The sequence below is a fragment of the Clostridium sp. genome (genome assembly GCF_050717545.1).
Taxonomy (GTDB): Bacteria; Bacillota; Clostridia; order Clostridiales; family Clostridiaceae; genus Clostridium_AD.
The window spans coordinates 57,672-99,389 of the sequence record NZ_JBOITN010000038.1 but is presented as its reverse complement, the minus strand read 5'-3'; the positions used below and the strand labels follow the sequence as shown (position 1 = coordinate 99,389).

Genomic DNA, 41,718 nt, shown 5'->3' with positions numbered 1-41,718 from the left:
TGTTGTTAATGGTAAATCCTATTTGTTAAGAGATTTTAGTTCACCTAATTCTTTTGTTTTTAAACCTTCTGGTGCTAAAAACTATAAAGTTGTTGCTTATGCTAAAAATCTTACTACTGGTTCAATTATATCAAAGGAACTCTCCCTTGTAGTATCTGTACCACCATTTAATATTACCGGTGTGACAACTAATAAATCTTCACCTATTTCTCTAGGTAATAGTGTTAAGTACACTACTTCAGTTACTGGGTCTACTAATACACAGTATAAATTTGTTGCTGTTGTTAATGGTGTACCCTACTTGTTAAGAGATTTTAGTTCACCTAATTATTTTGTTTTTAAACCTAGTAAAGCAATAAACTATACAGTTATTGCTTACGCTAAAAATCTTACTACTGGCTCAATTACTTCAAAAGAACTTTCCATTACAGTAAAATAGAGATAACTAAATCTCTACTTTACAAAATACTATTTAGGTAAAACATCTATAGATAAGATACAGAGCTCGCCATTGTAATAGCAGATTTTATTTTCATCTGTTGTTTCAAGGGGGAGTTTATTTGTATCTAGAAGCACAAAAGTATAAATTAACAGATTGATTTTCCAACCCATCGTCTTTTTCCATCTTTAGTTAATACTAAATATTTTTTGTCATTGCTCACTTCAATATCCGCTTGTGTATTTACAACCCACCATATATAGGAACTATTTTTAGCATTAATTTCATCCTGTATAATAATACGTCCATTATCCTTATACATTTTTATTCCTCGTTTAACTGAGGCTGCGTCATTTTTGAATTTTCTTCTAGATTTTGATCAGGGTCAGAGTCAGGATTAATTAATATGGTGCTGTGACCCTCCGTCCTTTTCCTATAATATTTTCATATTTTACCATTTTACCCACTTTCAAAATATCCTTGCAGATTGTAATCATCACATCCTAGATCATTTAACCATCTTACACCTAATGTTTCATACGCAAATGACCGAATAAAAAGATATTTTATATATTACATTTTTACATTTCTCATAATTTTTCTTTAGTGTGAAAATGTACACCAGGTACATACACCCACTAAATACTTACTCCTCTATTTTTTTACATTTAATTAAATGGAAATTAGCCTATTCCTTCTCTTACAAAATAACTTCACTGTCTCTTGTGAAAAGTAATCAAAATAAAACTCTCAGAGCTAAGTCGCTAAGAGTTTCATTATATACAGCTTATATTTATAACTTGTATTCTTATAATAATATTCATCAAATGTTTATTTTTTAAGTTTATAATCTCTATACACATATTAATTAACACAACCTGAATGTAATTTGCATGTATAAACCTTGTTCTTTCCGTCACTTAGTAAATTTTCTTTACAACAACCTGTTGATTCTTTTTTTCACAGTTGTTAGCGCTCTCTTACTAAACATGATTTTCCTTTTAATCCATGATGGCGGGCTCATGTATTTTTTAATCACATAATTAAAATCCCTACGATTTACATCTTCAAAAAAACTTTCTCGTAAATCTGGCTCTTTCACAGATTTTATTATACATGGATTGCCCTTTATAGCATGGTCTAAATCACACTTCTGAATAAAAATATTGCTTTTACATTCTTTAAGCATTGTTTTACCTTTATCGGTATTAACTAAAAGCAAGGAAGTTCCTTTATCATCATCAAGTTCTGGGTATTTACTAGCTATACCCCAATAGTCTCCTAGCGTTATGTCACTTACACGAGAAATATTCGAATATGAACATTTGTAGCAGGATGGTCTTAGATAGTAATTTTTTAAAAAACCCTGCATATATATATCATTTGCTGCCAGTTTACTGTACAATGCATCATTCTCAAATTGTATCAATACAGAATATTTTTTCCATCCATATTTCTTATTCCTAAAAGTTATTCTCTTAATACTTGAATTATACTCTTTTTTAAGATTTTGCTTATATTTTTGAAACACCATAGGTGATGGTACGCCATGGCAAACTATGTCACAAGTGTATAATTTATCATATTCTTTCTGGAGAAAACTATATAAGCCTGCTATTTGACATGAAGTACCTGTAAATAACACTTTATTATCCTTTTCTAGATATTGTTTCGCTTTGCTAAATGTATCATTAATATCACTTTGAACGTATTTTGAACCACGTAATTCCTTTAATTCTCCTATTGTATGTGCCTCTTTATGAATTATATTAAAATCTTGATTATATCCTGCACCAAAAACTACTCCACCATCTAATAGTATCCACTCGGCTAAGCTCGTAAATACTCCTCCAGATGAACTGTCTTCACGTATACTTTTATTGTTATTCCACGCTGCATAACAGTTGGGCTTATCGTATGCTCTCCCATTAAAGTAAATATTAATTTCAGGACATACTTTCTCACATAATCCACACTCAATACATTTATTTTCGTTAACCTTTGGATACCAAAAACCCTCTTCATCAACAAGCATTTCAATACATTTTTGAGGACAAATATTATAGCAACCTTTACACCCTGAGCAATTTTTTTTATTTATAATACTAATCATACGCCTTACCTTCTCCTTTTAATTTTTTTAAATATGGAATAAAATACACTCTTTTCATATTGATTGAAACCCAAATACCACATCATTCCAGAGAAGGTACATATGTATGCAATCATCTTTATAAACAATATCATAATGCTTGTCGTAACTATATAGTAATTTACGGCTAAACCGACACACACAACTATTACTATTGGCAAAGACATTGATAAAATTTCTTTTGCAAAACCTATTATATCAATTCCTATTACCTTATGGTAATAGATATTTATAACAAACCACTGACCAATGATAAGTGCTATCGAAGTCCCTATAGCACAACCAAATCCTCCATACATTTTTGCAAGTGGTATTGATATTGCAACATTTAATATTGCAATAAATATATATATTTTAGAACGAAAGGCATGCTTATTTTTTGCTTGCAAAATTACTATTCCCATATTTTCAATTAATGGTATTAACAGAGGAACCATAACTATTAGCGACATATAATAAGCAGTTTCAAAATCCTTTCCTGCCCAAAATCCTATGAAACTTTTACCATATAATACAAATCCGGTAAGTATCATGGACATAATCGCATATTGGATGCGACCTACTTTCTTAAACATACCATTTATTTCAGTCATATCATCTGTTTTAGCTACTATAGCTGAGATTTGGGGTAAAAAAACGCTGTTGACACTAGATGAAAAATTTATATAATATGTATCTAATTGAGACGCTATTGAATACACTGCTACAGCTGAAGTTCCTGATATTATACCCAAAATCAATTGGTCTGTTTTCCAATAGATTTGATCAATTACTACATTTAAAAATATATAAAATGAAAATATTGTCATCTCCTTAACAATAACTTTATTAAAACTATACAGTTTTACTTTTATCTTTATCTTGTTAATAGAGTAATACGCCTTTATACTTATTGTAACAACATTAAATACTGTTTGTACTATAACTAACCCTATTACATCTGCTTTGTAATACATAACAGCAATTACAACAAACGGTTGAAGCATGGTTTGAATAATTGACAATACTCTTACAAAAATGAATTTTTCATGTGAATTTATTACAGCAGTATATATATTTGAAGGTATTGTTATTGCTATATTTATCATCATTATAATATATATTTCTTTAGCTTTGCCTAGCTCGTTTAGTGTTAATGATTTTGAAAATATATTGTCCAATTTAAAATATATAATAGCACCAGCTATTATAACAATCACTGTAATAGCTCCATATATGATAGCTGATATCGCTAAAATGTTAGATTGATTTTCTTCATCTTTTAAAGCTAAATACCTTGAATAATATCTTGTTATTGTGTTTGCTAATCCAAAATCCATAACTGCTATATATGCTATTAGTGAGCCCATCAATTGGTAAAGGCCATACTGTTCTTTCCCCAAAAAATGTAGTAATATAGGGACATATATAATCCCTATGATAATACTAAAAAACATTGATATATAAGATAAAATAATTCCCGCTTTTCTTTGATTAATCTCCAAATTTATCTACCTCTATTTTCTTATTAATTTTAATGCAATTATACTGTTTAATATTATATTGTTGATTGCTATTTAAATTTCTTTATAAACTTCTCCAATCTTATTATATAAAACATTAAATAAGGATTTGTTCTTAATAAATTAATTTTGTAATATCTTTTTATACTATATTGTTTTGAATAATTGCCTAGCATATTAAATAAATATTTATCAGTGTTTAAAACATTAATAAACTGTTTAATTGAATAGTTTAATCCAATTAAGTCATAACACGCGTTTAATATACTTACTGGAATTTTATAATTATAGATAAGTTTTGTTATAGTATCATTTATTTCAGAAAATTTATCATTTCCCAAATATTTAATAAAATCTAAAAATATATTTATATTAGAATATCTTTCATCAACCGCCTTCATTGTTGCTGAATCTTTTCCTCTAAAGTAAATAAAGTAGATTCCATTATCTTGTACAATGTTTCTGCAACTTATGATATATTTGTATGCAAATATCTGATCCTCATTATATTTATATTTATTATCAAATTCTATATTATTATCTATTATTATTTTTCTTTTATATAAGGCATTTCCCATATATATGTAGGTTTTACCCATAATAAACATTTTCAAATAATCTTTCATATCATGTATGCAAATTCCTTTTGTATATAATTGATTAACAACCTTGTTATTTTCCATAACTTTAAAACCACAAACAGACATATCACTTTTATTATGTATCATATTATTAACCAAAGTTTCTAAGCATTCAGGTTTTATAATGTCATCTCCATCTATAAAAAATATATATTCTCCACTTGAATTTTCAATTCCTTTATTTCTTGCTATACTGACTCCTGAATTTTTCTGAATAATAATTTTATACTTAATTGAGTTATTTAAACTAAGAAGCTCCCTAATGATTTCAATTCCTCGATCTTTTGATCCATCATCTATTATAACTATTTCATAATTTTTATAAGTCTGATTAACAATAGACTGAAATGTTTCTCTAATTTTATTTTCTTTATTATACACTGGAATAACAACGCTAACCAAATATCCCATTATATCCCCCCTTTTTATATTACAGTTATAACTTCATTACATTTTCGAAGCAATTCTTCCATTGAGCTTTTACATTTTCCCCATAAAAATACTTAACTCTTTTTATTCTATTTATTGTGTACTCTAATCTCTTATTATAACTATCAACTAGAATTACCCGTGCGTCTGCAAATGCCTCAATATTATTATTCTGTACAATAATTCCGCATCTGCCATTCTCAATGATTTCACTTGGACCAGTTGTTTCAAAAGTTACAACTGGAACACCTAATTCTAATGCCTCCGTTACCACTAATCCAAAACCTTCCAATCTCGATGACATCGCATAAATTGAAGCCACTCTAATCAACCTCAACTTTATTAGTAAACTTATGTATTTTAACTTTTTAATTTAAGTCTAACTTATAAATTAATTTTTCCAGTAATTTTTCATTTTCTCCTTCACCTACAATATCAAGCGTCCATTCATTATTATGTAAATTAACTATTTTGAATGCTTTTAGTAAATTATCAAACCCCTTTATCTGCATTCAATTTATTATATACAACTTATACCTCTCCTTTGTCGCTACCCAGCTAACAATTATCCTCGATTCTAATACCTTTTCTACCCCTATATTATGCTAATATTTTCTTGTAACTGTATTAAATAGTACAATTTTCTACAATTATTATAACACAAATAATTGGATAGCCACTAAAGAATAATATATTTTTAACGATAAAGTAATATGTATTATTGGTCAATTTTTCCTAAAATAGAAAACCCAAAAGGAGTAAATAAAAATGTTAAAAAACAATATCAAAAAAGGTATTACCGCAGACATACTACTAATTTCTTTATCAAATGTTAGTCCCTTCTGGAAAAGGTACAACAAGTTCTGTAGCAAGTAATAATCAATGCGTAGGAAATGGTCAGGAAGGTATCACAGTTTATGGTGGAAGCACAAAAGTTAGTAATGGAAATAGAGTTATAGGCAATACATCTATAAATAACAGATTTAATCAAATAGAAATATGGCAATCAAATAACAATACTGTTAGCGGGAATACAGTGGAAGAATCAATATTTGGTCGTAGAAGTTTAGGCGCAATATGTCTGTTTGCTACAACTGGGACCACTGTTACAGGAAACAACGTATTATCAGCGCAAAGTAATGGTATTGCCATAGTTGCCGGAACAACAAACACCATTGTATCAAATAATTTTATAGCTGATACAAATAGGAGCGGAGATACTAATAAACCTGAGAAAGGTAATGGAATATTACTTGACTGGAATGGAGTAGCTGATCCTGCCTACATAACTATAGAAAATAATAAAATCAGCTCAAGCAATGGTATTATAGCTAAAGGTGGTGTCTATTCAACTTCTAACACCAATCACCATAACACAATAGGTGGCAACACAGTAACAGGCTATAAATATGGAGTTCACTGGTATGCTCTTGATACCTGTGGAGAATAGACCACTTATCCTACCTGACTTGCAACCGAGCTCGAAACGTGAAATCGCATTAAGAACTTCAATGTTTTTTCGCCTCTTATTGCAATTCACTTCGGAGAAGTTCATACTCATCAATCAGCACAAGCAACCAATAAACGAATTTGATCGGCGACAGCCGTAGTGTGGAACTACCGAAACATATATAAATAAAAACACTCAAGATTGCCTTGCCCCCGAATTAAAAGGAGTGAATTACTATTTTAAAAAACAACATTAAAAAAGGAATAACAACGCTAGTTATATTAATTTCTTTATCCAGTGTTAGTCCCTTTGTAACATCTACAAAGGCTATTGATTTATCATCATCTAAAAATTCTACAGCATCTACTAATAGTACTATTACATTAGATGCTGTAAAATATGACTTGGATCAAACAGGTGTAACAGATTCTTCAGTCCAATTTCAAGAAATGATAGACGCGCAACCAAAAGGCACAAAAATATTACTACCAAAAGGTACATATAAATTTGATAACGCAATTGAGCTAAAAGACGGTATAAAATTAATCGGTGCAAACAATAATGTAAAAATTAAAGGCACAGGTAATAACACATTATTTTGGACTGGTAATGATAACTCCTTTGAAGGTATAGAGTTTCAGTACTGCGGCGCTGCAATAAGTGTATTATATAAAAAAGGACTTAACGTAATAAATTGTGGATTCACAAGTAACATTAGTTATGCTGCAGTTAATCTTTATGGAGCAAGTAACTCCACCGTTAAAAATTCATATTTTTACGATGTGCACAAATTTGGAGTTTTAATCGATAAAGATAGTTCTAATATTAAAATAGATAATAACAATTTTAATAATGCTAAAGCTTTTGACGGCTATGCAAAAGAACAAATAGCTGGTCATGTTTACTGCATGAATGGAACTAAAGTTTCTGTAACAAACAATATTATAAAAAACAGTGGTGGCCAAGGTATAATCTTCGGTTACAATTCAGCAACTGGAAAAGGTACAACAAATTCTGTAGCAAGCAATAATTTGTCCCAGGGTAATGGGCAAGAGGGTATCACAATTTATGGTGGCAGCAAAAAGGTCAGCAGTGGAAATTCTCTTATAGGTAATACTTCTAAAAACAACAGATTTAATCAAATAGAAGTATGGCAATCTGATAACAACACTGTTAAAAACAATACCGTAGAAGAATCTTTAGCTGGCACTGGTAATCTGGGAGCAATAACTCTGTTTACTACAACAGGAACCACAGCTAGTGAAAACAAAGTATTATCTGCAAGAAATAGTGGTATTTCCATAACATCCGGAAGTTCAAATTGTTTTATAACAAATAATTATATAGCAAATACAAACGGTAAAAATGATATTAAATCTGCGGAAAAAGGTAATGCAATATTACTTGATTCATGCGGAATATCTCAGCCTCAATACATAACAATAAGATCGAATAAAATCACCTCAAGCAGTGGAATTATAGCTAAGAGTGGTATCTATTCAACTAGTAATGAAAATCGGCATAACAAAATAGATAATAACTCAACATGGGGTTACAAATATGGACTTCACGAATATGCTGCTATGACATGTGGAGAGTAGGCCATTTCTCCTGCCTTTTTGTTATGATATTTAAAAGTGGTGAACTAAATGGAAGAAATAAAAAAGGAAATAAAACAACCCACAGAGTAGTATATTAGTTGATATACTACTCTGTGGGTTTTCTAATTAATATGATTGCGTATATATAAATTTTAAATTACTCTATTTTTATAAATTCATTGCATTTGCTTTCTAGTAGCCTGTAATCTAAAGCAGTAGTTATATAATTAGCAGTAGTGTCATTAGTTACCTTTTGCTTGTACATTAATTCTGCATTGCTTTCTATCTTAATTTTGTTCTTACGAATAAAAACAATTTCCTTTTGGACTAAATCTTTATATGATAAATCAGTTTCATTGTCTAAATCATATAAACCCAACTCACTACTTGGCACTGGAATCATATGACTTATTCTTAAGGTACCTTTCAACTCTAATTCGCCATTAGGTTCTTTCAGGACTATTCTCATTATAGGAACGATACTTCGTCTTATAACTTTCTGATTTTTAATAATCTTATAATCTGAGTTTTTTGCAGAAGATAATGGAATGTAATAATTGTACCCATTAATAAAATAAACCACACCTACATACTTTCTTGTATGTGAGCGTAGACCTTCTTTATTTGAGTACACACCAGACGCATATTTACTTAAAAAAGATATATATCTATCAGATACACTGTATATTTTCAAATCATACATAGCTAGTCCATCCTTTGTATTAAAAAAAGAGTGATAAAATTCTCACTCTTTTTGAGTTTAAAGTTTCCCACTATCTGGCAGGGACTCTCCTGAGTTTAAGGTTTCCCACTGTATGGCAGGGACTCTCCCGAGTTTAAAAATTTGAACTCGAACTTTTATTAGTCGCATATCGAGTAGCGACAAATATTTGATAGTTAACTATCTAATAACTAAATTGTACAGTATCTTATACAAAAAGTCAATGTTCACGAATCATTTTTTGTACTTTGAATAACTTTAACAATTCAGTTACACTATTATTATATGCTAAAATACGCAAAAAGATACTTTAAAATAAATTCAAAAAATTTTTTAGCAATAACGTTTGTTTATTAGCTTAAGTCTTCTGTATAAATATCTTTTTTCCCTACAACAATAATTAAGATTTTCTTTAACCCTTCTTTTCCCAGTTCTTCTTGAACCATCTTACTTTCCCCATACATTTGAAGCTGTTTTAGCCCTTGCTCTTTTACTTTCTCCAAAGTATTCCTGTCACTTTCTTTTATATATTTTAATTCTATAATCCATTGGAATTTAGTTATATCTTTTAGTTGAATCTTTCTTCTAAGCATTAAATCTACATATCCATTGTTGTTTTCATCTTCACTTTTTATAAAATAAGTGCTATCTACACCTAATAAGGTGAGAAACATCATCTTTACATTTTTCTCATCCATTTGCATAAGATCCCTATTTGATAGATCAATCATTATACATTTTACAATTTCAATTAACGGTTCAATATTGCCCTGCATTCTCATTTGAGTTACTGTATCTCTAACATCTTTGATTTGTATATTATAGTCTTGATTTATCTTTTGAAAATATTGTTCCCAATAAATTGTTTTGATAACATAGTTAGGTATTTTAAGAACTGTACCATTAGGTCCTGCTTCTTTTATAGTAAGCATTCCAAGATAAAATAGCAGTGATTTAAAATTTTCTTTTTCACTGTACATAGTATGAATATTAAATCTATCCACAAGAATTGTAGATGTTACGCCTATGGACATTATTTCCTTTAATGCTTCTGAATCATTGAAATTATAGGCTAACTGATTAACTTTGCCATAACCAGTTTTAACATTATTATCTATCATTTGTTCTGGATATTCATTATATAATAAATATTGGTCTAAGAAATACATTGTCATATCAGGATTAAATACGGACTTACATTTTTCGTTAAATCTATATCCGTTATAATACTCAGTCATGTCTTTGCAGATTTTTTTTCTAAGTTCCTCATCATTAATCCCAACCGTACCCATAAGAGAAGAAAGTTCTTCTCTCGTAAACCCAAGCATAGCATTCAAATTTCTATCTAAAGTGTAGTTCCTAGTTATATTAAATCCACTAGTTAAATCGTCTAACATTATCGGGCTTACTCCAGTCATAAAAATCCTTCCAAAATTATCTGCAGTTGCATCCTTTAAAGCCTTATAAAAAACTTTAACAAAACCCTCCCCGTGAAGTATCCCTTTGTATGTATTTTGTTTTCCTCCAGTAATTAATTCATTGGCAAAGTTATCATATTCATCTATAAGAACAAATACCTGTTTTTTATTCATTTTGCAAAGTGTATTTATATGTTCCACTACCATTTCTGAACTTAATTCTTCAGGTGGTAAATTAGTTTCCCCTAATAAATTTTGATATCTAAATAGAAATTCTTTAGCTGAGGATCTAACCTTAAAATTAAAACTTTTTCTTAACTCTTCTTCGCCGTGTCCTGCATCCACTCCAGCAAAACTGATTTTCCAAACAAGAAATTTGTTTCTCTCCTCAGTTGGATTTCTGCCTATATATAAATCTCCAAATAACTTCCCAAATTTATCTTCTTTATTTATATCATAATAATTTTCAAGCATTGATATAAATAAGCTCTTACCAAACCTTCTAGGTCTTATGAAAAAATGATAAGGAGCATATCTATCCAATAATTCTATATAATTAGTTTTATCTACATAAAGGTAATTTTTTTCTCTTAAAATTTCAAAATTAGAAATGCCATAAGGTATTCTCTTCATATAAGCTCACTCCTCGTATTCATTCTATATTCAATTTTACCATTTCCATGTTAAGTAATATACCCATTAAAAAAAGTTTGATTCTACAAGTCATAATATTAGCTGTTTCGTAATTGTATAATGAAAGTTGATATTTTTTTCTTATAGGATGCTAACAAAAGTATATATTACGTAATATGCGTTTGAGCAAGCCTTAGTAATTCTTAATTTATTTTATTTACAGATGCGTTAAGAAGACCACATGTCTGAGCGATAGCGAGTTTGTGCTCTTTAGCAACTGGAAATACAATAAATTCTAGAATTACTTGGCGAAGCGAACGCATCTGTAGTAATATATACTTTTAGTTATAGCATCCTATAAGGAAAATTGATACCTTGGACTTTCAGCCTTGAATCAGCCTTGAACCCTTGGGTATACTATAGTATAATGTAACTTATATCAAATTTAATAATACGAATATAAAGGGTGAATATATGGGTTTTTTAAAAAATAAAATAACTATTATTACAATAATATTACTGGTAACTATAATATCAATTTTCACTGTTATAACTATTAACAAACAAAAAGATTCAGACTTTCAAAACGTAAATAGAAGTGATATAAAAAAATATTCATTAGACATAACTGGAGATACAGACACTTCAGCAGGTTTTCAAAAAATGGTAGACTCCTATCCCAGCGGAAGTACAATAGAATTACCAGAGGGAGAATACCTTCTTAATGCTACTATCAATTTAAAAGACGGTATAAGCTTAACTAGTGATGCCGACGTCATAATCCGCGGTACCGGCAAAAACACATTGTTCTCAGCTGGTAATGATAATACTTTCCACGGTTTAGAGTTTCAAAATTGCGGTACTGCAATAAATGTTACTGCGAAAAAGGGACTCAAGGTATCAGATTGCAGATTTACAAATAAAATCGACTTTGCAGCTATTAATTTTTCCGGCTCAAGTGACAGCTCAATTACAAACTCATTTTTCTACGATATACTCAAATATGGGGTACTAATAGATAATGATAGTTCTAACATAACAATTGATAAAAATAAGTTTGATAATGCTAAAGTTTTTGGTGGATACGCAAAAGAACAAATAAGTGGCCATGTTTACTCTCTAAATGGAAGCAATATTAAAGTAACAAACAACATATTAAACAATAGTGGTGGGCAAGGTGTAATATTCGCTTATAATTCAACAACTGGAAAAGGCACAACAAACTCCGTCGCAAGTAATAATCATGCCGAAGGTAATGGTCAAGAAGGTGCAACTATCTACGGAGGTGACAAGAAAGCTTCCAGTGGAAATTCTCTTATAGGCAACACCTGTAAAAACAACAGATTTAATCAAATAGAAGTATGGCAAACTGACAATAACATTGTTAAGAATAACACCGTAGAAGAATCACTGCCTGGCATTGGTAATCTAGGAGCAATATGTCTCTATGATACAACTGGAACTACAGTTTCCGGAAACAAAGTGTTGTCTGCGCAAACTAATGGCATTGACATAACATCCGGAAGCTATAAATGCACTATAATAAATAACGATATACGAAACACAAACGGTAAAAATGATACTAATAAATCAGAAGTGGGTAATGGGATACTACTTGACTCAAACGGAAAATCTCAACCTCAATATATAACAATTAAAAACAATAAGATTAGCTCGAGTAATGGAGTTATAGCTAAGAGTGGTATCTATTCCACTGCTAATACCAATCAACACAACGAAATAAATAACAACACAATATCCGGTTATGAGACTAGTCTTCACGAATATGCTAAAATGACAATTGGAAAATAAAAAAATGAAAGACACATCTGAGCTAAGATGGTCTTTCATTTTTATTTTGCTTTTTTAATATCCTTAGATATTTCTATAATTCTGCTATCGTTATATGATACTTTCATAGTTATTGAGTTTACGTCTATTTGAAGTCTATCAATTTTATCATCAATAATTGCAATATGTTCAGCATTATCTTTATATCCATCCAATAGGCCCTCAGTGGTTGGAATAAGTTTCCCATCTATTTTTGCACTTATTTTCTTAATATCATTTTCAATAATATCAAGCCTTTGAGTGTTTTCCTTAAACTCAGCTTTTATACCTTTAAAACCCTCTTGCATTTCTGAATACATTTTGGTCATAAATTCAAATATTTTATTATCATCCATAATTATCACCTCTACTCATTATATCATTATAAAGTATAATAAAGTATCTTTATATTACTCAATCTCCTCAGGTCTCCACGCGCTTAGAATCATTCCATAGATAATCCAATTTATTGGATTAGTAAAATACCCTCCATAAATCTGATATAAAAAGCTGAACAAAAAAAGATTTGCCAGTAACATATTCCTTTTGAAAAGTACATTGATTGTTAAAAATACAATTAACAAAACCAAATATAAGATTCCAAATACTCCGCCTTCTGCAATGAAATATGGAAATGAGGCTGCAACTACTGCTGTCATTCCAGTTGCCTTAAAAATTTTCCTTGTGTTATCGGTGTTTAGATTACCAAGCCCTACTCCAACACCACTCGTCTTAGTTACGGCAGTGCTAGTAAATTCTTGAGTAACATTTACTCTATAACTATTAGAAGAATCTTTTCCATTTAACGTATCAATTGTTCTCATATACATAGATGATTTAGTAACAATAAAAAATACTATAGTTAAAGTAAAAATTATTGTTAACCCATATCCCACTAAAATGTTTTTAAAATTAATCTTTGAGACAATTGTTATAAATGATACGATGGCTATAGTTCCAAGCAGCATTACAGTAGACCCGTAAGCTCCAGATAATATTAGTAAAGCTATGTTATCTATCATGTATATTATATACTTAACTCTTTCTTTACGGACTTTTTCCTTAATAATTAAATACATTAATATAATAATTATAAAAGATAAGTGAAAGCCTAGTTCGCTAGGTTCTACATAAAATAAATTTAGTCTTACAAGATTATATTTATTTATAGTATCATGTAGCCTCCATAAATATTCATTTGACTTAAATATAAAAGCTATTGGTGTAAGAATTAAATATATTCTACAAACATAATTAATAAATTTCTTAATTTTAAAATCATGTATTCGCGCACTTATAAGTATCATTAAAGAAATGCATAGAGTGATCTTAGAAATATTAACAAAAAGCTTTTGCATATCCAGATTTTCTATAATCAGTCCTTGAAGGATACCGTAAATTACTATAGGCAGTGATGCTATTATTAAAAGTGAAATATCTCTTTTTCTTTTAAATATAACAAAAGTGATACCAAATGCGGCCAAAGCATAAAACAGGTCTAAATTGCCACTTAAAGTTTTACTGACAAAAGGAAGACCTGCAAACATCTGGTGAAAGCTATATAGTAATGCCATTAATATTTCCATTAAATCATCTCCTTCGGAGCTGCAACGTTAATCACCTCCTGTACAATAACTTTACGTCTTTAGTGTGTTTTCCCATTGTATATATATTTAGTAACTCATTTATATTTCGATTAATATAGGACAACTTTTTTCTATTTTTTATTATAGTTTGTAACTTGCCATATAATTCATCCTCGTCTGCTTTGATTACGATTCCTGTAACTTCAGGAATTATCATATCTTTAAACCCTACAAGATCTGTTATAATTACTGGAACGCCATAAGAAAATGCCTCTAGGGCTATATATCCAAATGTCTCATACCAAATACTCGGTACCACCAATATATCTGTTTTCTTGAATATATTCTCTAATTCGTTGTAATCATAAGTACCATTTAACTTTACTTTCCCATTAAATTCATCTGTATCTATATTTACGTTTTTCCCATAGACGTTTAATTTCCATCCATTAATCTTATTTTTAAGTAACTTCTCAAGCACATCAAGTAGAAAATACAAACCTTTATATTTTTCAATGGATCCGATATATGTTATTTTTAAAGGTTGATCACTATTACTACTTTTAAGTATTCTATTATCCTCTATATTTGAATGAGTAATATTAAGAACCCTGCTATTTTCATTGTCTATATACTTCTCATATGTATCTTTTGCAACACTGCTATTGTAATGAATAAAATCTATATTATTCAAGATATCTACAGCATATTTTCTTAAGTTTACATACCCAGCCGCTAAAGCATCATTGTTATTATTACCTTTACTACTTTTATTACTTTTTTCTTTTACTTGTTGAGGTTTTGCTTTATTTTCAGGTTTAGTTTCATTATCAATGTTAGCTGCATTTTTATTTTTCTTTATAATTAAACTCTGCTTATACGCTCTCAGCTTTTTTATAATAGGACTGGATTTAAAATTTCTATAAATCTTTGACTGCATTAATGTAACTAAAGATTTACTGTAGCCATTTGCGTTACATTCTATACAATTCTTCCCGTTATCATAGCCCGTGCATATATCCCCTTGTAAATCAATAAGATTAACCTTAGGGCATATTCCAAAATAATCATGAGATGTAAATATGGTTTTTATATTTAACTTCTTTGCAGCTGATATCAGCTCTTTATTTAGGCCCATCAATGTATGGATATGTATAACTTGCACCCCTAGACGTTTTAGAAAATCAATGTAAATATCCTCATCTACATCTTTCAAATAGTCTAGTGGACTTGGCACTCCACTTAATAATGGAATAAACATAGGATTTACTATTTCAAAAACCCCAGCTCCTCTAAAAAACTTTTCTTGATTAATCCGTAGTTCTTTATTAAGCGAGTAATGTCCAGGATATAATAGGGAAACTTCATCACCATTTGCAACTTGGCTAGACATAAGGTCTACAGAATATTTAGTTAATCCCCCAGTCCTAAAGGGAGGGAGTCCAAGAGAATAATGTAATATTTTAATAACCAATCGCCTCCTTCATGTCCTCATACTCGCAGAAAAGCTCTTCATAATCGTGGACAATTTTGCCCCATGAATAATAGTCTATAATAATATTTGTAGCTTTTTTAGCTAATATTTTAATTTCATTTTCTTTTAATTTTTCAGTTTTATTTATCAATGATTCTAAATTACCTTCATCTTTATTAAAATATAAAGCACCGTCAGCCCCAACTTCCGTATTAAAATTAACGTCTAAAAGCAAATTAATATCAGTACTTGAAAGTGCTTCCAGCAGTGAAGGATTTGTTCCTCCTACTTCATGTCCATGGACATATGCAAAGGCTTCTTCTCTTATTTTCTTTAGAAGTTCATTGTCATATACAGTTCCTACAAACTTTATTCGCATGTCGGATGTAAAGTTGGTGGCCTTTAGTAAATGTTCATAAAATTTGTTTTGCTCCACATTTGTAATTATAACTAGGTCTTTAGAAGTCTTTGACTTCATAAATTCTCTTATCATGGTTTCATAGTTATTCTCTGGTACAAACCTTCCAACTATTAGATAATATTTTTTTCTTTTTACAGAAAACTCATTTAAGAAACTAGTTATTTCCTCGTCATTTCTATGGAGCTTAGATCTATCAATTTCAGCCCCATAAGATATATAAAGAGTCTTTGGATTATAAGCTTCATACTCCTGCTGTATATATTCCTGCATACCTAGGGAATCACATACTTGCATATCTGAATGTTTAACCATTAATTTCTCAGAAAGTTTCCAATAAGCCCTTATGGGAGCACTCCACTTACTTCTTTTCCATTCATGTCCATCTGGATTTATATAAAGTTTTACTCCTAAATCTTTTAACTTCTTGTTGAAAAACGGTAAAAATGGTCCAATACGACAAGCAAGAATAAGAATAACGCAGTCAGTTAACTGGTGCTCCTCAATATACTTTATAGACTTACTTAAAGCTTGTATATCATACAGAATCGCTTTAGCACTGCCTATATTTTTAACTTTAACATTAAAACATCTAGCCTTGTTATAATAAAACTCTTCTACATTCCCATGAAGGTTAAGGCAGGCTACATGATACATGATCTCTTTACTTTGTTTATAAAAAGTTAGTTTATCTACGAAGGTTTCAAACCCTCCATAGTTTGAAGGTATTCCTTTTGATCCTATAATAAATACATCTTTCATCTCTGCACCTCATCTTTGTTTTATTTTATTTTATTTAAAAACACGCCCAAAATATTGGCATTTGCTTTTATTAGAATCTCTTTAGCTTTTGTTGCTGTTTTTCTTTCTGTTTTACCGCTTTTTACTACAAGCACACAGCCGTCAGCTTGCCCAGATAATTCTCGTGCATCTACGCCGCCTGTAAGTGGCGAGGAATCTATAATAATATAATCAAATTCTTTTTTTAAAGCTACAAGCATGCCACTAAACTTTGCTGAAACAAGAAGCTCCGCATAATTTAGAACCTTTGATCCAGAAGTTACTACAGATAAATTCTTTTGGCGAGCATCTTGGATTGCCTCTTCAAACTTAATATCTCCAGCAAGAAAATTCACAAGTCCACTATCATTTGATAAACCAAACATATTATGTAAGCTAGGATCTCTTAAATCGCAATCAATAAGTATTGTCTTTTTCTCGCTACTTGCAAGTGCTATTGAAAGGTATGTTGCAGTAGTTGATCTACCTTCGCCTTTCTCTGCACTAGCTATCATAATAACTTTCCCCGCGTCCACTGGACATAGAAACTGAATATTTGCTTTTAATTCGTTAAACACTCCGGAATTAATTTTGTCTAATTTAATATCTTTATGTTTTGTTTTCTTCATTAAATATCTCTCCTTTTCCGTCTAGGTAACTTTCCAATAACCTCAAGTTCTAAGTATTTTTCTACATCGGCCTTAGTCCTAATTTTCTCATCGAAAAATCCTATAAAGGTTACAATAAATACTGAAAGGAAAAGTCCAAGTAAAAATGCCAATATAACATTAATAATTTTAAATGTACTATTTTGGATACCGCTTTGGACTGTATCCTCCATTATTTTTATTGACTCTGTTGGATATATTCTCACAACTTCTTTTGCAAATGAGCTACTAACTGCTTTAGCTATATCATTAGCCTCTTTTTGTGATTCTCCATTAGCTGTAATTGTAAGTATTGGAGCATCAGCTGATACAGTAATTTCATACATGCTCTCAACGTCCTTAGCAGTTATAGCTCCCTTAAGGGCTGTACTAACCTTCTTTGGAATTGTGCTGGAGCTTGCGATGTCCTCATAGGTAGTATTTGTATCCGCTGATTTAGCTATGTCTTCTTTTTTACCTAATATAACACTTGTTTTTGTCTCATAACTTACTTTTGAACTTTTCATTGAATAATAGCTAAATGAAATAGCTGCTAGTGTTAGTAGCATTGTTATCAGCAGTATCGCCACTTTACCTCTTTTTATAACATTTATAAATTCTTTATAGTCTACAGTAGTATCACTGGTCATATTCATACCTCCATGGTTTATACTTTTCTATGATCTTGTATATTATTATGTATTAACTTAAGTCTTATAAAAAATAATATTAATACAATATTTTTCGTTTTCATTAATTTGATAATCAGTTTATTGAATTTGCCATTTACATTAGAAACTTTTAAGTTTATTTGAACCTCTTTCGAACTTATTAATTCCGATACTTTTATATATTTATTTTTAAAACTCAAATTACTTTTAGTGGAAGCTACTACTCCATAAAAATATTCAATTATACGATAAATGAAATGTGTTGCCTGGTACTCTTTGGCATCTTTATTATATTTACCCCACTCTTTTAGCTTACTTATAATCGCGTCGTTTTCCATGGAAACAATATTTAAGTAGTTTTCGTTGTACTTCATCCATACGGGGTTTGAATTCTCAATTCGATAGCTATAAAAAGCTTTGCCTATTACAGTGCATTTATCTATATTCTGATAATAGTTAACATTAAATAATGTATCCTCTCCACGTTTATAATTCTCAAATTTTAAATCATATTTTTTAATGATCTCTGATTTGTAAATTTTATTCCATAGAGTATCTCCAATTTCTTCTTTTCTCAGGAGAATGTAATTATCCAAAATTTCATTTTTAGTATTAAAATGATGTTCTGCGTTCAATACTTTTACTCTTTTTAGAGTTTCTCCGCTTTCATCTACAGTTACATTTGTTTGCCCTGATATAACTAAATCAACGTCCTTACCTTTAATAGTTTCATACATTTCTTTTAGCAAGTCATCTTCATACCAATCATCGCAATCAAAAAATATTATGTATTTACCTATAGATTCATCTATCCCTCTATTCCTTGCTGCCCAGGTTCCCTGATTTTTTTTACTAATAACCTTTATTCTAGTATCTTTTCGGGCATATTCATTACACATATCAGCGCTTTTATCAGTAGATCCATCATCTATTATTATCAATTCAAAATCTTTGAATGTTTGATTTATTATCATCTCTATACACTTATTAATATATTTTTCACCATTATAAACCGGAACTATAATACTTATCTCAGGCATAAAATCACTCCTTTCTGAACTTGCACGCTAGGGTAAACATCATGCCATAAGTTCTTGTTTTAATAAGTAAAGCATTCATTTTTTCTTTGAGAGTTAACTTATTATTGCCTATTATTTCAAAAATTTTTAAAGCCTTTACCTCATGGTCAACTATTTTTTTAAAGTCATAGTAATTACTTTTATCTCCCGTTTCACAACGCCATACCCAATATTTATTATGTATTACCCACAGTGTTTTCATCATATATAGTCTATAAGAATGAATTAATTTCTCATAAAGCTTTGGATCCTTTTCTATATAATCCCTCATGATATAACAACCACAAAGCATATCCTCCATTGATTTTATGGAAAATGTTTTTGTAAGTGAAGCTTCTCTTTGCCTGTAATAGTAGAGCGGCTCACTTGTTGAAAAAATCTTCTGGGAATTTGCTAATAATAAAAAACCTGCTGGGGTATCTTCACATACTTTAAAATTAGGAAACAGAATCTGATTTTCAGTGAAAAGTTCCCTTTTGTGAAGTTTATTCCAAACATAAGCTTTCATATCATTTGATAAAAACATCTTAAGAGCATCAGTTTTATCTATATGACCGTCTCTTGCCATACCTTCTATTTCATATTTATTAGTTTTATGTTCGCCTTCGCCCTCTTTGTTTACTATACGTTTATCTGCATTTTGATTATCATTTTTGTCCTTATACAATATATAATCACATACAACTACATCTGCACTTTCTCTTTTAGCTGCTTTGTACATTTTCTCAAACATATTTGTTTCAACAAAGTCATCCGAATCAACAAATGCGATGTATTCTCCCTTAGCTGCTTTTACCCCACTATTTCGAGTTTCACTAATACCTCTATTTTCCTGATTTATAATAATAAGCTCAGGGTATTTTTCCTTATATTCTTTTAGTATCTTTCCACAATTATCTGTAGAGCCATCATTTACTATAATAATCTCTTTGCTTTTGATAGTTTGAGAAGTAACACTATCTAGGCAAGTAGCTAAGTATTCTTGCACATTATAAACAGGGATTATAATACTGACACTTACATGGTCACCGACGTGGTCGCCTACTGTGTTCACCTAAAGATCACCTTCTTCAACTTATGCACCGTAATATCCTTTAATAAAACTCTTAAATATTTTGAATACATATAACTTTTAGCAATTAAATAAATTCTGTAAACTTCATTTCTTTTCTTGTATAGTTTTGATTTATCAAGCCCTTCTAAAGCTAAACTATATTTTTTCTCTTCTTCATTATCTATTGTAATATTCTGTAACTGTTCTACTGATTGATTTTCAAACCCATGTTTCACTCTGTCTTTGTACATCTTAACAACGTGTTTAGAGTATAGAAGCTGTTGTAATGAATTGCTTTGAGAAATGCCACCGCTTCTAACTCTATACCTAACTAAAAATTCATTTATATTTGCAAGCTTAAACCCATTAGTTATAAGTCTTAATAAAAAGTCGTAATCTTCTGCGCAGGTTATTTCTCGGTAACCTTTGTTTATATCCGAACATTTTTTCCTAAAAAGCCATGTTGGATGACTAGAAAAATCCACGTTTAATAAGCAGCTCTTAATAAGTCTCATATCCTCTGGTATCCATTCATCCCAATATAACTCAACTTCGTTCTCATCCATATTAATGCACCGAGCACCTACAAAATCTACATCTGGATGTTTATTTAAATAATCCATTTCTTTTTGGATCCTATCAACCATTGATATATCGTCTGCATCCATTCTTGCTATAAAATCACCATGCGCATAACTTAATGCTTTATTTAAGCTTTTAACTAAGCCCATGTTTTCCTCATTTTTAAAATATCGTACTCTAACATCTTTTTTATTATAAAATTTAATTATGTCTTCCAATTTCTTATTATCAGGATTATCCAAGATAATAATAAATTCTAGACTTTTATAACTTTGATTAACGATTGATTCTATTGCCTGCATTAACCATTTTTCTTTCTCGTTATATACACTCATAATTACAGACACTAACTGCCCTTTATCATCACTCATGAAAATCACCTCTCACTTTTTCAATTGCTGCCATAAATATATTTTTCTCATAATTATTAAATCCCATTATCCAAAATACAATGAAATATATTATTGTAAATAGCAAGCCAAAAATCAATATTGAAATATATGTTGTAGGACTTAGAATTTTTATAACGATGAATCCTAGACCAAATGTAATTAAACTTGGTATTACTAGTTTTAATATTTGAAGCCAAAAGTACTTTATATCTAGTTTTATATAATATTTGTAATATAAATTGTTAGAAACAGCATTTATAACCATGCCGATTGCTGTAGCAATTGCGCAGCCCATTGCTTGATATTTCTGCACTAGTAGGATTGATAAGAACACATTAATAACTGCAATAGACAAGTATATGTAAGCCTTAATCCTATGTTTGTTCATCGCTTCTAGCATTGTAGCAAAAAGTGATTGAATGATTGAAAAGATTTGAGGGAACATTAGTACAATGGCAATTGCATAACAATAGGAATATGAATCTCCAACCCACCGAATAATGAACTGCTTACCTACTAAAACAAACCCTACAAAAATATAACTACATATGTAATATTGAATCCGTCCTACCTTGGTTAGTAATTTCATAAGTTCCATTTTGTTTTCTTCTACCGTAACTATTTTCGTTAGTTTCGGCAAAAACATACTTGATAACACGTTAGATAAAGATATAAAGTATGTATTAAATTGCGTTGAAACTGCGTATACAGCTATAGGCGCAGAACCTACGAAAATTGCAAGGATTAGTTGATCTGTATTCCAATATATTTGATATGCTATTGCACTTAAAAATACGAAAAATGAATACTTGAATATTTCTTGAAACAGCTTTTTATCAAATGCACCAAATTTTATTTTAAGGTTTAATAACTTAAAGCAATATATAACATTAACTAACCCAAGCATAAGGTTAAAAACTGTTGACCCAATAACCATTCCAAATGCTCTAGACCCAAATAACAATATAGTTATCATTATTGCAGGGTTTAAAACTGTTCGTATTAGATTAATTAGTTTTATATACACAAACTTTTCATGTGCTGTTATTATTGAATTAAATATACTCAGTGGAAACGATAGTGCAATATTCGCAATAGCTACCATAAACATTTGTTTTGTTTTGATTATTTCTACTGCACTTAGACTGTTACCCATGATTTTATCCAAATTAAAATAAATTATTGTTCCTATGAAGAGGGATATAAGCCCTAAAATCACATATAAAGTTAAAAACATTCCATTTATTTTTTGCCTGCCGTCTTCATTTTCTTCTACCATATATTTAGAGTTATATCTAATTACTGCATTCCCAAACCCCATATCTAGCAAGTAGATATAAGCTACTATAGAATTTACTAAAGAAAATAATCCATATTCCGCTTTGCCAAGTTTAGATAACATAAACGGTGTATACATAAGTGAAATTACGTTCCCAGCTATAATAGTAATATATGTTATAACTACTGCTTTTCTCATACCATTCTTCAAATCTTTCTCACCTCTATTACATGCTTTTGCTTTTACTGCCTCATTATTTTTTTACTTTGTAAAAGCTTCTAATATTTTCTCATAATTTTTTATAGCAAATGCATTGTCATATACTTTGATTTCAACATTTTTAAGTTCTTCTATTAATTTAGGAATTTCATCTAGGTCCTTTACAAATTTAATGTAATTTAGATCCTTTAACCAATCATATGTATCTTTAACTTTATGATTGTAATTTGCTATAACTATGCATGGCGTAGATGTAATTGCGCAAAATACCATTCCGTGTAACCTATCCGTAATAACTACTTGGACCTTTTTGAATTGATCCCATTTCTTGTTTAATTCTTTTCCTCTTTGATTAACATTAATCATATATTCCAAAACTTCATTTTCGCTGCCCTTGCATTCTGCTAGTGTATCCGTGATAATTATATTATCAAAAATATTTTTCGCCATATCATTAATTTTATCTTTTTGACCCTGTGATAAAACACCTTCTCTATCTTTTCTAAGGCTTAATAGCGCACCGTCCCTTTGATATCTGGGGAAAGTTTTATTTAAATACATAACAATGTCTGGAGTAAAAATCACATTATTGCTTGAAAAAGCCTTTTGCATTATATTGAAAGATGTAAGTTCTCTTGCAACCATAGTCAAATTTTTATGACCATTATAAATTATTTTAGTTTTTTCAAATTCTATTTTGCCATTCTCGGTGTCTTTAAAATAAATTGATTGAGGAAATACAATAATCTTGTTATCCTTGAACTCAGATATAATTTTTCTTCGTCCCTCTTCTTCCCAGTAGTATTCATCTCCTAAGTTTCCACCACCATGTAGTGCAAACACATCATCTGTTTTAACATTCACTCGCAAACTTTTTAAATGATCATTTAAATCAGTTGTAGTTATTTCTATAATTGTATGATCCTTAAAATGATCCTCTAAGAACTTATTCTCCGCATAAACAATAGCCTGATCTCCCAAGTTACCATGGTTTGGTGTTCCTATAAGAAAAATGTGGTTTTTATCCTTATTTGTTTTATATAAATGGTTTGTTTCTTGATATCCTTTTTCTAATATCTTAATATATTTTATTTTGTTTCTAACTCTTCCCGGAATAACCGGTTTTAATATATTGTTTATTTTTGTCTTGTTCACCTTATGTTTAGGGTAAAAAGACATATAAAAATTAGGGTGATTACATATAAACGTTAATGATGCTTTTTGTTTTAATCCCATTTCCTTATTATCTTTTAAAGTTATAGAGTTTTCTTTTAGCTTATTTAAAATTTCTTTAATCTCTTTTGTAAATTCATTTTTCTTGTAATCAAGTACCAATATGTCATTCAAACAAAAATGTAATCTATTAAACATTTGTCTGTCACATATACCTGCAAGTGATGGTTCTATTTTTTTTATATATTCAAGGCATTCCATATTAGCCTGATAGTAATCATATCTTTTGCCAGGAGTGTTGCTGCCACAAATACTGTCCTCGCGCATAAGATAATAATATTTAGGACTTTTTATCTCCACGATTTTACTGGATAATGAAAACAATTTGTATGTAGTAAATATATCCTCAAAGCACCTGCCCTCTGGATATCTAATAGTCTCAAACAATTCTTTTTTATAAAGTTTGTCCCAGGCAAAGTTCTTCATGCCGCTGTACTCATCAAGCACAAGCTCAGATAAGGCTTCGCATCTTGAGAATTCCTCAGAGACTTCAGCATCTGAAATTGTTGTTATTCTACCGCCGCTTACTATATACCTACCACAAACTGAAATATCAGCATTATGCTCTGAAAGAGTTTTATAAAGTGATTCATACATGTCTTTTTCAATCCAATCATCCGAATCAACAAATCCTATATATTCACCACTAGCAACATCAATTCCAGCATTTCTAGCAGAACTTAATCCTCCATTTTTTTTATGGATTGTTTTAACTCTATTATCCTTTAAGGAATATTCATCACAAATATCTCCGCAATTATCAGGTGATCCATCCTCAACAAGGATGATTTCAATATTTTTATACGTTTGATTTAATATACTGTCCACACATTTTCTAATATACGGCTGCACATTGTAAACTGGTACTATAATTGAAATTAAGGGGTTTTGCATTCAATTCACTCCTATTTGTTTAACTTATTACCTTGCTCCTTCATCTCCAAACAGTACTCCCACTGTTTTAAAGATAAGGACTATATCTATCCATGTATTTCTATCTTCTATGTACTCAACATCCATTTTCATCCACTCTTTAAAGCTAACATCGCTTCGTCCATTTACTTGCCAATAACAAGTTAAACCTGGTTTTGCAACTAATCTACGCTTTTGAAATGGTGTAAACTGTACTACTTCCTTAAGTAAACTTGGTCTAGGTCCAACTATGGACATATCCCCTTTTAGTATGTTAAAGAGTTGCGGAAGTTCATCTATGCTTGTCTTACGTACGAACTTTCCAATCTTAGTTACCCTAGGATCATCTTTCATTTTAAACATAGGTCCTGACATCTCGTTATCATCTTTAAGCTCATTTAGAAGATGTTCAGCTTCTGTACACATTGACCTAAATTTGTACATTGTAAATTTCTTGCCTCGTTTCCCAACTCTGCTTTGAGCGAAAAAAACAGGCCCCTTTGAATCGAGCTTTATCCATATGGCTACAATAATCATCACAGGGCTTATTAATATTAATCCACTTAAAGCACCTATAACATCAATTATCCTTTTGATTATAAAATATCCAATATTTTTCTTATATCTATTATTTGTCTCCGTTATGGATACTTCAAATTCTCTTTGTTGTTGCACTTATATCCCTCCCATTTTTTAATCCTTTATTCTTTTCTTAAAAGTGTGAGTTAACCATATGTTTTGTGGAGTTCCATCACCCTTTGCTATTTGAGTATGTTGCTTAGTAAACTCATACTCCTTAATCAACGTACATTGCTTTGCTGGAAGTTTCATCTTTTACATCTACGTATAGGCCTTTAAATTTATCATTATCTTTTAAAGTCTGTAGGTACTCCATAAATGGAACCTTTAACTCATCTCTTTTCAAAGCAAACTCTACGGTCGCCTGTAAAAATCCTAATTTATCACCTACATCATATCTACGTCCGTCGAAAATGTATGCGTTCATTTCTTGAGTTTCGATTAATGTCTTAAGTGCATCAGTTAACTGAATTTCTCCACCTTTACCAGGCAATGCAACATCCAAAATATCAAATATCTCAGGAGTTATTATGTACCTACCAAGTATAGCTACATTAGATGGTGCTAAATCCACACGTGGTTTTTCAACAAGATTATTTACCTTGTATACATTGCCGCTAACTTGAACTCCATCAACTATGCCATATTTATCTACATTTTCCTTATCTACTTCTTGAACTCCTAAAATCGTAGTTCCCTTTTCCTCAAAACAATCCATAAGCTGCTTTAAACAAGGTGTATCTGCATCCACTATATCATCGCCTAGCATAACAGCAAAAGGTTCATTACCTACAAAGCCCCTAGCGCAATTAATAGCATGTCCTAGTCCCTTAGGTTCCTTTTGTCTTATGAAATGTATATTAACCATATTTGAGATATCCCTAACCTGTTTAAGTAGTTCATCTTTATTCTTGTTTTCAAGTTCCAGTTCTAGTTCCACTGATTTATCAAAGTGATCCTCAATAGATTTTTTATTTCTTCCTGTAATAATTAATATCTCTTCTATACCAGACTCAATAGCTTCCTCGATAATATATTGCATTGTAGGCTTATCAACTATAGGTAGCATTTCTTTAGGTAGTGCCTTTGTAGCTGGCAAAAATCTTGTTCCAAGTCCTGCTGCTGGTATAATAGCTTTCTTAACTCTCATATAAATTATCTCCTTTATTATGTAATGCATTGATTTCATTTTTATATTTGCTATGTATATTTTCATGTAACATTTCAATATAACATCGGCCTCAGCTCCGCAGGAGATGATTTTACAGCCAAAACGTTCCTCTATAATTGCTTTAAATTTTCTATTTTTATTATATATCCGAGCAAATGTTATATCAAATTGATAATTCGCCAACTAAGTATGTTATTTGCCGTATACTCCAAAATACGTTAAAAGATTAATGACTTTACCTTTTAAGACATAAAAAGACTAGTTTAGTTCATTTATTATACATTTAATATCTTATTATTTAATTTAATTAAAATTTATCTAATAAATACATCTTAATAATAACTTTTGTTCATAAATTGTAACAATTTAATGTATACGTATTATTTTCTGACTTTCTTTTTACTCACCTACTACAATCATTGAGTTTAGTATACCTAACAAGATTTTTATACCAAGGCGAAAAAAAATCAGAAGCTAAATAGCTTCTGATTTTCACGGCTTTGTTAAGTTTTGTTTACGTTTTATCTTATTATTTAAGGATTATTTGTTGTGAGTTCGTTCACAACTAATTACATCCATTTATTGGGATGGGGTCGTATCAGCCGCCTAGTATATGGTATATACGGAGCTGGGCCATGATTGAGTGTGTTATAATAGGCTTACCATTTTGACAATCGTTCAAAACCTCATTATAATTTCTTAAATCTGATATTGGCTTTATATTTGGGCTTACTCCAGTCATAAAAATCCTCGCAAAATTATCTGCGGTTTCATCCTTTAAAGCCTTATAAAAAGCTTTAACAAAGCCCTCACCATTTTAAAAACTTCCTTTTACCACAAAAGACCACTAAGATATTTCAGTGATCTTTTGCTAATGAATGCTCTGCTATATAATATTATTTATTTCTCTAATTAGGTCTTTTTCTATTTGTAGTACATCAGGAAAAATTAGTTTTTTTCCTTTTCTATGCAAGGCTAAAACTCTCTTAGCCTTTATAATTAGTTCTTTTTCAAAAACTCCATCTAATCTTACGGGAATATTAGCTATATTGTCTACATATTCATTTTTAATGTAGCGTGGTATAGATGGACACATATTCTGAATCAAAAATGCTTTTTCATGTCCTAAGACTTCACCAAATGCGATGGTGTCACATATTCCATAACGATCTACTTTTTTCTGATAATGAAACCTATATTTCGATACCTGTGATGAAAAAGGAATCAACCAAAATAACGAGGTTGTGACATCATATATAGTATAAAAACAAGGACGATCATGAGCGACAGCCTGTACAGTTTCTGAATTACTCATTAGTTTACCATCTGGAAAGTCAATGAAATAATTATTGTTCAAAAAATAAAAGTTTCCTATTTCCATTTCTTCCTCTATCCCCCCATAAAATTAAAACTCTATCCAAATTAAGGATAGAGCTTTAAATACATTTGAACTCGATCTCTTGTTAGTCGCATATCGAGTAGCGACAAATATTTGAACTCGATCTCTTGTTAGTCGCATATCGAGTAGCGACAAATATTTGATAGCTAACTATCTAATAACTAAATTGTACAGCTTCTTATACAAAAAGTCAATGTTGTTTAGACATTTTTGTATTTTACGTAACTATAATAATTCAATTACACTAATATTATATGCTGAAATGTGTAAAAAAATACCCATCCAGAAGCAGTATTTCTTATTACAAATGCAATATTTTAATTCTATAATCCATTTGAATTTAGTTACTCCTTTTGAGGATTATACAATAAGGCTTCTGCAGTAGCTAATAAAACCCAAAAATAAGTTGTTACTTTGGGCACAAAAAATAAATTGTCTGATAAATTCATAAATAAGAAAGCAATCAAACTTGCCATTACACCAATATAAAATGCTTTATGAAATTTATCACAAGTATCGGTATACAGTTTTTTAATTCTAAATAGTGAGGTTACTATTATACCTAAGAAAGAAACTATTCCTATTATTCCTAATTCACTTTGTACTTTTAAATACGAATTATGGTTTGGATAATTCTGATATGCATAATATTTTAATTCTTTATACTTACTTACATATTCATTATATCTTGTAACAAAATTTCCATTACCAACACCTATCACAGGGTGGTCTTTTATCATATATATAGCAGTTTTCCAAAGCTTAATCCTTAATTCATTTTGGGATAAATCAAGAACCCCTTTAATTCTTATAGCAACAGACGGGATGAAAAATAACAATATACCAAAACCACCTAACGCAAAAATCAACTTAATGCTATAAATTAGGGTAAGAATCAATAATCCTAATACAAAACCCAACAATGCATTTCTAGAAAAAGTCATCAATATATTTGTTATTACTAATATTGAAAGTATTATATAAAATATTTTTTTACTCTTGTTTTTTTCAAAGACACTTAACATAATCACCGGAAAAATAATTAGTATTAGGTATGCCCCAAAAGCATTGGGATTCGAAAATGTGGAAGTTATTCTTACAGTTGACCCAAAGTCATAAGCTCTTTTAAATGTTTCATCCAGTGCAAACCCTGTAAAATATTGCATTATTCCTATGGAACTTAAAATAACTGAAATAAATATATAGCATTTTAATAAAGTATTTATTTGCTTTTTATTATTGAACTCGTATTTTATAATAAAATACAAAAATATATTAGTTATAAATCTTGCACTCTCAGACAATGCTAATACCTTATCTGCGGCATAGAAAGTAGATAAAAGCATTATGCAAATTAACACCGCCATAAATATACTCAATTTATCAGTAAAGAAATCTACAATACCCGTAGCTAAATTATCTCTACATTTTTTAGAGACTAGCAAATTCACCATATATATAAGGGCTATAAGTAATAGGACCAGATTAGTAACTGCTATCCCCTCAAACTTGATTTCTTCTGGAATCAAAGGTAATAATATAATATATACACATACTGATAAAAATGAAACCTTTCGAACATAATGCATCTTTACACCTCTTTTCAAATAATATAATAGTTTTAACTGTTTTATTCCACCTTTTGTAGTATGGGCCCATCATTATTTTTGCTTACCTTATAAAGTGTATCATTTTTTATGGATTGTATCCCTCCCTTAAAATTTTCTCCATACATTTTGTTAAATGCATCATTTGTTTTATATATATACACGTAAGTATACTCATTTTTTAGCTTTAGCGCCCAATCCTTAGCAGATATATCTTGAGTCCAGATATCACTTTTATAATAAGGTTTACCAATGCTCCAACTATCCTCGCCTAAATTAGTTTTCACAGGCGTTATGTTATACCTGCTCACCCAATAATCATAACCATTAGTTGCCACAGAAATTATGTATACTTTGTCCATTTCATAATTTAGTATTCCACTTATATTTGTTATAGGTTCATAACGCTGACGTTTCACTATAGTATTTTGTACATAAGCAGGCGCCAATACAATATTCCTTGTAACAGGAGTCAAATTAATAGTAAATAGCAGAAATAATAATATAATCAGTGGGTATGAAAGCTTATATTTAATGTCATTCACTTCTTCTTTTAAACATGCAGTGGCAGTAAGAAACATCAGAACCCCTAATATGTATGTACTTGTATATCTAGAATATGATGCTAAATTAGTAGCCTCATACTCTGAGTATGTAAACACATATAGGATTAGAAGTGATCCCGTATATAATACACCCCCCATAAATATACCACTAACTACTAATTTAAACCGAATTTTTTCCTCATCTTTACAAACAAAAGCTAAAATCATTACAGAAATCGCAAGTAGTATTACTATCCAACTCATAAATGATAATTTAAAAGTATAGTCTGTTAAAAAATGCTCTGTAATAGCATTGAAAAAGTTCTTTATTGTTATCATTTGATAGTGCTCTGCATTTCCATTAAATAAATCCTTAATATTTTCAAGACCAACCTTACTCGTATTCCATGCCACATTAGTTTTTGTAATTTTAAGATATATGGACCATGAATACTTTGATATTAATGTGAACAATATTGGACATAGCAGTAATGCTATTCTTTTAAATAGGTTAACTCTATTTCCTTGCTTAATATAACTCTTTATATTCGCTCTTTGAGTTATCAAAAGATCTAAAACTATTACCATAATAGCAATAATAGCCAGTCCAAATCCAGCAGACTTTGTAAGCGTCAGTACAAATAATGTTAAACTTATACTAAGTATTTTAAAAACGCTTATCTCGTTTACATAGTAGGTGAAAAGTACATTTGATATCATTACTCCCATGATTGCATCAACCATTATGCTAGAGTAAAAGTCCTGGAAGAATGCCAAAGGCAAAACTAATATTAATAGAAATCTAATAACTATTTTATCATAATTTCTCCACTTTAGGTTACTAAAAATAGGTAACACTAAAGAAAAATATAATATATTCATCGCCCTATATAAGTTATCTTCGCTAAAACTCCCAGATAGTTTTACCCATAAGTACTCAAAAAGAGCAGTTGCCGGTGGATACCCCCTAAATGTGGTAGTTGATTGTGGGTGATTACCAAGAGCATCAAATATGTACATGTTTTTAACCACAGTTCCCCAATGGGAAAATTCATCCCAAGATGTAAGCATTCTTCCCCTTTGTGCCCACCAATTCACCACAAAGAATACCAAGAACATTACAAGTCCTGGGGTCAGAATATTTCCAGCAAACTTTTTTCTATTTAGGTATAAATAATAACATGAGAAAATGGCACTAATACTCCCAAGTGTTATTATAATGTATACACCCATTTTAAGTACTCCCACTAATCCCGACAAATATAAAATCAAAATCATTATAAAAATCCACAAGTATAGTGTTTCTTCTATTTTTTTGTCAAACGTCAAAGAAATCATAGCAGCTCCAGAGCATAACAAAACAACTATGAATATTAGATACATTTTATATCTCCTCTGATATATATGTTTTCTTGAAAACCCATTCTTTTTGAACTTTATAACTCATAATGGATAAAAGGCCGTCTATCATAACTTTAATAACAACTACAGAATGACCAAAAATAAACCAAGTAGCAGATACACTTAGTCCCGATACAATCATTAGAGTTATACATAAGACATAATAACGAACTAACACCAATTTATCATAAGTTTTATGTTTAAATACTGCATTCTTATTTACATTATAGTTAAATAAAGATGACATAATCCTAGCTATAATCGTGGATAATAAGATGAAATAATCAGGTGTTATATTCTGCAAAAACTTAGCACCCATTGTAAATAAAAATATATCTAATATAAAAGATATAAACGATGACGACATAAATTTAAAGAAAACTCCGTAAATTTTTATGGAATCTTTTATTGGATCAAAATGAGATGATTTATTTTCTTCTATATAAATGGTATCAATATACACTTCATCAATATCAATATTCTTATTTTTACATTCAAGCAGCATATTAGTTTCATATTCAAACCTTTCTCCATTAACACTCATTAAATCCAGTGCAAATTCTGAGGAGATAGCGCGAAGCCCAGTCTGAGTATCACTAATTCGCATCCCAGCGAGAATGCCAAACATTCTTCTAGTCATTATGTTTCCAAACCTGCTTCTAAAAGGAATGTTAGATGTTGAAAAGTTTCTAGACCCTAATATTAATTTATCTGGATTATCTATTAACCTCTGAGACACTTTTATAATATCTTCAATGCTATGTTGTCCATCAGCATCCGCAGTAACAATTCCAACGCAATCAGTGCAATTGCTAAGAAAATAATTAAATCCAGTTTTAAGAGCTCTTCCTTTTCCCATGTTCTTTGCATGAACCAATATACGGCACTGCTTTTGGAGCCCCAGCTGATCAAAAATTGGTTTATACTCCTCCCCGCTTCCGTCATCCACTATACATATATTCATAAAGCCTGCTTTTATAAGTTCCCGTATTAAGGTAGTAAGTTTATTATCCGGGTTAAAAGCTGGTATTAAAATCGAAATGTTTTTTAATATATCTAATTTACCTTCACTCATTATCGCACACTCCTAATAAATCTTTATATTAGGATTATGCCCAAATTACCATTAAACAAACAAAAATACTTGGAGATATTACTCTCTTAGTATTTTTTTAAATTTTATATTCATTATTTTTGTAAAGGGATATTCAAATATTTTAAGTGATAGAACTAAAGCTAACATAACCGCAAGCAATAGATAAACTATTTTCCAGTGCTCAGGGAACATTTCAATTATATAATCATTTAATTTATAGTGATGATATGTTGATAATACTAAATGATGTATAAAATATACCTGAAGTGTCCTAGTTCCAAATCTTGTTATAAATAATTTACATTTTGGAGTTATATATATTATTGCCAGTGATAGAATCGTAGATAATCCATAAAACATTAATCTATAAAAACCGCCATGTAGAGGTCTGTCTAAAGATAAAAAAGAATTACGTCCAGTTAAAAACCCTCTGAATACATACATTTCTTCTCCATATAAAAGAATTATTATAAATAGTGCTGTTATACATATTAAGGATACCCATTTTAACCAAGAGCATTTTAAAATCTTAATCAGATGATCTTGCTTGAAATAATAACCAAGTATAAAATATGGGAAAAAGACTAATATCCTTGATAAACTAAAAAGATCTTTAACCGATACTACTTTATAATATCCTGCCATAATTCCTATAAAAACTGAAATAACGATTACGAATAATGGTTTTATATCTTTTAGAATATACGTAAAACAAAACCAAACACTCATTGCTAACAAATACCACGGAATACCAGCTTCTACTAAAAATTTAAAATCCAGCTCTGAATTCCCAATTATATATTTGGCTAGAATAAAAAAGCAAAATTTCATTAAAAAATATAGTGTTAAAAATGAAAACACTTTTTCTATACTAAGATGTTTTCCCTCTACAACTGTTTTAGAAAAATATCCTGAAACAAAGATAAACAAAGGCATATGAAAAGTGTAAATAAAAATATATATATCCCTCATCATTAGTGAATCAGATGTATAAAAATCTACAGAATGACCTACTACAACTAGGACTATTAGCATAACTTTTAGATTATCCCAAAAGAAAACTCTTCCACTGTCGTCCATTTTTAATGTTTTATTATCTTTATGTTTATCATTACTTTCATTGCCGCGTAATATTTCATTGTTATAGTTTTCCATTGTTATCATTCCTAACTTCAAAATTATTACAATAAGAATGATTATCGACTAGCTATTTAATAATTACTGAAAAACGAATTATCGACAAATTATTCATTGTAGTATCTTATTATATATTACATTTTACTATAAATTTTATAATTCATCAATCCATTTCAGAAAATACTTCAAATTTTTCAAATAATGAACAAATTATTAAGTCATTTTTTGTAATGATCCAGCACAGATGCGAATCCAATACAAAACCATATAATATAGGTTGCTTGAAAATTCAGCAGTATGAATGACTGAAATAAACTTAAAAATGCTGCCGATCCAATAGGGAGAATAGCGCAGTAACGATAACCCTTTGGAATATTATTAAGTTTCTTTAGTATATAATAACAGGCAGAAATTAAACTTGCAAGATACATAATTAATCCTACAAGGCCCCATCCCATCCAAGTTTCAAGTATAAAATTATGTGCAGGCCTTGGTGCTAGCTCCTCCACAACTACTTGCTTGCCGGTATCTTCCTGAGTAATTGGAACTTTCCCCTTATATGCTACAGCGAAAGTACCTGCTCCCATAATAGGGTCTTTTTTTATTGCAGTCCAAGCTTTTGACCAGAATATGCTTCGCACAGCATCACTCGCATCAGTAGATGATGTGGCATCTTCCGACGAACCCTCAGGTTGTGATTGCTTAGCAAGCGCTGGCAATCTACTTACAATAAATGAAAATGATCTATATACGTTTCTACGGGATTTCATGAAATTTACTGACGCGGAAAGTATAGTTACCATACTACATACAACCATAAATAATATAATCCTCTTCCATGAATACCATTTAAATCCGAATAACAACATAAATGAAACAACTATTACTGCTCCCATAACTACCCAACCTGATCGACCTCCTGAAAGAAATGCAAAAACCATACTAATTCCTATATTTACATAAGAAATCCCAGAAACCCATGATGGCAATCTTTTCTCTTTGCTTTCTTTTATAGCCCATACAGCGAAGGTAATAAGCATGATACAAACATACATATATATATTAATATTATCTAAAAACATAAGTTTTCGAATATCCGAGAATCTAAAACACTCTATTATTTCCCTTATGTTTAACGCGGAATAGACAACTAATAGTCCACCCAAAAGATGGTTTACCTTTGGTTTATATTCATCCATTATAAAAAAAACGACTGAACCCAGTATTAATGATCTTATAGGCCATGTTACCAAGGCAAATGATAAATGTTTAATAGCTCTCGCCCCAAAAAGTATAACAAAATATATACCAAACGTGAACAAAACCCAAAACACTCGTTTTGAAAGTTTTGTGAAAAAATAATTACGTTTATATAATCCACGATATATAAACAAATATATAAAAAATCCTATTGCAATTATCTCTGACATGGCAATGCTTACAGATAATTTGTCCACTGGAATTAGGATCACAGTAGAGGCTATTAATAAACAGACTAATTCCACAACCCAAAAACGTTTGTTAAATGATAACAAAAACCCCATTCCTTTCTCTCCTTTCTGCCCCTTCGTCTACTGGTAACTTCAAATTAAATCATCTCCTGCGGAGCTGAAATATTCTTTTAACAATTCATATACTGAGTCATAATCTTTTAGTGCATTATATGTATATTCATACTTTTTTTCTATGTAAGTATCTAACTTACATATCTGGTTGGTCCACATTTTGACATCATTATATTTCACAAACGTGACTCCAACATAATCGCGCAAAATTTCCCTTGAAAAACTTGTGTCAGAACAAATTATTTTTTTCCCAAATGATGCTGCCTCCAATAGCGGAAGTCCAAAAGTTTCAATATAACTAGGAAATATGACTACCAAACTTTTATTATAATAATCTACAACTTCAGAAGGTTTTATTGCTCCTAAAAAAATTATATTTTCCAGTGAATTCCGAGATACTTTTTTTGAGGTCTCCATTGTTAGTTCATCTAGTCTCACTGTAAAATATACTCGAAGCTTTGAATATAAATTTGGGTTCTCATTTTTTATTTTAATAATACTGTCAATTATAATACTATGATTTTTATAAACATATGGCGATGCGGGGTAAAATAATATTATATTATCCCTATCTTGTATATCATGAGCTTTTATATTCCCGTCGCTGTGTTGCTGCGATACCTCTGGAAAACTTACCTTAGGGGGAATGACTTTAACATTTTTTTTATCTATATCAAACTTTTCAATAACCTTATTTTTAAGCCAATTTTGTTGAACTATTAAGATAGTATTCTCATCCATAAATCTTTTTATAAAGTAAGGGTAAATATTTTTATATAGCCAATAAATTCGCTCCTCTTTCTTCCAAGGCCTCCACTTATACTCTGTTTCAAAAGGCAATGGTTGATGGAGGTAAATAATTTGCCTAGTTTTCTTATTATATTTAACACCTGTATTTTGAAGCGACAAAATTATATCAGCATAAATATTATTATCTACTGACCACTTTTGTAGTCCATTAGAGTCCCATAATATTCTATCCAATCTTTTTCGCGACTTTTTCCCTTTTATTGTATTTATGATTTTTATGTTCTCCTTTTCAAACTCATCTAAATCAATAGACGTAAAAACATAATATAAATTAGTAATATCATTTTTAGAGATATCAGTTAGTATACTTTTTAGTATAGTTAATGCCCCTCCATACTCAGCGGCTGTTACATTTATAAAAATAGTTTTAAGCATCTTATTCTTATTTATTATTTCCTCCATATAAACCTATTTACGATGCTAGTATACCCTTGAATGATATTAACAACCTTCACCGCAACATTAATATCTGTATAATCAAAAGCCTTAACAGTTTTCTCACCTAATGCTTTTTGCTTAGTTATCATTTCAATAGCCTGAGTTATGCTATCAACAGTTATTCCGCCAAGTATTACTGAGCCTTTGTCAATTGCTTCTGGTCTTTCAGTGCTTGTTCTTATTGAAACTCCTGAAAACTCCATAATGTTAGTTTCTTCTGCAAGTGAACCACTATCAGATAAAACGCAAAATGATTCCTTTTGAAGTTTATTGTAATCATAAAAACCAAATGGTTTAAGTTGCCTTATATTTTTGTGAAACTTAATGCCTTTTTCCTGGATTCGCTTCCAGCTTCTTGGATGAGTTGAATATATAACTGGCATATCATAATTCTCAGCTATAACATTTAATGCATTCGTTATGCTTTTAAAGTTTTCTTCATTATCAATATTTTCTTCGCGATGCGCACTAACCAAAATATATTTACCCTTCTCAAGTCCTAATGTTTCTAATACATGACTTTCATCTATTTTATCCATATATTTATGAAAAACCTCTGGAAGGGGTGATCCAGTAACAAAAGTATATTCCCTGCGTAACCCTTCTGATAATAAATACCTTCTTGCATGTTCTGTATATGCCATATTAACATCCGATGTAACGTCAACTATTTTTCTGTTTATCTCTTCTGGTACATTTTGATCAAAACATCTGTTGCCTGCTTCCATATGAAATATTGGAATCTTTAATCTTTTAGCAGCTATAACGCTTAGGCAACTGTTTGTGTCGCCAAGTATTACTAATGCATCTGGTTTTTCGCTTTCTAATATTTTGTAACTTTTATCTATTATATTACCCATAGTTTCACCAAGATCTTTACCTACAACCCCTAAGAAATGGTTTGGCTCCCTAAGTTCTAATTCTTTAAAGAAAACATCATTAAGTGAATAATCCCAATTTTGACCTGTATGCACTAGCACATGATCAAAATAAGTATCACAGGCTTTTATAACTTCGGATAGCCTTATTATCTCAGGCCTAGTTCCAAGGATTGTCATTACCTTAAGCTTTTTCATAAACTTTATACCTCCAAATAAAATGTGTCAGGCTTTTCTGGATCAAAACATTCATTAACCCACATTACTGTCACCAAATCACTTTGCCCAATATTCGTAATTGAATGAGTGTATCCAATAGGAATGTCTACTACTTCTAATTTTTCTGCATTAACTTTATATTCAATTATCTCATCTGAATTTATATGTTCCACATTTATGTTTCTAAACCTAATAAGCCCCTCTCCACTAACAACCATAAACTTCTCATTCTTAGTATTATGCCAATGATTCCCTTTAGTTATTCCTGGTTTGGATACATTTATGGAAACTTGTCCACTCCCATTTGTTCTAATAAACTCAGTAAAAGAACCCCGATTGTCCTTATTCATCTTAAGCTCATAAGAAAATTTATCTACAGGCAAAAAGCTTAGATAAGTGCTATATAGCTTTTTAGTAAGCTCATCTTCCATATTAGGTATACTAAGGTCAGTTCTGGATTTTCTAAAACTATTTATTCTTTGTGCCAGCTCCCCAACTTTAATACTATGCGCTATTGGTACAAAGCAGTATCCGTCCTTTTTAGATTCATTTCCTGAAAGCGCCCTCATAAACTCATCTAACACATCATCAATATAGCATAACTTTAAATTAACATCAGGATTAGATATCGTTATATCATTACCACTTGCAACATTATTACAAAATGTTGCTACTACAGTATTGTAATTAGGTCTACTCCACTTACCAAACAAATTAGCTAGTCTATAAACCAATACTTTAGCGCCTGTTTCCATACTATATTTAAATAGTAAATCCTCGCTTGCTTTTTTACTAACTCCGTAAGCATTATTTTTTGAGGCCTGAATAGATGAGGTTATAAGCACTGGAGCTTTATTATTATTTTTCTTAAGAAGGCCAAGTAGCTCTGATGTAAAACCAAAGTTACCTTCCATAAATTCTTGCTTCTCCTTTGGGCGATTAACCCCTGCAAGATGAAAAACAAATTCACATTCTTTAGCATACTGCCCAAGGAGCGCTTTATCAGTATCTTTATCAAATTCTAATATATCAGTATAGTCCTTATTTTTAAGCTCTGCTATAAGGTTTTTCCCTACAAATCCTTTTGCTCCTGTAACAAGTATCTTCATAATATATTCCCCTTTCATCTATTTTTATATTATTTATATTATTTAATTTTATGTTATTTCATAACATTTTTCAATTCTTCTTGTATATAATCAAGTTTAAGTAGTTTTGCTTTAATCTGCTCTACATTAAGGATGTTAGTATTATGTGAGTTATATTCATTTTCCGTGGAAAGTTTAATATTCCCTTGAACAAAATATTTATCATAATTAAGGTCTCTTTTGTCTGCTGGAACTCTATAAAATCCTCCCATATCAATGGCCACTACATATTCCTCTTTTGTAAGAAGTGTTTCGTATAACTTTTCACCATGACGAGTACCTATTATTTTGACTTCATTATCTACCTTAAATAATTCCTTTACTGCTTGTGCTAAATCACGTATTGTTGACGAATCAGATTTTTGAACCATTATGTCTCCAGCCTGCGCATTCTCAAAAGCAAATAATACAAGTTCAACAGCTTCGTCTAAACTCATAAGAAACCTTGTCATGTTTGGGTCTGTTACAGTTAGCGGTCCCCCCTTTCTTATCTGCTCAATAAATAGTGGAATTACAGAACCACGTGACGCCATAACATTTCCATATCTAGTGCCACAAATAACAGTTTTACCAGGAGGTACAGTTTTTGACTTAGCTACAAATACTTTTTCCATCATAGCTTTAGAAATACCCATAGCGTTTATTGGATATGCTGCCTTGTCAGTAGAAAGACATATAACCTTTTTAACTCCATAGTCAATTGCTGCTGTAAGTACATTGTCTGTTCCTATTACGTTAGTTTTTACCGCTTCAAGAGGGAAAAATTCACATGATGGAACTTGTTTTAAAGCTGCTGCGTGAAATATATAATCCACTCCATTCATAGCATTTTTTACACTAGATATATCTCGGACATCACCTATGTAAAATTTGATTTTATCATTTTTATATAATTTTCTCATATCATCTTGTTTCTTCTCATCTCTTGAAAATATACGAATTTCTCCGATATCTGTATCTAGAAATCTCTTTGTTACCGCGTTTCCAAAAGAGCCTGTACCACCTGTTATAAGTAATGTTTTATCTTTAAACACTGTGTATCTCCTTTAATTTCATATTATTATTTCTTACTATTATTTAATTGTTAAGATATTATTATTAAATTATTTGATATAACTATTTAATTGTTATATTTTAAAAATATATTATACTAGAAAATACTTATCCATCCTATTTAAAAGTTCTTCTTTATTAAAATTATCATCGTAATAATTTCTTGCATTTGTTCCAAGTTCTGATAGTCTCTGGGATGACTGGTTTGATAACTCTACTATTATATCTGAGAGTTTACTTGGATCTCCAGCTGGGCTACAAAGACCAGAATTGGATTGTTTTATTATTTTATCAGTCTCACCACTGGCTGAAGCTAAAATTGGTATGCCGCAAGCCATATATGACTGAAGTTTTGCTGGAATAGTCATAGAAAAAAGTGGACCTCCTGATAAGCATAGAAAAGCGGCATCGCTGGCTGCCATAAACTCCGGAATTCTAGTTGCCGGTTGCTTTTCAATGAAATTAAACATATCAGCAAGCCCGCTGTCATTAACAATTTTTATTAACATTTCTTTATACCTGCCATCTCCCACAATGTTAAAACGAATCTCTCTATTTAAATTTTTCTGTTTTATAAATGATGAAGCTTTTGGTAATATATCAAGGCCTTGCGCAAGACCGATGTTGCCAGCAAAAATAATATTAAATCTTTTATCATTTGGAATCTCTTTAATTGTAATTTTATGTTCACTATTATTATATCCACACATTTTATTCAGTGGCTTATAAAAATCCTCTGCGTATTGTGGCCAGTACTCTATATTCTCTATTGGAACACCACGACTTTCAATTGACGAAACAAAGCTATTTGATGTAGTAAATATTTTTGAGCAATTTGCATATATATAATCAACCATCTTGCCTATAGCGCCGATAATATGTTTATTTGTTATGCCTGTAATTATTTCTACATTCTGCGGCCAAAGATCTTGAACATATAAATAACATGGGATCTTTCTTTTTTTAGCATACCACACACCAGGTAAAGCTTGCGTCATAGGGGATACCTCAAATATGAATACATAGTCTGCTTTTACTTTGGTAAATATATTCCAAAATAGTCCACTTACTACAAAGGATAAATAGTTTAAGGCAAGCATTATTGAACTCTTCCCTCTAGGAATGAGTGGTATTCTTATTACCTTTATACCATTGTACATTTCCATGCGTCTGCTAAAGAGTCCATATCCTTTGTAATACTTACCCTGGGGGTAATTGGGTATTCCAGTTATAACTGTTACCCTGTATCCCCTTTTTACCCACTGCGTACAAATATCATTTATTCGAAATTGTTCAGGGTAGAAATACTGCGCTATAACTAAAATATGTTTTTTCAACTGGGTATCCCTCCCTCTTCCTTACCTATCTCTATCTTTTATCATTCTACTCGCATGGTTCAATTGTTTTTTTAAATTTATTTTCTGCGTTAACTGCATTTGGTTTTTCAACTCCATATTATATTCCAACTCTGTTTGCGAATTAACTGCTTCTGTTGAATTAATCGATCCTTCTAAGTCCCAAATCCTATAG

The 41,718-nt window shown here is 30.4% G+C and carries 37 protein-coding genes and 1 pseudogene (1 of these 38 cut by a window edge); 4 read left to right on the top strand and 34 right to left on the bottom strand.

Annotation, left to right across the window (positions count from 1 at the left end):
* Positions 1 to 439, top strand: a 439-nt coding sequence (locus ACREVX_RS13745; RefSeq protein ID WP_431544759.1) for a hypothetical protein, incomplete at its 5' end; no start/stop codon positions are given.
* 148 nt (positions 440 to 587) lie between these two features.
* Here ACREVX_RS13745 and ACREVX_RS13740 read toward each other — a convergent pair.
* The 6 genes from ACREVX_RS13740 to ACREVX_RS13715 form a co-directional block, all read right to left on the bottom strand.
* A complete protein-coding gene (locus ACREVX_RS13740; RefSeq protein WP_431544758.1) occupies positions 588 to 761 on the bottom strand; it encodes a hypothetical protein in 174 nt (57 codons plus the stop codon).
* Between the two features lie 612 nt (positions 762 to 1,373).
* Entirely contained in the window at positions 1,374 to 2,552 is a 1,179-nt protein-coding gene (locus tag ACREVX_RS13735; RefSeq protein ID WP_431544757.1) for a Coenzyme F420 hydrogenase/dehydrogenase, beta subunit C-terminal domain, read from the bottom strand.
* A 5-nt stretch (positions 2,553 to 2,557) separates the two neighbouring features.
* Entirely contained in the window at positions 2,558 to 4,075 is a 1,518-nt protein-coding gene (locus tag ACREVX_RS13730) for a lipopolysaccharide biosynthesis protein (RefSeq protein ID WP_431544756.1), read from the bottom strand.
* Positions 4,076 to 4,143: 68 nt separating this feature from the next.
* Entirely contained in the window at positions 4,144 to 5,145 is a 1,002-nt protein-coding gene (locus ACREVX_RS13725; protein ID WP_431544754.1) for a glycosyltransferase family 2 protein, read from the bottom strand.
* Between the two features lie 25 nt (positions 5,146 to 5,170).
* A complete protein-coding gene (locus ACREVX_RS13720) occupies positions 5,171 to 5,485 on the bottom strand; it encodes a glycosyltransferase (protein WP_431544753.1) in 315 nt (104 codons plus the stop codon).
* 46 nt (positions 5,486 to 5,531) lie between these two features.
* Positions 5,532 to 5,675: a glycosyltransferase gene (locus tag ACREVX_RS13715; protein ID WP_431544752.1), complete on the bottom strand. Its 144-nt coding sequence runs from the start codon at positions 5,673 to 5,675 to the stop codon at positions 5,532 to 5,534.
* Between the two features lie 317 nt (positions 5,676 to 5,992).
* Between ACREVX_RS13715 and ACREVX_RS13710 the strand changes: the two genes are divergently transcribed.
* Entirely contained in the window at positions 5,993 to 6,613 is a 621-nt protein-coding gene (locus tag ACREVX_RS13710) for a right-handed parallel beta-helix repeat-containing protein (RefSeq protein WP_431544751.1), read from the top strand.
* 404 nt (positions 6,614 to 7,017) lie between these two features.
* Complete coding sequence (locus ACREVX_RS13705) at positions 7,018 to 8,214, top strand: right-handed parallel beta-helix repeat-containing protein (protein ID WP_431544750.1); 1,197 nt, start codon at positions 7,018 to 7,020, stop codon at positions 8,212 to 8,214.
* 157 nt (positions 8,215 to 8,371) lie between these two features.
* On the opposite strand, the gene ACREVX_RS13700 is transcribed toward ACREVX_RS13705, so the two are convergent.
* Together ACREVX_RS13700 and ACREVX_RS13695 are read right to left on the bottom strand one after the other, a co-directional pair.
* On the bottom strand, positions 8,372 to 8,917 hold the full coding sequence (locus tag ACREVX_RS13700) for a type III toxin-antitoxin system ToxN/AbiQ family toxin (protein ID WP_431544749.1): 546 nt from the start codon (positions 8,915 to 8,917) through the stop codon (positions 8,372 to 8,374).
* Positions 8,918 to 9,288: 371 nt separating this feature from the next.
* Positions 9,289 to 10,986, bottom strand: coding sequence for an ATP-binding protein (locus ACREVX_RS13695; RefSeq protein ID WP_431544748.1), 1,698 nt, complete (start codon positions 10,984 to 10,986; stop codon positions 9,289 to 9,291).
* Between the two features lie 474 nt (positions 10,987 to 11,460).
* Here ACREVX_RS13695 and ACREVX_RS13690 point away from each other — a divergent pair, with 474 nt between their 5' ends.
* Positions 11,461 to 12,798 (top strand): right-handed parallel beta-helix repeat-containing protein, encoded by a 1,338-nt coding sequence (locus tag ACREVX_RS13690; RefSeq protein ID WP_431544747.1) that lies wholly within the window; start codon positions 11,461 to 11,463, stop codon positions 12,796 to 12,798.
* Positions 12,799 to 12,839: 41 nt separating this feature from the next.
* On the opposite strand, the gene ACREVX_RS13685 is transcribed toward ACREVX_RS13690, so the two are convergent.
* The 26 genes and pseudogenes from ACREVX_RS13685 to ACREVX_RS13560 form a co-directional block, all read right to left on the bottom strand.
* Positions 12,840 to 13,172, bottom strand: coding sequence for a hypothetical protein (locus ACREVX_RS13685; protein ID WP_431544746.1), 333 nt, complete (start codon positions 13,170 to 13,172; stop codon positions 12,840 to 12,842).
* 54 nt (positions 13,173 to 13,226) lie between these two features.
* A complete protein-coding gene (locus tag ACREVX_RS13680; protein WP_431544744.1) occupies positions 13,227 to 14,402 on the bottom strand; it encodes a hypothetical protein in 1,176 nt (391 codons plus the stop codon).
* A 31-nt stretch (positions 14,403 to 14,433) separates the two neighbouring features.
* A complete protein-coding gene (locus tag ACREVX_RS13675) occupies positions 14,434 to 15,795 on the bottom strand; it encodes a glycosyltransferase (protein WP_431544743.1) in 1,362 nt (453 codons plus the stop codon).
* 70 nt (positions 15,796 to 15,865) lie between these two features.
* Positions 15,866 to 17,056, bottom strand: coding sequence for a beta 1-4 rhamnosyltransferase Cps2T (gene cps2T, locus ACREVX_RS13670; protein ID WP_431544742.1), 1,191 nt, complete (start codon positions 17,054 to 17,056; stop codon positions 15,866 to 15,868).
* 20 nt (positions 17,057 to 17,076) lie between these two features.
* The gene (locus ACREVX_RS13665) at positions 17,077 to 17,703 is read right to left on the bottom strand and encodes a CpsD/CapB family tyrosine-protein kinase (RefSeq protein ID WP_431544741.1); all 627 of its coding nucleotides are present in this window, start codon (positions 17,701 to 17,703) and stop codon (positions 17,077 to 17,079) included.
* On the bottom strand, positions 17,703 to 18,371 hold the full coding sequence (locus tag ACREVX_RS13660) for a YveK family protein (protein ID WP_431544739.1): 669 nt from the start codon (positions 18,369 to 18,371) through the stop codon (positions 17,703 to 17,705). The genes ACREVX_RS13665 and ACREVX_RS13660 overlap by 1 nt, the downstream gene beginning before the upstream one ends.
* A 17-nt stretch (positions 18,372 to 18,388) precedes the next feature.
* A complete protein-coding gene (locus ACREVX_RS13655; protein WP_431544738.1) occupies positions 18,389 to 19,432 on the bottom strand; it encodes a glycosyltransferase family 2 protein in 1,044 nt (347 codons plus the stop codon).
* 4 nt (positions 19,433 to 19,436) lie between these two features.
* Positions 19,437 to 20,525: a glycosyltransferase family 2 protein gene (locus ACREVX_RS13650; RefSeq protein WP_431544737.1), complete on the bottom strand. Its 1,089-nt coding sequence runs from the start codon at positions 20,523 to 20,525 to the stop codon at positions 19,437 to 19,439.
* A complete protein-coding gene (locus ACREVX_RS13645) occupies positions 20,522 to 21,478 on the bottom strand; it encodes a glycosyltransferase (RefSeq protein WP_431544736.1) in 957 nt (318 codons plus the stop codon). Before ACREVX_RS13645 ends, ACREVX_RS13650 begins: the two co-directional genes overlap by 4 nt.
* Positions 21,471 to 22,988 (bottom strand): oligosaccharide flippase family protein, encoded by a 1,518-nt coding sequence (locus ACREVX_RS13640; RefSeq protein WP_431544735.1) that lies wholly within the window; start codon positions 22,986 to 22,988, stop codon positions 21,471 to 21,473. The genes ACREVX_RS13645 and ACREVX_RS13640 overlap by 8 nt, the downstream gene beginning before the upstream one ends.
* 51 nt (positions 22,989 to 23,039) lie before the next feature.
* The gene (locus ACREVX_RS13635) at positions 23,040 to 25,124 is read right to left on the bottom strand and encodes a glycosyltransferase (protein ID WP_431544734.1); all 2,085 of its coding nucleotides are present in this window, start codon (positions 25,122 to 25,124) and stop codon (positions 23,040 to 23,042) included.
* A 27-nt stretch (positions 25,125 to 25,151) separates the two neighbouring features.
* The gene (locus ACREVX_RS13630; RefSeq protein ID WP_431544733.1) at positions 25,152 to 25,817 is read right to left on the bottom strand and encodes a sugar transferase; all 666 of its coding nucleotides are present in this window, start codon (positions 25,815 to 25,817) and stop codon (positions 25,152 to 25,154) included.
* 121 nt (positions 25,818 to 25,938) lie between these two features.
* Positions 25,939 to 26,871 (bottom strand): UTP--glucose-1-phosphate uridylyltransferase GalU, encoded by a 933-nt coding sequence (gene galU / locus ACREVX_RS13625; RefSeq protein ID WP_431544732.1) that lies wholly within the window; start codon positions 26,869 to 26,871, stop codon positions 25,939 to 25,941.
* 745 nt (positions 26,872 to 27,616) lie between these two features.
* Positions 27,617 to 27,709 (bottom strand): annotated as a pseudogene (locus tag ACREVX_RS13620) (AAA family ATPase); the annotation flags it as partial.
* Between the two features lie 69 nt (positions 27,710 to 27,778).
* Positions 27,779 to 28,273, bottom strand: coding sequence for a type III toxin-antitoxin system CptIN family toxin (gene cptIN, locus ACREVX_RS13615; protein ID WP_431544730.1), 495 nt, complete (start codon positions 28,271 to 28,273; stop codon positions 27,779 to 27,781).
* Between the two features lie 362 nt (positions 28,274 to 28,635).
* Positions 28,636 to 29,880, bottom strand: coding sequence for an O-antigen ligase family protein (locus ACREVX_RS13610; protein WP_431544728.1), 1,245 nt, complete (start codon positions 29,878 to 29,880; stop codon positions 28,636 to 28,638).
* 41 nt (positions 29,881 to 29,921) lie between these two features.
* Positions 29,922 to 31,826 carry a hypothetical protein gene (locus tag ACREVX_RS13605; protein ID WP_431544727.1) on the bottom strand — a complete coding sequence of 635 codons (1,905 nt, stop codon included), beginning with the start codon at positions 31,824 to 31,826 and terminating at the stop codon, positions 29,922 to 29,924.
* Between the two features lies 1 nt (position 31,827).
* On the bottom strand, positions 31,828 to 32,919 hold the full coding sequence (locus ACREVX_RS13600; RefSeq protein WP_431544726.1) for a glycosyltransferase: 1,092 nt from the start codon (positions 32,917 to 32,919) through the stop codon (positions 31,828 to 31,830).
* A gap of 78 nt (positions 32,920 to 32,997) precedes the next feature.
* A complete protein-coding gene (locus tag ACREVX_RS13595; protein ID WP_431544725.1) occupies positions 32,998 to 34,095 on the bottom strand; it encodes an acyltransferase family protein in 1,098 nt (365 codons plus the stop codon).
* A gap of 200 nt (positions 34,096 to 34,295) precedes the next feature.
* Positions 34,296 to 35,621: an O-antigen ligase family protein gene (locus tag ACREVX_RS13590; protein WP_431544724.1), complete on the bottom strand. Its 1,326-nt coding sequence runs from the start codon at positions 35,619 to 35,621 to the stop codon at positions 34,296 to 34,298.
* Positions 35,622 to 35,660: 39 nt separating this feature from the next.
* Positions 35,661 to 36,854 carry a glycosyltransferase gene (locus tag ACREVX_RS13585; protein ID WP_431544723.1) on the bottom strand — a complete coding sequence of 398 codons (1,194 nt, stop codon included), beginning with the start codon at positions 36,852 to 36,854 and terminating at the stop codon, positions 35,661 to 35,663.
* Positions 36,842 to 37,966: a non-hydrolyzing UDP-N-acetylglucosamine 2-epimerase gene (gene wecB / locus ACREVX_RS13580; RefSeq protein WP_431544722.1), complete on the bottom strand. Its 1,125-nt coding sequence runs from the start codon at positions 37,964 to 37,966 to the stop codon at positions 36,842 to 36,844. Before wecB ends, ACREVX_RS13585 begins: the two co-directional genes overlap by 13 nt.
* 5 nt (positions 37,967 to 37,971) lie before the next feature.
* Positions 37,972 to 39,096: a polysaccharide biosynthesis C-terminal domain-containing protein gene (locus ACREVX_RS13575; protein ID WP_431544721.1), complete on the bottom strand. Its 1,125-nt coding sequence runs from the start codon at positions 39,094 to 39,096 to the stop codon at positions 37,972 to 37,974.
* Positions 39,097 to 39,149: 53 nt separating this feature from the next.
* Positions 39,150 to 40,169: a polysaccharide biosynthesis protein gene (locus ACREVX_RS13570; RefSeq protein WP_431544720.1), complete on the bottom strand. Its 1,020-nt coding sequence runs from the start codon at positions 40,167 to 40,169 to the stop codon at positions 39,150 to 39,152.
* Positions 40,170 to 40,280: 111 nt separating this feature from the next.
* Positions 40,281 to 41,525 carry a glycosyltransferase family 4 protein gene (locus ACREVX_RS13565; protein WP_431544719.1) on the bottom strand — a complete coding sequence of 415 codons (1,245 nt, stop codon included), beginning with the start codon at positions 41,523 to 41,525 and terminating at the stop codon, positions 40,281 to 40,283.
* Between the two features lie 21 nt (positions 41,526 to 41,546).
* Positions 41,547 to 41,718, bottom strand: the final stretch of a protein-coding gene (locus tag ACREVX_RS13560) for an NAD-dependent epimerase/dehydratase family protein (protein WP_431544718.1). The gene runs 815 nt beyond the window's last position; only the last 172 of its 987 coding nucleotides appear in the window; the start codon falls outside the window, past its right edge; the stop codon is at positions 41,547 to 41,549.

Excerpts from the sequence above, each read along its gene's own strand:
- ACREVX_RS13635 (WP_431544734.1), bottom strand. The coding sequence starts at position 25,124 with ATGCAAAACCCCTTAATTTCAATTATAGTACCAGTTTACAATGTGCAG.
- ACREVX_RS13585 (WP_431544723.1), bottom strand. The coding sequence starts at position 36,854 with ATGGAGGAAATAATAAATAAGAATAAGATGCTTAAAACTATTTTTATA.
- ACREVX_RS13680 (WP_431544744.1), bottom strand. The coding sequence starts at position 14,402 with ATGGAAATATTAATGGCATTACTATATAGCTTTCACCAGATGTTTGCA.
- ACREVX_RS13595 (WP_431544725.1), bottom strand. The coding sequence starts at position 34,095 with ATGGAAAACTATAACAATGAAATATTACGCGGCAATGAAAGTAATGAT.
- ACREVX_RS13685 (WP_431544746.1), bottom strand. The coding sequence starts at position 13,172 with ATGGATGATAATAAAATATTTGAATTTATGACCAAAATGTATTCAGAA.
- ACREVX_RS13660 (WP_431544739.1), bottom strand. The coding sequence starts at position 18,371 with ATGACCAGTGATACTACTGTAGACTATAAAGAATTTATAAATGTTATA.
- ACREVX_RS13725 (WP_431544754.1), bottom strand. The coding sequence starts at position 5,145 with ATGGGATATTTGGTTAGCGTTGTTATTCCAGTGTATAATAAAGAAAAT.
- ACREVX_RS13610 (WP_431544728.1), bottom strand. The coding sequence starts at position 29,880 with ATGCATTATGTTCGAAAGGTTTCATTTTTATCAGTATGTGTATATATT.
- ACREVX_RS13700 (WP_431544749.1), bottom strand. The coding sequence starts at position 8,917 with ATGTATGATTTGAAAATATACAGTGTATCTGATAGATATATATCTTTT.
- ACREVX_RS13715 (WP_431544752.1), bottom strand. The coding sequence starts at position 5,675 with ATGCAGATAAAGGGGTTTGATAATTTACTAAAAGCATTCAAAATAGTT.
- ACREVX_RS13605 (WP_431544727.1), bottom strand. The coding sequence starts at position 31,826 with ATGTATCTAATATTCATAGTTGTTTTGTTATGCTCTGGAGCTGCTATG.
- ACREVX_RS13735 (WP_431544757.1), bottom strand. The coding sequence starts at position 2,552 with ATGATTAGTATTATAAATAAAAAAAATTGCTCAGGGTGTAAAGGTTGC.
- ACREVX_RS13665 (WP_431544741.1), bottom strand. The coding sequence starts at position 17,703 with ATGAAGAAAACAAAACATAAAGATATTAAATTAGACAAAATTAATTCC.
- ACREVX_RS13600 (WP_431544726.1), bottom strand. The coding sequence starts at position 32,919 with ATGAGTGAAGGTAAATTAGATATATTAAAAAACATTTCGATTTTAATA.
- ACREVX_RS13710 (WP_431544751.1), top strand. The coding sequence starts at position 5,993 with ATGTTAGTCCCTTCTGGAAAAGGTACAACAAGTTCTGTAGCAAGTAAT.
- galU (WP_431544732.1), bottom strand. The coding sequence starts at position 26,871 with ATGAGAGTTAAGAAAGCTATTATACCAGCAGCAGGACTTGGAACAAGA.
- ACREVX_RS13590 (WP_431544724.1), bottom strand. The coding sequence starts at position 35,621 with ATGGGGTTTTTGTTATCATTTAACAAACGTTTTTGGGTTGTGGAATTA.
- cps2T (WP_431544742.1), bottom strand. The coding sequence starts at position 17,056 with ATGAAAGATGTATTTATTATAGGATCAAAAGGAATACCTTCAAACTAT.
- wecB (WP_431544722.1), bottom strand. The coding sequence starts at position 37,966 with ATGAAAAAGCTTAAGGTAATGACAATCCTTGGAACTAGGCCTGAGATA.
- ACREVX_RS13675 (WP_431544743.1), bottom strand. The coding sequence starts at position 15,795 with ATGTCTAGCCAAGTTGCAAATGGTGATGAAGTTTCCCTATTATATCCT.
- ACREVX_RS13575 (WP_431544721.1), bottom strand. The coding sequence starts at position 39,096 with ATGAAGATACTTGTTACAGGAGCAAAAGGATTTGTAGGGAAAAACCTT.
- ACREVX_RS13655 (WP_431544738.1), bottom strand. The coding sequence starts at position 19,432 with ATGCCTGAGATAAGTATTATAGTTCCGGTTTATAATGGTGAAAAATAT.
- ACREVX_RS13740 (WP_431544758.1), bottom strand. The coding sequence starts at position 761 with ATGTATAAGGATAATGGACGTATTATTATACAGGATGAAATTAATGCT.
- ACREVX_RS13695 (WP_431544748.1), bottom strand. The coding sequence starts at position 10,986 with ATGAAGAGAATACCTTATGGCATTTCTAATTTTGAAATTTTAAGAGAA.
- ACREVX_RS13690 (WP_431544747.1), top strand. The coding sequence starts at position 11,461 with ATGGGTTTTTTAAAAAATAAAATAACTATTATTACAATAATATTACTG.
- ACREVX_RS13645 (WP_431544736.1), bottom strand. The coding sequence starts at position 21,478 with ATGAGTGATGATAAAGGGCAGTTAGTGTCTGTAATTATGAGTGTATAT.
- cptIN (WP_431544730.1), bottom strand. The coding sequence starts at position 28,273 with ATGGAAATAGGAAACTTTTATTTTTTGAACAATAATTATTTCATTGAC.